Genomic DNA, 57,671 nt, shown 5'->3' on the forward strand with positions numbered 1-57,671 from the left:
CGCTGGTCGGCACCGACCGTTTCCACCTTCTCGGCACTTCCGGCACGGTGACGACGCTGGCCGGCGTGCATCTGAAGCTGGAGCGCTACGACCGGCGCCAGGTCGACGGCCTCTGGCTGACGGACCTGGAAGCCGACGAGCTGGTCGCCCGCATTGCCGGCTGGAGCTTCGAGGAACGCATTGCCAACCCTTGCATCGGCAGCGATCGCGCCGATCTGGTACTGGCGGGCTGCGCGATCCTGCAGGCAATCCGCAGGGTCTGGCCGGCGCCGACCCTGCGCGTGGCCGATCGCGGCCTGCGCGAGGGCCTTTTGATGGAAATGATGGTCGCTGACGGCGTCTGGCGCCGCAGGGATCCGACAAGGAATACCGGGACATGAGCGGCGGACGCAGCGACAGTCGAGGCATGACCGTCAAGGTCAAGAAGAAGCGCGGGCTCAAGCTCTCGTCCCGGCGCTGGCTCGAGCGCCAGCTCAACGATCCCTATGTGCGGCGCGCCAAGGCCGACGGCTACCGCTCGCGCGCGGCCTACAAGCTGATCGAGATGGACGACCGCTACAAGCTGCTGAAGCCCGGCCACCGGATTGTCGATCTGGGCGCGGCGCCCGGCGGCTGGTGCCAGGTCGCCGTCGATCGCACCGGCTCGACGGCCGCGGACGTGCGCGTCGTCGGCATCGACTATCTGACCGTCGAACCGGTCGCCGGCGCGACGATCCTGCTCATGGACTTCCTCGACGATGCGGCGCCCGACAAGCTGATGGAGACGCTCGGCGAGGCGCCGGACATCGTCCTGTCGGATCTGGCCGCGCCGACCACCGGCCATCGTCCGACCGATCATATCCGGACCATGCATCTCTGCGACGTCGCCGCCGACTTCGCCATCCGCACCTTGAAGCCGGGCGGGCACTTTCTCGCCAAGACCTTCCAGGGCGGCACCGAGCGCGAATTGCTGACGCTGCTGAAGCGCCACTTCGTCAGCGTCCATCACGTCAAGCCGCCCGCCTCCCGCGAGGGGTCGGTGGAGCTCTACATCCTCGCCAAGAGCTTCAAGGGCAAACGCGCCGAAGCCGAGGAATTGGGCGACGAGGTCGAGGATCCCCGGATCCATGACCAGGCCGACGAGGACGCCGGCCCGCTCGGCTGAAGCTGTCTGACGTGTCGGGAGCCGCGCCGCCCTACTCGGCGGGAACGCGGCGGCCCGACACCTCGCTGCCCGCCTCGCGCCCCATCGGGATGAAGGCGAAGGCGGCCGACATGGTGACCAGCCCGACGACAAGGAAGGCGGCGGAGAAATCCACCGGCGCGGCCATGGCGCGGCCCGACATCACCATGCCGATCTCGAGGACAGCTCCGGCCAGCGCGACGCCCGTGGCGATCGCCACCTGCTGCAGTGCGCCCATCATCGCCGTGGCGTCGCCCGTCGATTCGCGCGGCACGTCGGCAAAGGCCAGCGCGTTGATCGAGGTGAAGAACAGCGAGCGGAAGAACCCGCCGACGAGCAGCAGCGGGATCAGGACGGCGAGCGATATGTCGGGCCGGTAAAGGCCAAGCGCCGCCGTCAGCGCGCCGCCGACGATGGTCGTCACGACCAGCGTGGTGCGGAAGCCGAAGCGCTGCAGGATCGGCTTGGCCAGGAGCTTCATGGCCATGGCGCCGCCGATGGCAACGCAGGTGACGAGGCCCGATTCCAGCGGCGTATAGCCGAAGCCGAGCTGCAGCATCAGCGGCAGGAGGAAGGGCACCGCGCCCGAGCCGATGCGGAACAGCGCACCGCCGGTGACGGCCGCGCGCAGCGTGGTGATCCTGAGCAGCGACAGCCGCAGCACCGGCTGGTCGATGCGGCGCGCATGGCGCACGAACAGGCCCGCCGCGACCGCGCCGGCGAGCGCCATGGCGACACCGAAGGCCGGCGGCAGCGCCGGCAGCGACACCACCGACAGGCCGAAAACGATGCCGGCGCAGGCAAAGCCGGACAGGAGGAAACCGGGCCAGTCGAAATGCACGCCCGACACCCGGTCGACCCTGGGCAGGAACCGCCCGGCCAGCCAGATGCCGACAACGCCGATCGGCAGATTGATCAGGAAGATCCAACGCCAGTCGGCATAGGTCGCGATGGCGCCGCCCACCGGCGGTCCGATCAGCGGCCCCATCAGTGCGGGGATGGTGAACCAGGCCATGGCGCCGACAAGGTCGGATTTCGGCACGGCCCGCACCAGCAGCAGCCGCCCGACCGGCGTCATCATCGCCCCGCCCATGCCCTGCAGGAAACGGGCGACCACGAAGGCACCGAGCGAATCCGCCATGGCGCAGGCGAGCGATCCGACGACGAACACCGCGATCGCCAGCCGGAAGACGAGCTTCGGCCCCCAGTGATCGGCGATCCGCCCGGAGATCGGGATGAACACCGCCAGCGAGACGTAATAGCTGGTCAGGGCGAGCTTGAGCGCGATCGGGCTCGTGCCGATGTCTGCGGCGATCGCCGGAAGCGAGGTCGCGATAACCGTCGAGTCCATGTTCTCCATGAACAGCGCGACGGCGAGCACGACCGGAACGATGCGGTTCAACTGCGGTCCTCGGGGTATGGGTAAGGCGGGCTTAGGGACGCTGGGAAGACATAGGCCGAAGCCGGCGAAATGGCAGCCCGTTCGCCCGGCGCCTCTTCAACAAGCCGTGCGAATGGTTGCCGGCCGTCTTTGACGGGCCACTTGGCATTCGTGCACCCATTCTCATTCCGATCTTCGACGATACGAGGTTTCCATGAGCAAGCCCACCGATGCACGATCTCTCTTCAGCCGCCGCACCGCCCTGCAACTCGCGGCCGCCGGCGGCGCGGCCATGACCGGCATCATGCAGGGCCGCGCCGCCCATGCGCAGGACCAGTCGACGGCCGCCGAAGCTGCCAGCGAACGGGCGCGCATGCCGTCGCCGGGCTGGCACCGGATCGAACTCGGCGATGCCCGCATCACCACGATCCTCGACGGGCTGCGGCCCGGCGAAGGCCCCTACCCGACCTTCGGCGCCGACCAGAGCCAGGAGGCGATGGCCGAACTGATGCGGGCAAACTATCTGCCCGAGACCCAGTTCGTGAACGGCTTCACGCCGGTGCTCGTCGAACTCGACGACAATCTTGTCCTCTTCGACACCGGCTTCGGCGAATCCGGCAAGGAGAACGGTTTCGGCAAGCTGGTCGAGCGGATGGCGGAAGCCGGCTACGGCCCCGACGACGTCACCATCGTGGTCCTGACGCATTTCCACGGCGACCACATCCAGGGCCTGATGACCGGCGGCGAGCCGACCTTCCGCAATGCCCGCTATGTCGCCGGCCAGACCGAGTTCGATTGGTGGACGTCGGACGAGGCCAAAAACGGCGATCGCGCCGGCGGCGCCAAGCTGGTCGAACAGATGGTCGTGCCGCTGAAGAACAAGATGACCTTCGTCGCCGAGGGTGACGAGGTGGTGTCCGGCATCACCGCCATGGAAGCTTTCGGCCACACCCCCGGCCACCTGATCTTCGAGGTTGCATCGGGCGACCGCCGCCTGTGGCTGACGGCCGATACCGCCAACCATTTCGTCGCTTCGCTGCAGAAGCCGGACTGGGAGGTCAGGTTCGACCAGGACAAGGACGCGGCGGCCGCGACCCGCAAGCGCGTCTTCGACCGGATCGCCGAGGAACGCATTCCGTTCATCGGCTACCACATGCCCTTCCCGGCCATCGGCTATGCCGAAAAGCTGGACGGCGGCGGCTACCGGTTCATCCCCGAAACCTACCAGCTGGATGTCGACGCGGACGCCTGATCGGCGATCCGACGTTTCCAGACCGGGGCGGAGCCATCGGCTCCGCCCTAATCTTTCTTGCTCAGAATCAGCGCGAACAGCCGATCTCGGCCATGATCGCCACGACATCGGCACGCGACCGGCAGACATTCTCGCAAGGGATGCCGTCATTGTCCCCGTCGGCCCGCGGATGCTGGCCGGCGCACCATGCGATCACGGCCTCGCGGCAGCTTCGATAAGACTTGCAAGTGGCAGCATGTGCTTCGGCGCCGAGCGCCAGAATCATCAGGGCCGCCAGCCCCAATGCGCGGAATTGTCCGATGGTCATGTCTGGAAGATACCGTTCCTAAGCTGTCCTTACGACCATCTCCCAGAGCCGGCACACTGCGTCAAGCGGACGGGGGCGCCGAATGTCAGCCCCGCTTTCCAATGTCATGATGGCGTGCTAGCAGCCCTTGCCAATCCTTCTCCCGCCGACTCGCGCTCCTGCCGGCGGACGCATCGTTCAAGAGGACTGGCATGGCCCGCATCATCGACACCGCAACCGGCGGCACAGCACTGACTTTCGACGACGTCCTGCTGCAGCCGGGGCATTCGGAAGTCATGCCGGGCCAGGTCGACGTGCGCACGGCAATCACCCGCACGCTGAAGCTCAACATCCCGATCCTGTCGGCGGCGATGGACACGGTCACCGAGGCGCGGCTGGCCATTGCGATGGCGCAGGCCGGCGGCATCGGCGTCATCCACCGCAACCTCACCCCGGTCGAGCAGGCCGAGGAGGTCCGCCAGGTAAAGAAGTTCGAAAGCGGCATGGTGGTCAATCCGGTCACCATCGGCCCGGACGCGACGCTGGGCGATGCCCGCGCGCTGATGACCCAGCACAACATCTCCGGCATTCCGGTCGTCGAGAATGGCGGTTCGGGCGGCCAGAACCGCGGCAGGCTGGTCGGCATCCTGACCAATCGCGACGTGCGCTTCGCCTCCGACGATCGCCAGCCGATCCACGAGCTGATGACCAAGGAAAAGCTGATCACGGTCCGCGACAATGTCGATCAGGACGAGGCCAAGCGGCTTCTGCATCATCACCGCATCGAGAAGCTGCTGGTCGTCGACGACCAGCACCATTGCATCGGGCTGATCACCGTCAAGGACATCGAGAAGTCGCAGCTCAATCCGAGCGCCTCGAAGGACGCCCATGGGCGGCTGCTCGCAGCGGCGGCCACCAGCGTCGGCGACGACGGCTTCGAGCGCGCCGAGCGTCTGATCGACGCCGGCATCGACCTGCTCGTCATCGACACCGCCCACGGCCATTCCCAGAAGGTGCTGGACGCCGTCGCGCGGGTGAAGCGCATGTCCAACGAGGTCCAGATCCTCGCCGGCAACGTGGCGACCCCGGACGGCACCAAGGCGCTGATCGACGCGGGCGCCGACGGCGTCAAGGTGGGCATCGGCCCCGGCTCGATCTGCACCACCCGCATCGTCGCCGGCGTCGGCATGCCGCAGCTCTCCGCCATCATGGGCGCCGCCGAGGAAGCCGACAAGGCCGGCATCCCGGTCATCGCCGATGGCGGCATCAAGTTCTCGGGCGATCTGGCCAAGGCGCTGGCCGCCGGTGCGTCGGCCGCGATGATCGGCTCGCTGCTGGCCGGCACCGACGAGAGCCCCGGCGAGATCTACCTGCACCAGGGCCGCTCCTACAAAGCCTATCGCGGCATGGGGTCGGTCGGTGCGATGGCGCGCGGCTCGGCCGACCGCTACTTCCAGGCGGAAGTGCGCGACACGCTGAAGCTGGTGCCCGAGGGCATCGAGGGACAGGTCGCCTACAAGGGACAGGTCGCGGCCGTGCTGCATCAGCTGACCGGCGGCCTGCGTGCGGCCATGGGCTATGTCGGGGCGGCGACGCTGGAGGACTTCCGGCGCGATGCGCGCTTCGTGCGCATCTCCAATGCGGGCCTGCGCGAGAGCCACGCCCATGACGTGACCATCACCCGCGAGAGCCCGAACTATCCGGGCCAGCTGGTCTGAGAAGAGAAGTCGGCGCTTCCTGCTTATGGCGGGAAGCGCTGCAATGTTCCGAGTGTCAGACCCGGGCGACCCGCTCGAGCTGCTGCACCGGCGGCACCAGGTTCGAATTGGCGATTGGCTTCGGCCAGGTCCGCGCATGGGACAGATGGCCGTCGGCATAGGCGATCAGGACGTCGCCCGGTCGCGGGATCGAGCGCATGAAGAAGCTCTCGCGCACCGGAACGATCCGCGGGCCTTCGGCATCGCGAACCGTGATCTCCCGCCTGGCGATATCGACCTGCAGGATTTCGGTCACATCGACGAGATTGTCGAGGTGCCGCGTCCGCCCGGTTCCGTTTCTCAGCTTCTGAACAGGCATCATCAACTCTCCATCCCGGATATAGCCAAGGACGGAACGAGAGAATATTCCTGTCGGTTCCCTTGCTAATGCCGCCGAAATCACTGTCCGGCTAACGACGCTGGCAGTCGGAGCAACTCGCTCCGTTCGCCGTCCGCTCAGGCGGCGACGGCCCCGGTCCCCGCCGCGCGGATTGCCGCGATATTGGCGCGGTAATGCTCGGGCGTGCCGCCCTTGAACACCGCCGATCCGGCGACCAGAACGTTCGCGCCGGCCTCGACCACCAGCGGCGCCGTCTCCGGCGTCACGCCGCCGTCGATCTCGATATGGATGTCGCGGTCGCCGATCATCGCCTTCACCCGCCGCACCTTCTCCACGACTGAAGGAATGAAGGCCTGGCCGCCGAAGCCCGGATTGACGGTCATCAAGAGCACTAGGTCGAGCCGGTCGAGCACATAGGCGATGACGTCCTCGGGGGTCGACGGGTTGAGCGAGACGCCGGCCTTCTTGCCGAGATTGCGGATCGCCTGGAGCGACCGGTCGAGATGCTTCGTCGCCTCGGCATGGACGGTAATGTAGTCGCAGCCGGCTTCGGCGAAGGCTTCCAGATACGGATCGCACGGCTCGATCATCAGATGGCAGTCGAAGATCTTCTGCGAGGCGCCGCGCACCGCCTTGATGACCGGCGGGCCGAAGGTGATGTTCGGCACGAAATGCCCGTCCATCACGTCGAGATGGATCCAGTCCGCCCCGGCCTGGTCGACGGCCGCCACCTCTTCGCCGAGGCGCGCGAAATCCGCCGAGAGGATCGAGGGGGCGATGATGACGGGCTTGGCCATTTCAATCTCCTGCCTGTTCTGTCAGCCCGGCGCCGAGGCCGGTTCCGGGTTCGCGCCGGCGAAGACGCGGCTGGCGGCGATGTCGGCTGCTTCGATGCGCGAAAGCGCCTCCGCGTTCAAGGGCCCGCCATCCAGTTCGAACAATCGGTTGGCCTGGCGCAGCCGCGCCCGGTCGAGGGCGTTGCGGATCGAGCGGGCATTGGCGAAATGCGGCTGCGCCCGCCGCCGCGCGATATAGCGGGCGAGAACGGCCTTCGCGTCCCCGGTCAGATGGTAGTTCTGGCGCTCCAGCATGCCGACCGAGATCTCCAGCAACTCGTCGTCGGAATAGTCCGGAAAGTCGATGTGGTGGGCGATGCGCGACCGGAAGCCGGGATTGCTCGCGAAGAAGGTGTCCATCCGGTCGGCATAGCCGGCGAGGATCACCACGAGGTCGTCGCGCTGGTTCTCCATCACCTGCAGCAGGATCTCGATCGCCTCCTGACCGTAGTCGCGCTCGTTCTCCGGCCGGTAGAGATAATAGGCCTCGTCGATGAACAGGACGCCGCCCATTGCCTTCTTCAGGATGTCGCGGGTCTTCGGCGCCGTATGGCCGATATACTGGCCGACCAGATCGTCGCGGGTCACCGACACCAGATGCCCCTTGCGGATATAGCCGAGGCGGTGGAGGAGGTTCGCCATCTTCATCGCCACCGTGGTCTTGCCGGTGCCGGGATTGCCGGTGAAGCTCATGTGCAGCGTCGGCGTGTCGTGGGCCAGCCCCAGCCGCTTGCGGGCCCGCTCGACGAGCAGCAGCGCCGCCGTCTCGCGAATGCGCTTCTTGACCGGCGCCAGGCCGATCAGTTCGCGGTCGAGCTCGTCCAGAACATCGGCCACGCCGGCATCGCGATATTCCTGCCGAAGATCGATGGCCGTGGGCGTGTCCTCGCCCGGCGCGTCCTGGGTCTCGGATTCTGCATCCATCGTCCTGCTCCTCCATCCATCACGCAGCGGTCACAGGCTGGAAGGGCGGGCGAAGCCGCCCTCCCCGTCTGCTGCTCTGCCCGCATCCGCCCTCTTCCGACCGGGAGAGGGAGCGGCTCAACCCGACGGCTACTCGGCGTAGCGGGCGCCTTCCGGCCTGTCGGCAGCGTAGGATTCCGTCGTGTAGCGGATGGTGCGGCCTTCCATTTCCGAGCGGCGAAGCCGGAAGCCCGGCTCGTTGGCCGGCCGGTTGACGATGAAGGACAGCTTCACCGACTCCCAGCCCGCGGTGGAATCGAAGGCCGACATGCGGATGTAGCGGTCGCCATGGACCTTGCGGCACTCGGTGAATTCCATCATCACGCCGGCCGCATCGGCGATGTCGAACATCGGGTGGCCCCACATGTCCCAGTAGGTGTTGCGGGGATGCGGGTCGTCGGTGTGCTCCAGATTCACCGCCCAGCCATTGTCGAGGCAGTACTGGATCTGCGCGGTGATCTGCGTGTCGGTGAGGTCGGGCAGGAACGAGAAGGCCCCTTGGGTGATGCGCATGGTCGATATCCTCTTCGGGTTGCGGCGCCGAGCTTCGCAAGCCGCGCCGTCCGGGTTCGAACGATGGGGAGGACGGGGCGTTGGGAGGCTCGCCCCGTCCTGACGCGGGATGGATCAGGCCGAGGCCGTCGCCGTCACCGCGTAGTCGGGGGAATCGGTCGAGGTGTAGTTGAAGGTCACGTCCTTCCACGTCTCGAGCGCCTGCTGCAGCGGCGTGCAGCTTCGCGCCGCCTCCTGCAGGATCTCCGGTCCCTCATTGACGATGTCCCGGCCCTCGTTGCGGGCAAGAACCATGCATTCCAGCGCCACCCGGTTGGCGGTCGCGCCGGCGGCGATGCCCATGGGATGGCCGATCGTGCCGCCGCCGAACTGCAGCACGGTGTCCTCGCCGAGAAGATCAAGGAGCTGGTGCATCTGGCCGGCATGGATGCCGCCCGAGGCCACCGGCATCATCTTGTTGAGCGAGGCCCAGGGCTGGTCGAAGAAGATGCCGTTCTCGAGCTTCTGGTGGGTGAACTCGTCCCGGCAGATGTCGTAATAGCCCTTGGTCGTCGCTGGATCGCCCTCCAGCTTGCCGACGACCGTGCCGGCATGGATGTGGTCGACACCGGCCAGCCGCGCCCACTTGGCGATCACCCGGAACGACACGCCGTGGGTCTTCTGGCGGGTATAGGTCGAGTGGCCCGCCCGGTGCAGATGCAGGATCATGTTGTTGCGCCGCGCCCATTTGGCCATGGACTGCATGGCGGTCCAGCCGATGACGAGGTCGATCATGATGATGTTGGAGCCGAGGTCCCTGGCGAACTCGGCGCGCTCGTACATGTCCTCCATGGTGGCGGCGGTCACGTTGAGATAGGTGCCCTTGATCTCGCCGGTGGCAGCCTGGGCCTTGTTCACCGCCTCCATGCAGTAGAGAAACCGCTCGCGCCAATCCATGAAGGGCTGCGAGTTGATGTTCTCGTCGTCCTTGGTGAAGTCGAGCCCGCCCTTCAGCGCCTCGTAGACCACGCGGCCGTAATTGCGGCCCGACAGGCCGAGCTTGGGCTTCACCGTCGCGCCGAGCAGTGGCCGGCCGAACTTGTCGAGCCGTTCGCGCTCGACGACGATGCCCGTCGCCGGCCCCTGGAAGGTCTTCACATAGGCGGTGGGCAGCCGCATGTCCTCCAGCCGCAGGCCCTTCAGCGGCTTGAAGCCGAAGACATTGCCGATGATCGAGGCCGTCAGATTGGCGATCGAGCCGTTCTCGAACAGGTCGAGATCGTAGGCGATATAGGCGAAATACTGGTCGTCGGTGTTCGGCACCTGGTCGACGCGGTAGGCCTTGGCCCGGTACTTCTCGGCCGCCGTCAGCCGGTCGGTCCACACGACGGTCCAGGTCGCGGTGGAGGATTCGCCGGCCACCGCCGCCGCCGCCTCGATCGGGTCGACGCCGTCCTGGGGCGTGATCCGGAAACAGGCGATGACGTCCGTTTCCTTGGGTTCGTAGTCGGGCTCCCAATAGCCCATCTTGCGGTATTCCATGACACCGGACTTGTAGCGGTCCTTGCCCTTGATGGTCTGCGAGCCCTGATCCATGACGGTCCTCCTTCGTTGATCCCGGTTGCGTCCGCAGCGCCGTTTCCGGCGAATTTCGGACAAGCGTCTCCCTTCGGCGCGAAAGGGGTTCGCGCCGTCCATTCAGGCAATGCTGTCAGTTTCGGTGCCGCAGGGCCCGGCCGGTTAAGTTACCGGCCGGGAGAGTTGTCGCCTCAGGCGGCGGCGGCGTGCGCTTCGATGCGCGGGTCGAGTTCGCCGCCGGCATAGCGGGCGGCCATCGCGTCGAGCGACAATACGCGGATCTTCGAGGCCTGGCCAGCACAGCCGAAGCGCTCGTAGCGGTCGAGGCAGAGGGTCTTGAGCGCGTCCATGGCGGGGATCATGAACTTGCGCGGATCGAACTCCTCCGGCTTCTCCATGGCCACCTTGCGGAATTGCCCGGTCATCGCCATCCGGCAGTCGGTGTCGATGTTGACCTTGCGCACGCCGTGCTTGATGCCGCGCACGATCTCGTCCACCGGCACGCCGTAGGTCTCGCGCATGCGGCCGCCATACTGGTTGATGATGGCCTGCAGCTCTTCCGGCACCGAGGAGGAGCCGTGCATGACGAGATGCGTGTTCGGCAGCTTGGCGTGGATCTCCTCGATGATGTTCATCGCGAGGATGTCGCCGTCCGGCTTGCGGGTGAACTTGTAGGCGCCGTGCGAGGTGCCCATGGCAATCGCCAGGGCGTCCACATGGGTCTGCCGCACGAAGTCCACCGCCTGGTCCGGATCGGTGAGCAGCTGGTCTTCCGACAGCTTGCCCTCGAAGCCGTGGCCGTCCTCCTTCTCGCCCTCGCCGCTTTCCAGCGAACCGAGGACGCCGAGCTCGCCCTCGACCGAGGCGCCGACCCAGTGCGCCATGCGCGTCACCCGCTCGGTGATCGCGACATTGTACGCGTAGGAGGCCGGCGTCTTCATGTCGGCCTCGAGCGAGCCGTCCATCATCACCGAGGTGAAGCCGTGGCGGATCGCCGTCAGGCAGGTCTGCTCGTCATTGCCATGGTCCTGATGGATGCAGACCGGGATCTGGGGGAACATCTCCACCAGGGCCTCCATCATCTTTTCCAGCATGATGTCCTTGGCGTAGGAGCGGGCGCCGCGCGACGCCTGCATGATGACGGGGGCGTCGCTTTTCGCCGCCGCCTCCATGATCGCCAGACCCTGCTCCATGTTGTTGATGTTGAAGGCAGGCACGCCGTAGCCGTTCTCGGCGGCGTGATCGAGAAGCTGGCGAAGTGTGATCTTTGCCATGTCTAGATGTCCCTCCTGAACCGGTCCGGTGCCATCACGCGATCTCCAGCGCCGCGTCGACCACGGCCTGCGGCGTGATGCCGAACTTCTCGTAGAGCTGCGGCGCGGGTGCCGAGGCGCCGAAGCCGGTCATGCCGATGAAGCGGCCATTCTCGCCGATCCAGCGATCCCAGCCGAGCCGGGCGGCCGCCTCGATGGCGATGCGCGGCGCCGTGCCGAGAACCGACTTGCGGTAGGCCTCGTCCTGCTCCTCGAAGAGATCGAGGCAGGGCATCGACAGCACCGCCGCCTGCTTGCCGGATTCGGCCAGCGTCTTGGCCGCGGCGAGCGCGATCTCGACTTCCGAACCGGTGGCCATGATGGTCACGTCGCGCGGGCCGTCGGCCTCCTTCAGCACGTAGCCGCCGCGGGCCGAGCGGTTCTCGCCGACATCGCCGGCACGCACCGTCGGCAGGCCCTGGCGGGTCAGCGCGAGCACCGACGGGCGATGGCGCTCGGTCAGCGCGATTTCCCAGCACTCGGCGGTCTCGATCGCGTCGGCCGGACGGAACACCAGGAGGTTCGGCGTCGCCCGCAGCATCGCCAGATGCTCAATCGGCTGATGGGTCGGGCCGTCCTCGCCAAGCCCGATGGAATCGTGGGTCAGCACGTAGACGACGCGCAGCCCCATCAGCGCCGACAGGCGGATCGCCCCGCGGGCATAGTCGGCGAAGACCAGGAACGTGCCGCCATAGGGCACGAAGCCGCCATGCAGGGCCAGACCGTTCATCGCCGCGGCCATGCCGTGCTCGCGCACGCCGTAATGGATGTAGCGGCCGGAGAAGTCGTCCGGGGTGATCGACTGCATGCCCTTGGTCAGGGTGTTGTTGGAGCCGGTCAGATCGGCCGAACCGCCGATGGTCATGTCGGTGACGCGGTTGATGACCTCCAGCGCCATCTCGGACGCCTTGCGGGTGGCGACCTTCGGCGCGTCGGCCGACAGGGCCTGCCGGAAGGAGGCGAGCTCACCGGCCAGGCCCGACGGCAGCGTGGTGGCGACGGCGGACTGGAAGCGCTCGCGATCGGCGCTCGACGCCAGCCGCTTCTCCCAGATCTCGCGAGCCTCGCGGCCGCGGGTGCCGACCTCGCGCCAGCCCTTGACGACCGCCTCGGGCAGCTCGAAGGGCTCGGACTTCCAGACCAGCTGCTCGCGGGCCAGCGCGATCTCCTCGTCGCCCAGTGCCTCGCCATGAGCCTTGGCGGTGCCGCCGCGATTGGGCGCGCCGTAGCCGATGATGGTCTTGCAGGCGATAAAGGCCGGCTTGTCGCTCTTGCGCGCCTCGGCGATCGCCGCCTCGACGGCGTCCGCGTCGTGGCCGTCGACGGCCCAGGTGTTCCAGCCGGCCGCCTTGAAGCGGGCGATCTGGTCGGTGGCGGTGGCGATGTCGACCTTGCCGTCGATGGAGATGCCGTTGTCGTCCCACAGGACCACGAGCTTGGACAGCTTCAGCGTGCCGGCCAGATCGATGGCCTCATGGCTGATGCCCTCCATCAGGCAGCCGTCGCCGACGATGGTGTAGGTGTAGTGGTCGACGAGATCACCGCCGAAACGGGCATGCATCATGCGCTCGGCGAGCGCCATGCCGACGGCGGTGGACAGGCCCTGGCCGAGCGGCCCGGTGGTCGTCTCGATGCCCAGCGCGTGGCCGTATTCGGGATGGCCGGCGGTGCGGCTGCCGAGCTGGCGGAAATTCTTCAGCTGCTCGATGTCCATGTCGGCATAGCCGACCAGATGGTGCAGTGCGTAGAGCAGCATCGAGCCGTGCCCGGCCGACAGGACGAAGCGGTCGCGGTCCGGCCAGTCGGGGCGCGACGGGTCGATGTTGATGAACTTCTGGAACAGGACGGTGGCGACGTCGGCCATGCCCATCGGCATGCCGGGATGACCGGACTTCGCCCGCTGCACGGCGTCCATGGCGAGGGCGCGGATGGCGTTGGCCATGTCGCGGGGATTGCGGTCGGTGGTTTCGGGCGATGGTTTCGCGGTCGAAGACATGGTTTGCATTCCTTTCGTCGAAGGCCTCAGGAGGCCCGTCGGCGTCTTTCCATCAGCTGCAGGATCAGCGGCGTCAGGATCAGTTGCATGGCGATGTCGAGCTTGTTGCCAGGCGCGACGATGGAGTTGGCGCGGGACATGAAACTGCCGTGGATCATCGAGAGCAGATACGGAAAGTCTATCCCGCGCGGGTTGGCGAAGCGAATGACGATCATCGACTCGTCGGCCGTCGGAATCCAGCGAGCGATGAACGGATCGGATGTATCGACGATGGGCACCCGTTGAAAGTTGATATCGGTCCGCGCGAATTGCGGGCAGATGTATTTCACGTAGTCGGGCATCCGACGCAGGATGACGTCCATCACCGCATCCGTCGAATAGCCCCGGCTGGCCTTGTCCCGGTGGATCTTCTGGATCCACTCCAGATTGATGACGGGCACCACGCCGATCTTCAGGTCGGCCAGCGGCGCGAGATCGACTGTATCGGTCTTCACGCAGCCATGCAGGCCCTCGTAGAAAAGTAGGTCGGACTCCTCGCCAAGCGAACTCCACTGCGAGAAGGTGCCCGGCGCGCTGCCGTAGATCTTCGCTTCCGCCTCGTCGTGGATGTAGTGCCGGGTCTGGCCACGCCCCTTGCGACCGAACTCCGAGAACACCTCCTGCAGCCTGTCGAGAATGTTCGCCTCGGGGCTGAAATGGGAGAAGTTGCGGTTTCCGTTCCGCTCCTCCTCGGCCATCTTCTCCTTCATCGCCTGGCGGTCGTAGCGATGGAACGCGTCTCCCTCGATATAGGCCGCCTTGACGTGCTCGCGGCGGAAGATCTGGTCGAAGATGTTCTTGACCGACGTCGTGCCCGCTCCGGACGAACCGGTGATCGCGATGATCGGATGCTTGGTCGACATGCGATGTCCTCCCCCCCGGCCCGACACGCTCCCTCGCGCCGGGCCATTCCTCCTGCCTAGGTCCTGAACAGGCTGCGTTTGCCGAACAGCGGCGAGCGATCGGTCAACGCCGACGGATCGGCCACGTAGCGGGCGACGCGGTCCACCTCGTGCTTCGAGCCGAAGACCAGCGGCGTGCGCGCATGCAGGTCACGCGGCACGATGTCGAGAATGCGCGACGAGCCGTCGGTGGCGGCGCCACCGGCCTGCTCGACGCAGAAGGCGACAGGATTGGCCTCGTAGACGAGGCGCAGGCGCCCCTCGGTGTAGCCCTTCCGGCCGTCGCCCAGATACAGGAAGATGCCGCCGCGCACGAAGATGCGGTAGCAGTCGGCCACCATCGAGGCGATCCAGCGCATGTTGAAATTGCGCTCGCGCGGGCCTTCCTCGCCGGCCAGGCAGTCGTCGATATAGCTGCGGATCTGCGGGTCCCAGTGGCGGTAGTTCGCGGCATTGGTGGCGAACTCGCTGGTCTCCTCGGGGATCGCCACCGAGCCGATATGCTCGACGAAGCCGCCGAAGCTCGGCGAGAACAGGAACACCCGCGTTCCCTTGCCGACCGACAGCACCAGCAGGAGCTGCGGCCCGTAGATGAAGAAGCCGGCGGCAAGCTGCCGGTTGCCCGGCTGCAGCAGCGCGCTGGTCGGATCGGAGCGATGCTCCTCGCCCACCGGCAAAAGCGAGAAGATCGTGCCGATCGAGACATTGGTGTCGATGTTGGACGAGCCGTCCAGCGGGTCGATGGCCAGGGCCAGCGGCGCGGCCGGGTCGATCACCACCGCGGCGTCCTGCTCCTCCGAGCCGTAGACGGCGATCGCCGAGGCCTTGGCGGCATCGAGGAACATCTGGTCGGCGACGATGTCGAGCGGCTTCTGCACGTCGCCGCCGGCATTGGTGTCGCCGCCGCCGGACCGGGCTTCGACGCCCCCCGCGATGATCGTGTTGCGAAGCTTGATCGAGGCGGCGCACAGCTGGCGAATGGTATCGGCGACCTGCCGGCCGATCGGGTCGGACCCGCATTCGGATCCCAGATGTGCGTCGAGAGACGATGACATGCATTCCTCCTGAGTGGCGTCGAGCGCTTCGGCTCCGTCCACTCGTCTATGGGTGGATGGTGGATTCTGCGAGCGCATAAGTAAAATTCATTCTCTTTACGGCATCAGTAAGTTCTTTTAGAAGAGGGCATGCGAACCCTGACACTGCGCCAGTTGCGATCGATCCAGGCGATCAACGAGCACCGTACCATCGCCGCGGCTGCGCGCCAGTTGGGTCTGACCCCGCCGGCCGTGACCCTGCAGGTGAAGCAGCTGGAGGACGATTTCGGCCTGGCGCTGTTCGACCGCACGAATGACGGCATGCGCCTCACCGCCGCCGGCGCCGCGGTTCTGGGCTCGGCCAACGCCATCGAGACGACCCTGCGCGCGCTCTCCGACGAGATCCAGGCGATCAAGGGCGTGAGGTCGGGCACCATCCGGCTCGGTGTGGTCTCCACCGCGAAATATTTCGCGCCCCGGCTGATCGCCGCCTTTCGGCGCGACTATCCCGACATCGAGATCAGGCTGATCGTCGGCAACCGGCTGGAGATCATCGAGCAATTGCGCGCCTACCGGCTGGACATCGCCCTGATGGGGCGCCCGCCGGTGGAGTTCCCGATCGAAGCGACGGTGTTCGGCGACCATCCGCTGGTGATGATCGCGCCGCCCGACCATCCCCTGGCCACCGCCCGCGAGATCACCCGCGAGCGCCTGCTCGAAGAGACCATCATCATCCGCGAGCCCGGCTCAGGCACGCGCGCGGCACTGGCGATCTTCTTCGGCGACCATCCCGACGCGCTGGAGACGCGCACGGCCGAGATGGGCTCCAACGAGACCATCAAGCAGGCGGTGATGGCCGGTCTCGGCATCGCCTTCATTTCGGCCCACACCATCGCCTTCGAGGTGGAGACCGGACGGCTGGCGATCCTCGACGTGTCGCACATGCCGATCCGCCGGCAATGGTTCGCCGTCAGCCGCAAGGAGCGCATACCGGCGCCCGCCGACATCGCCTTCAAGAATTTCCTGATGCAGCGCGGTGCCAGCTATCTGCCGCTGCTCGACCGGCTCTATCCGGCCGACGCCGGCGATGCGGCTTCACCGCACGCAACAGGCGAGACCGCAGGGGCGTCGTCCCCCGCGTAAGACCCGCAGGTCAGAACGAGCCCGGGCTCGCGGGCTGCAGCAGCGTTGCGCGCCGCAGCGCCGCCAGATCGGCCGATCCGGTGCAGAAGCAGGCGATCCGCAATTGCGCGATCACCTGCTGGAAATGCGCCACGGCGGCTTCCGGCGAGGCGTCCGCGCTGCCGAGCGAGGCGGCGGCCTGGCCGGCGAGATCGGCGCCGAGGCGGATCGCCTTGGCGGCGTCCAGCCCGTCGCGGATACCGCCCGAGCCGATGACCACGGTCTGCGGACAGGCGGCCCGCACGTCGACGATCGCCCTTGCCGTCGAGATGCCCCAGTCGGAGAAGGCCAGCGCCGTCGCGCGCTGCGCCGGGTCCGGCGAGCGCTCGGCCTCGACGGCGGCCCAGCTCGTGCCGCCGGCGCCGGCAACGTCGATGGCGTGGACGCCCGCATCGACCAGCCGCAGCGCGACCGTCGCCGAAATGCCGGCCCCGACTTCCTTGACCACGATCGGCACCGGCAGCGTGCGCGCCAGCTCGGCGATGGCAGCGAGGACACCGCGCCAGTTCGTGTCGCCGCCCGACTGCACCGCCTCCTGCAGCGGGTTGAGATGCACGATCAGCGCGTCGGCATCGATCATGTCCACGGCCCGCCGCACCTCCGCCAGGCCGTAGCCGAGCACCAGTTGCGCCGCGCCGACATTGGCGAGGATCGGCACGTCCGGCGCCGCATCGCGCAACTGCCGGTCGAGCCCGCCCGAGGCGCGGCCCTCGATGGCGATGCGCTGCGAGCCGACCGCAAAAGCGATGCCGAGTGCCTGTGCCGCCTCGGCGAGATTGCTGTTGATGCGCGCCGCCCGTTCCGGCCCGCCGGTCATCGACGAGATCAGCAGCGGCGCTGCGAGCCGGCGGCCGAGAAACTGCGTCGACAGGTCGATCTCGGCCAGCGAGATCTCCGGCAGCGCGACATGTTCGAAGACGATCTGCGACAGGCCGCTGTCGGCCCGCCGCGCCGCCAGCGAGGGATGCAGCACGATGTCGAGATGATCGCTCTTGCGCACGGCGATGTCGCCGGCGGCCGGTGTGTCTCCTGAGACGCTCACGTAACCCTATGTCCTATCGTCGCAGATTGCGAAACCGGACGCTCCCCGGTCGTCGCGTTTGCCAATGATCGTGTTAGCATCAGTTGCAACGTCACGTGTAGCGAATGACCCGTGACAAAATGCCAGAACCGAAGGCGACCCTCCCGGCATGACGTGCAATGAAACCGACGGCTTCAGGACCGAGGCTGCCGCCCTGATCGCCAGGATCGACGCGCGGCTGGCGGTGCTGGTGCCCCGCGCCCTGCCCGGCCAGACCGGGCTCGACCTGGCGATCCGCGAAAGCGTGCTGGCGCCCGGCAAGCGCCTGCGGCCGATGATGGCGGCGCTGACGGCGGGCGATCTCGGCGGCGACGAGGGCGTGGCGATCGATGCGGGCTGCGCCGTGGAGATGGTACATGCCTCCTCGCTGATTCTCGACGACCTGCCCTGCATGGACGACGCCACGATGCGTCGTGGCAGACCGGCCGCCCATGTCACCCACGGCGAGGATGTCGCCGTCCTGTCGGCGATCGCCATCCTGTCCGGCGCCTATGAGATGCTCGCCAGGGTAGAGGGCCTGTCGCCGGCCGCGCGGCTCGAGGCGGTGACGGTGCTGACCCGCGCCGTCGGCGTCGAAGGCCTCGTCGGTGGCCAGTTCGCCGATCTGCGCGGCGGCCGCGCCGAACGGCCGCTCCACGAGATCGCGGCCACCAACGGCCGCAAGACCGGGGCGCTGTTCCTGGCCGCCGTGGAGATCGGCGCGATCGCGGCGGGTGCCGGCGAAACGACCCGCGCGCATCTGCGCGGCTTTGCCACCGAACTCGGCCATGCCTTCCAGCTTCTCGACGATCTGCTCGATGGCGGCCCGAGCGCCGCCACGATCGGCAAGGACGTCAATAAGGACGCCGGCAAGTCGACCATCGTCTCGATGCTGGGCCGTGCCTCGGTTGAGCATCGGATCGAACGGCATGTGGAAGCCGCCCATGGCGAGCTGACCTCGGTGTTCGGCGCGTCAAGCCGGCTGCATCGCCTGACCGACGCGATCGTTGCCCTGCCCGGCAGAACCGTCGCCGACACGGCGTGCGACGAGACGCGATTTCGCGAACCCGAAGCCGGCGCGCGCTGACGATCCCGTTCGCTGGGCCGACACGCGTCGCCGAATGCGCTCTCGCCGATCTCGTTCTCATTTCAGGGCTGTGCCCGTGCCGCCGGGCTGCCCGGCGAGCTGAGCCGGCCTAGCGCGTGGGGCCCGTCAGCCGAGGCCGGGTCCACAGCGCCTCGGAGCGGCCCGCCGGTCCGCCACGCCGCGCCAGCGCCGCCTTGGCTGCACCGCGGGCGACATGGCCGAGTTTCTGCCGCCGCCCGGTGGAGACGCGCGCGTCCCAGGCATTGGCGCCCAGCCCCTTCACCTGCATGCCGATCTCGCGATAGACGCCATGCGCCGTCGCGACCGCCCAGGCCGAGCGCGGCGGCAGTTCCCGCAGGCCGTGGAAGGCCGAGGCGTAATAGGGTTCGGCGAGATCGATCAGCCGGTTGGCGACCAGCGACACCACCGGCCGCTGGCGCGGATCGGTGAGATCGCCGGGTTTCAGATCGGCGTCGGCCAGCCATTCCGCCGGCAGATAGACCCGGCCGACCCGGGCATCCTCGACGATGTCGCGGGCGATGTTGGTGAGTTGAAAGGCGATGCCCAGATCGCTGGCGCGGTCGAGGGTGGTCTCGCCGTTTGCCCCCATCACCATGCTCATCATCACGCCGACGACGCCGGCGACATGGTAGCAATAGGTCAGCGTGTCGGTGACGGTCGCGTAATGCCGCTCCTCGACATCCATCCGGTAGCCTTCGAGATGCTGCAGCAGCAGCTCCTGCGGCAGGCCGTGCCGGGCCACGACATCGGCCACGGCGCGAAAGCTGGGGTGCGAGGTCGGCTCGCCGCGCAGGGCCGCCAACGTCTCCGCTTCCAACAGCGCCAGCCGTTCCGCGCCCGAGCCGAGCGTGCCGAGCGGCCGCCGGGCAAAGCCCAGCACCTGGTCGTCGATGGTGTCGTCGCAATGCCGGCACCAGGCATAGAGCATCATGGCGCTGCGCCGGGTCTCGGCATCGAACAGCCTGGCCGCCGCCGCGAAGCTCTTGGAGCCCTTGGCAATCGTGTCCTCGGCCATGGCCGCCAGATCGGCCCGCGCCGCCGGATCGAGCGGCACGGCGATGGGTTGGGAGGCGAGCATCTCAGGCTCTCGAATCGGCGATCATCAGCCCGGCCGTCGCCTTGGCGGACCCGACGACGCCCGGCACGCCGGCGCCCGGATGGGTGCCGGCGCCGACGAAATAGAGATTGGGGATGTCGGCATCGCGATTGTGCGGCCGGAACCAGGCGCTCTGGGTCAGCACCGGATCGAGCGAGAAGGCCGAGCCGACATGGGCGTTCAGCTCGTCGCGGAAATCGAATGGCGTGAAGATGCGGCTGGTCACGAGGTCGGCCCTGAGATCGGGAATGTAGCGTTCTTCGAGATAGTCGAGGATGCGGTCCCGATATTTCGGCCCCTCGATCTCCCAGTCGATGTCGGTATTGCCGAGATGCGGAACCGGGGCGAGGACATAATAGCTGCCCGCGCCCTCCGGGGCCAGCGAGGGATCGGTGGCGCAGGGGCTGTGCAGATAGAGCGAGAAATCGCCGGGCAGTTCCCCGCCCTTGAAGATCTCGTCGATCAGCGGCCGGTAGCGCGGCCCGAAGCAGACCGTGTGATGCTGCAGCTCCGGCCGGTGACGCTTGAGGCCGAAATAGATCACGAAGAGCGACATGGAAAAGCGCCGCGCCTTGAGGCGCTTGGCCTCCTTCTCGCCCCGCCGGGTGCCCGCCATCAGCGTGCCGTAGGTGTGGACCACGTCGGCATTGGAGGCGATGCGGTCGGCCTCGAAGCGGCGACCGTCCTTGAGCACCACGGCCTTCGCCCTGTCGCCCTCCACCTCGATCTGCGCCGCCTCGGCGGACAGTTCGACCCGGCCGCCCATATCCTCAAACAGCCTGACGAGGCCGCGGACCAGCGCGCCGGTGCCGCCGCGCGGAAACCAGACGCCCCATTCGCGCTCCAGCGCATGGATCAGCGCGTAGATCGAAGAGGTGGCGAAGGGATTGCCGCCGACCAGCAGCGAGTGGAAGGAGAAGGCCTGCCGAAGCTGCTCGTCCTCGATATATTGCGCCACCTTGGAATAGACGCTGCGCCAAGCCTGCAGCTTTGCCAGCTGCGGCCCGGCCTTGACCATGTCGCGGAAGTTCAGGAACGGCACCGTGCCGAGCTTCTCGTAGCCCTCGCGGAACACCTCCCGCGAATAGGCCAGGAACTTGCGATAGCCCTCGATGTCGGCCGGGTTCTTCGCGTGAATCTGGCGATCCAGCTCGTCCTGGTCGTTGGCATAGTCGAAGCTGTAGCCGTCTTCCCAGCACAGGCGGTAGAAGGGCTTCACCGGCAGGAGCTCGACATAGTCCGCCATTGTCCGGCCGGCAGCCGTGAACAGCTCTTCCAGCGCCGAGGGATCGGTGATCACCGTCGGGCCGGCATCGAAGACGAAGCCCTGATCCTCGTAGACATAGGCGCGGCCGCCCGGCTTGTCGCGCTTCTCCAGAAGCGTCGTCTGGATGCCGGACGCCTGCAGGCGAATGGCCAGCGCCAGCCCGCCGAAGCCGGAGCCGATGACGATGGCCGTGCGCTCGCCCGCTCCCGCGCCGTTCATCGTAGCGCTCATGCCAGTTCCCCTGTGAGGCGGTGCCGTGCCAGCACCTTCAATGCGTTGCCGACGGGCACGGGCGGCCGCCCCGTCATGATGCGGACCATGTCCAGCCGTGACAGCTGCGCCGCGTAGAACCGGCCGATCAGCGTGTCGGGCAGCCGGTGGAAATGCTGCAGGATCTCGTAGCGCTTCGACGGGACACCGGCGAAGAACAGGAGACGGTTGAGCAGGCGGAAGAAGCCCCGCCCCCGCCACGCCGCCACCGAATGCGCCCGCGTCGCGGCAAAGACCACGCCGGCCGTCAGGTCGGTGAGGCCCGCGAGCCGGTCGGCGAGGCGCACCGCGTCGGGCAGCGAATAGCCGGTGGTCGGATGAAACAGCGCCGCCGCAAGGCCCGTCGCCGGAACGCCCTTTCTGTCGGCCCAGAAGGCCTCGATGTCGCCGTCCAGCGCGATCGGCAGGACGCCGCGTTCCTCGCGGAGCACCGCCTTCGCTGTCCAGCCATGGGTTGCGAGGTAATCCGCAATGGTCGCGCGCAACCCCTCCTCGGAGAGTGCCGGCCCGTCGGCGTAATAGGTGTCCTCGACGAGCAGCGTCGTCGCGGTCAGCGGCAGCAGATAGACGAAGCGATAGCCGTCCTCCTGCGCCACCGTCGCGTCCATGATGATCGGCCGCGACAGGCCATGGGGCGCGGCAAGTTCGATCTCCTGGCCGAGGAATTTCTGGAAGCCGAGGGTCAGATGCGGGCTCGGCGCATGGCCGCGGCCGTCGATGACGCAAGCAGCGGCGATCTCGCGCCCGTCCTCCAGGCTGAGCGTCGTCGGCGTGACCGCCCGCACTGGGGCCTGCGTCTCGATCCGGTCGCCAAGCTCGGCGTCGACCACCGCCCGGAACTGCTCGGAGGACACGCTGCGATAGCCCGTTGCGATCCGGCGTCGGCGCTGGGGGAAGCGCACGTCATAGGCATCCCAGCGATAGCGGACGAAGGGCGCCAGCCAGTCATGTTCGGCGGCGCTGAGGTCGCCGGCATGAAACGACCATGTGTGGTTGCCGCCGACGGCCTCGCCAGCCTCGAAGACGCGGATCGACAGCTCCGGTCGTGCCCGCGCCAGCCGGTATGCGGCAAGGCCGTTGGCCAGGCCACCGCCCACGAACGCCACGTCGATCGGTCTGTCGTGGCGCTCGACGCCGTTCATGCCTTGCCTTCCTACCCGGTGCCGGCCGGTTTGCCGGCCACGGCATCCTCGATGATGTCCGCCGCGCGCCGCGTGCCGCCGGACATGCGGATGTCCTGGCCGATCCGCTGCGCCGCGTTGCGGAACCTAGGCTCCGCCAGCAGCCGCTCAAGCGAATTGCGCAGTTTCGCGCGGGACAGAAGGACGCGGGGCAGCCGCTCGCCGACACCGTGGTGGACGATCCGCGCGCCGATCCCCGGCTGGTCGAAGGCGATCGGCAGGGCCAGCATCGGAACGCCGGCTTCCAGCGAATCCAGCACCGTGTTCATGCCGGCATGGGTCACGCAGACCGCGGCGCGCGACAGCATTGCCCGCTGCGGCACGAAGTCGGTGACGATATCGGCATCGATGCGCGCCGCCTGTCGCGCATCCAGCCGGCCGCAATGGGCGACGACGCATTGCGCGCCGAGGTCGCGGCAGGCCCCGGCCACGGCGCGGAAGATGCCGGCGCGGTGGCCCTGCAGCGTGCCGAGCGAGGCGAAGACCAGCGGCCGTTCCGGGTCGAGCCGCGCCTGAAGCGTGGCCGGCAGGTCCGGTGGGCCTTCCGATGGCGGGCGGATCGGGCCGACGGCGTGGCGGTGGGCGTTGGCGGGGCGCGGGAAGTCGAAGCCGGGCACGAGCTGCGAGATCTGCGCCAGCGAGGACAGGCAATCGGCGTGCCCGGCGTGCGGCCCAAGACCAAACCGCTCCGCCCATTCAGCGATCATGCGGCGCTGCGCGGTCATCAGGAGGTCGGCGACGCGTTCGCCGCCGCGATTGCGCTTCAGGCCCTTCCCGCTCGGATCGTACGGCCAGGGCAGGAAGGGGAGCGGCACGGCGGGATCGGCATGTACCGGCAGGGCGGCGGCGACCGAAACGAAGGGCAGGCCGAGATGCCGGGCGAGAAGCCCGGCGGCCGGCTCCATCTGGTCGCCGAGGATGGCCGTCGCGCCCATCCCGCGCAGGATGTCCGGGGCGAAGCGGCAGAGCTGGTCGGTCAGGCCGGCCGCATCGGAAACCGTGCGCAGGATGCCGAGCGGCCCGCTCGGCCGTGCCGCCCGGGCGATGATCCGCTCAAGGCGATCTGGGCCGCCCGCCCCGACCTCGTGGATCGCGATCCCCGCCGGAGCCTTGGCCGCGAGCAGTTCGCCCGCCCCGCCATTGACGACGAAGCTCGCCCGGTGCCCGCGCCGCACCAGTTCCGCGCCGAGCACCGCGAAGACCTGCAGATGGCTGTAATAGGGCGGACAGATCAGGGCGAAATGAGCCATGGCGGCGATATTGCGTCCGGTTCAGCGTGAATGGCGAAAGACATGCAGTGACGGCCCTGCAGCCCGGCCGAGCACCGACACCCACAGGATCGGCTGCCCGCCTGCTACCACGTTTCCGCGCGAAGCCATCCCTGCGGCGTCAGGTCCCGGCGTGATGATCGCAGGACTGCGGCTCGGCGTATCAAGGCGAGCGCGGTCGTCCCGGCCTCAGCCGCGTGCCAGACGCGCCGCCCGGCGGGCTCGCGCCTCGTCGGCCGCGTCCAGCTTGACCTGCGGCAGTTTCGTCCGCCAGTCGGTGCCGGTGATGCCGACGACACGGTTGCCGCGGAAATCGGCTTCAGCGGTGATCAGCCCGCGCTCGGCCATAAAGGACAACAGGAACCGGCCGCGCGATGGCGAATGGCTGCCATAGGCGCGGGCCAGCGCCGCATCCTCGGGGCATTCCGCCTCGTCGCGGGCCGCGCGCGCCAGCATCATGAAGACGCCCTGCATCTCCTCCGGCAGATCGGCGGCCCGGTCGACGACGCCCTGCCATTCCTCGTCGTCGGTCTCGCAGGACACGCCGGCCCGTGCCAGCGACAGGCGCCGGCGGAAGGCCGCCATGTCGGTCTCGGCGCCGCGCAGGCGCTTCAGCCGGCAATGGGTGAGGAAGTCCTGGTAGAGCACCGGCACCGGCCGGAAGGCCGCGTCAGGGTCCTGCAGCATCTCGGCGAAGATCGCATCCACGGCGGCGGCGCGCTCTTCCGGCGAGCGGGGATCGTCGTCGATCGGCTCGTGCCGCTCGGAGACGGACGGGGCAGCGGCCACCCGCTCCAGAAGCTCGCGCGTGGCGATCGCCGCGGCGGCGCCCTCGATGCGCGGGGCGGCGTTGGATTGCGGGCGCTCGATGGCGCGGCGCTCGGCCGCCTTGTCCTCTTCCGTGGCGGTGAAGATCAGGTCTTCCATCGCCTCGCGCGGCGTCTCCGGCAGCGGCATCAGCGACGGCCGGCCGCTGCGCCCCGCCGTCTCGACGGGACCGATGCGGATCGGCATCGGCCGCCGCGACAATGCCGGTCCGAGCGCCACGAAATTGCCGGTCTCCAGGTCGCGGAAGCGTTCGGCGGCGCGCCGGTCCATGCCGAGCAGGTCGGCGGCGCGCTGCATGTCAATGTCGAGGAAGGTCCGGCCCATCAGGAAGTTCGACGCCTCGGCGGCGACGTTCTTGGCGAGCTTGGCCAGGCGCTGGGTGGCGATGACCCCGGCGAGGCCGCGCTTGCGGCCGCGGCACATCAGGTTGGTCATCGCGCCCAGCGAGGCGCGACGGGCTTCCTCGGAATGCTCGCCGGACATGGCCGGCGCAAACAGATGCGCCTCGTCGACGGCGATCAGCATCGGGAACCAGTGCGCCCGGTCGGCATCGAACAGGCCGTTCAGGAAGGCCGCCGAGCACATCATCTGCACCTCGGCGTCGAGCCCTTCCAGATCGAGCACCACCGAGGCGCGATGCTCGCGGATGCGCCGCGCGATGCGGGTCAGCTCGGCCGGCGTGCGATTGGCATCGACCACCACATGGCCGTAGCGCTCGGCCAGCGACACGAAGTCACCTTCCGGATCGATGACCGCCTGCTGCACCCAGTCCGCGCTGCGCTCCAGAAGCCGGCGCAGGAGATGCGACTTGCCCGAGCCCGAATTGCCCTGGACGAGCAGGCGCGTCGACAGCAGCTCCTCCAGATCGAGCTCCGCCGGTTCGCCGGTTTGGGTCGTGCCGAGATCGACGGCAACGGTCATTGCAGGCCTTTCGGTGCTGGCGATGTCGTGAACGACCGCCCGCCTTGGCGGCGCGGTCCGGTCGTCGAGGGGACGTGGCCGGAACCTATCACGCCCGCCCCGGCGAGAGTCGAGACGGCGACGACCTGTCCACAGGAAGGCGCGACCGCCGGCCGGCGTCTCGTGCCGACTCAGGCTTCAGCCGAGCCGTGGCAGGTTCAGAGCCATGTGTCGTAGTCGGAGACGAGCAGCAGCATCGGGTCCTCGTCCTCCTCGATCTTGGAAAACCGGCCGAGCGGCTCGCGGAAGACATTGTCGGTCAGGTCGTCATTGACGGTGGAGACTTCGCCGATCAGGACGTCGCCGCCCTCGCCCCAGAAGGCGTGCCAGTTGCCGGGCAGCAGCGTGACGCTTTCGCCGGGCTCCAGCATCAGCACGCCGCCGGCCGGCAGCCGCCGGGTGATCCCGTCGGTGACGACGGTGACCTCGGCGCTCTCGTCGACGGAGCCGTCGGGCGCGCTTTCGTGCATCTGGATCGCCAGCTTGGCGCCGCCGCGATTGATGATGTCCTCGGCTTTGACGATGTGCCGGTGCATCGGCGAATACTGGTCGTGGCGGGAGATCATGATCTTCTCGGCATAGAGCATGCCGCCGCCGGCCTTCAGATCCGCCGCGTCGCCGTTGCGCGTGGTGAACAGGAACAGCCCCATCCGGTCGAAATCGTCCTTGCCGTAATCGGTCACGTCCCAGCCGAGCCGGCGCTCCACGATGGTCGACAGATCGGCCCGCCGCGCCTTCATCTCGTTCGGGGAGAGATAGGCGAAGGGCGGCATGACGTAGCCGAAGGAGCGGATGTAGGAATCCGCTTCCCTGAGGATCTCGTTGACGCGGGAACGCTTCATGCTGGCCTCCCTTCGGAGCTTGCCGCCGGATCGACGAGGATGATCCGGCAGTCGTTGACGTTGGTGTGGGTCGGGCCCGGCACGAACAGGCCGTCGATGGCCTCGAAGAAGCTGGTCGAATCGTTTGCCGCCAGTGCCGCCTCGGCGTTCAGGCCTGCAGCTGCCGCCCGAGCCAGCGTCTCCGGCAGGACGAAGGCGCCGGCCGGATCGCTGGCAAGGCCGGTCCCGCCATCGGTGCCGTCGGTGTCGCCGGACAGCGCCGCGATGCCGGGATGGGCGCCAAGCGCCAGCGCCAGGGCCAGGGCGTATTCCTGGTTCGGCCCGCCGCGACCCTCGCCGCGGATCGTTACCGTCAGTTCGCCGCCCGACAGGATCGCGACCCGGTCGCCGGCCTCAACGGCCTCCAGCGCGATGCGGGCATGTTCGGCCGCCACGTCGCGCGCCTCGCCCTCGACGTCGGCGCCGAAGCTGACCACCTTGTAGCCGAGCCGTTCGGCCACCTTCGCGGCAACGTCGAGCGAGGCGGCAGGGGTCGCCACGATCTTGTATTCGGCGTGCTCGAAGACCGGATTGCCCGGTTTCGGCGTCTCGTTGGCCGGATCGTCCAGCGCGGCGCGGCAGGACGCCGGCAGGTCGATGCCGCGCTTGGCAATGATCGCCCGCGCATCGGCGAGGGTCGTTGCGTCCGGCACGGTGGGACCGGAGGCGATGACGCTCGGATCGTCGCCGGGCACGTCGGAGATCGCCAGGGTGATCAGCCGCGCGTCGCCGCAGGCATGGGCGAGGCGCCCGCCCTTGATCTGCGACAGATGCTTGCGCACGCAGTTGATCTCGCCGATGCCGGCACCGCTGCGAAGCATCGCCTTGGTGACCGCCTGCTTGTCGGCGAGCGAAATGCCCTCGGCGGGCAGCAGCCAGTTGGCCGAGCCACCGCCGGAGATCAGCGCCAGCACAAGGTCGTCCGGCCCGGCCGCTTCGGCGAGCGCGACGACCTTCGCCGTCGCCGCCAGCCCGTGTTCGTTGGGCAGCGGGTGCCCGGCCTCGACCACCGGGATCGGCCCGGCGTCGAGCGCATAGCCGTCGCGGGTGACCGCGATGCCGGTAAGCCGGTCGGCCGGCACGTCATGCGTCTGCGTGTAGTGGGCGACTGCGGCGGCCGCCATCGAGGCAGCGGCCTTGCCGGCGGCGAGGATGACGATGCGCCCCGGCGGCGGCGGCGGCAGGTGCGCGGCGAGAATGCTCGCCGGATGCGCCGCGGCGACGGCCGCCTCGAAGATCTCCGTCAGGTCCCCCGACCATCCCGTCATGTTCATGCAATCCCCTCCCCGCATCGTCCCGGTGGCATCCATACCAGAAGAACGGCAGGGGGAAACCGCCCGAGTGGCGATCGAGATCGGGTCACGGCGCGCGGAAAAAGCCGCGCGGCCTTGCGCCCATACGCTGGCAAAATGGTCGCAGAGGCCTACTCTGACCTTGTCGCAGCGTCCATCTTGGGTGCATCCACGCGCCAGATAAATGTTGAAGGCACAGCCATGTTCGAAGGTTTCGACCCGGTCACCCTCGCCCGCTTCCAGTTCGCCTTCACCATCTCGTTTCACATCATATTCCCGGCCTTCACCATCGGCCTCGCCTCGTTCCTCGCGGTTCTCGAGGGCCTGTGGCTGGCGACAGGGCGGTCGGTCTACATCGAGACCTTCAACTACTGGATCAAGATCTTCGCCCTGAGCTTCGGCATGGGCGTCGTCTCCGGCATCGTGATGAGCTACCAGTTCGGCACCAACTGGTCGGTCTTCTCCGACAAGACCGGGCCGATCCTCGGGCCCATGATGGGCTACGAGGTGCTGTCCGCCTTCTTCCTGGAGGCCGGCTTCCTCGGCATCATGCTGTTCGGCCGCAAGCGGGTCGGCGACAAGCTCCACTTCGCCGCGACGGTGGTCGTCGCCATCGGCACGCTGTTCTCGGCCTTCTGGATCCTCTCGGTGAACTCCTGGATGCAGACGCCGGCAGGCTTCGGTTACAACGCCGCCGGCCAGTTCGTCCCGGAGGACTGGTGGGCGATCATCTTCAACCCGTCGTTCCCGTACCGGCTCCTGCACATGGTGCTGGCCGCCTACCTCACCACGGCCTTCATCGTCGGCGCGGTGGGCGCCTTCCATCTGCTGCGCGACCGCACCAACCAGAGCGCCCGCACGATGTTCTCGATGGCGCTGTGGATGGCGACCATCGTCGCGCCGATCCAGATCGTCGCCGGCGACCTGCACGGCACCAACACGCTGGAACATCAGCCCGCCAAGATCGCCGCGATCGAGGGCCATTTCGAGACCAACAGCGAGGTCCCGATGCCGCTCACCCTGTTCGGCATCCCGAACATGGAGGAAGGCCGGACCGACTATGCCGTCAACGTGCCCTATCTCGGCTCGCTGATCCTCACCCATTCGCTCGACGGCGAGGTGCAGGGCCTCAACGCCTTCCCGCGCGAGGACTGGCCGAACTCGACGGTGATCTTCTGGACCTTCCGGGTGATGGTCGGCATAGGCTTCGCCATGCTCGGCATCGGCCTGTGGTCGCTGTTCAAGCGCTACCGCGGCTCGCTTTACGACTCGCCCTGGCTGCAGCGCGCCATGATCGCCATGGGACCGATGGGCTTCGTCGCGGTGATCTGCGGCTGGGTCACCACCGAGATGGGGCGCCAGCCCTTCACGGTCTTCGGCCTGCTGCGCACCTCCGAGAGCCATTCGCCGATCGCCGCCGAAGCGGTGGGCACCTCGCTGGTGGCCTTCATCGTGGTGTATTTCGTGCTGTTCGGCGCCGGAACATTCTACATCATGCGCCTGATGTCGAAGCTGCCCAGCCCGGCAGAGGACGACACGCCGGATCATCATCCGACGCGCTCGGCCGGCATCACGCCTGCCTTCTCGCTGGAAGGCCGCAACGAACCCGAACCGGCGGAATAGGAGGCCGACGCAGATGGATCTCGCTGTACTCTGGGCCTTCATCATCGCCTTCGCGGTGATTGCCTATGTCATTCTCGACGGCTTCGACCTGGGCACCGGCATCCTGTTCCCGCTGCTGGGCCGGCACGAGAACCGCGACACCGCCATGAACACGGTGGCGCCGATCTGGGACGGCAACGAAACCTGGCTGGTGCTGGGCGGCGGCGGCCTGTTCGCGGTCTTCCCGCTGGCCTACGCGATCATCATGCCGGCGATCTACGCGCCGCTCATCGCCATGCTTCTGGCGCTGATCTTCCGGGGTGTGGCCTTCGAGTTCCGCTTCAAGACCGTGCGCGGGCGCTGGATGTGGGATGTGTCGTTCTTCGTCGGCTCGATCGTCGCCGCGTTCAGCCAGGGCATTGCGCTGGGCACGCTGGTGCAGGGCATCGACATCGACGGGCGCGCCTATGCCGGCGGCTGGTTCGACTGGATGACGCCCTTCTCGCTGATGACCGGCGTTGCCGTCGTGGTCGGCTACGCGCTTCTGGGCGCCACCTGGCTGGTCATGAAGACCGAGGGCGAACTGCACGACATCGCCCGCCGCTACGCCTGGATCTCGGCGATCGGCACCATGGTCCTGATCGGCGTGGTCAGCCTGTGGATGCCGTTCATGGAGGACGAGTTCTATCTGCGCTGGTTCACCTTCCCGCAGATCTTCTACGTGGCGCCGGTGCCGATCCTCGTCGCGCTCGCCACCTTCAGCCTGTTCCAGTCGCTGGCGACCGGCAAGGAGATCCGGCCGTTCCTGTCGGCGCTGGCGATCTTCGTCCTGTCCTTCGCCGGGCTCGGGATCACCTTCTATCCCGACATTATCCCACCGCATGTCACCATCTGGGAAGCGGCAGCACCGGATTCCTCGCTGATGTTCCTGCTGGTCGGGGCATCGGTGCTGATCCCGCTGATCCTCGCCTACACTGCCTATTCCTACTGGGTCTTCCGCGGCAAGGTCCGCGAGGGCGAGGGGTACCACCATTGACGGCGCGGCACGGCGACCGCCCGGCGACCGGGGACGAGGCACCGGGTAGCCTGAAGAGCCGGCTCGGCTGGTTCGCGCTCTTATGGCTCAGCGGCGTCGCCGCCGTCGCCACGATCGGCTACGGCATCCGTCTCGTCCTGATCGGCTAGAGCGCCAGTTCCGGCACCGTCTGGAGTACCAGCGCCATGTCCGCATGGAAGGCGCGACGCTCGCGGTCCTGCGTCACCTTGTCGGGCAGCCGCAGGATGTAGGACGGATGCACGGTGACCAGCGCCCGCGTCCCCTCGTCGAGATCGATCAGCGTCGACCGCGCGTCCCGGATCGTCACCGTCTTGCCGAGGACGGCCGACGCCGCCGTCGCGCCGAGCGCCACGATCAGCTTGGGTCGGATCAGGTCGCGCTCGAGGTCCAGCCACCAGCGGCAGGCCCGCACCTCGCCGCCATTCGGCTTGGCGTGGATGCGCCGCTTGCCGCGCGGCGCGAACTTGAAGTGCTTCACCGCATTGGTGACATAGGCGCGGCTGCGGTCGATCCCCGCCTCGCCCAGCGCCGCGTCGAACACCTTGCCCGCCGGCCCGATGAAGGGCTCGCCGGCAATGTCCTCCTGGTCGCCCGGCTGCTCGCCGACGAAGATGACCGGCGCATTTTCCGGGCCGCGCCCGAACACGGTCTGGGTCGCCGGCTCCCAGAGCGGGCAGGCCCGGCAATGGCTGGCGGCTACGCGCGCGGCGGCGATGGATGTCGGGCGCTCGTCCGACGTCCGCGCCATCAGATCGGGCTCTCGTGCAATGTCGCGCTCCTTCTGGCGTTCGTGACGCAGGCTCGGCAGGGTCGGCGCAGTCTCGATCATCCGCCGAGACGCCGCCTCGGCGCCGGCGATCAGCGGCTTGATCAGCGCCGTCTCAGGCATGTTCGCCCAGTATTTCTTCGGCATCTCGGCGCGCATGGCGTTCACCTTCAGCCGTGCCGGGTTGAAGATCGAGGCGTAGTAGGTGAGCCACAGGGCTTCCATGTCGTCGCCCTCCGGCCGCATGTCCCTGGTGGCGCCGGGCAGGAAGGTCAATTCGCTCCCGTCCCAATGCGCGCTGCGCTCCGGCGTCAGGATGGTCCAGACCATCCCGGCGAAACGGCGGGCGAAGAAAGGCGCGGTGTGTTCGACGATGTGGTGGAACGGCTCGAACCAGGCGACGTAGTGGCGACGGCACTCGTCGTCCTCGATCTCGCGAAAGCGCACGAAGGCCTTCATCTTGTGGCTGTCGCGACGGACCGCCTTCTCCATCTCGGTGGCGCGCAGGATGTCCGGGTCCGACGCGATCTCCAGGAGCTTCTTTTCCCGCTGCAGACGCCACAGCAGGCGATAGGCAAAGACGAAGCGGTCGGCATCGGCATGGCAGACCAGCTTGGACGCCAGTTCGGGAAACGCCTTGGGCACGGTCGGCTGCGGCGCGCCGGCGGGTGCCGGCGGCAGCGGCTCGGCGAAGAGGCCCGCGGTTTCGTCACCGACCGTGAAGCTCATCTCCTCCGGCGGCACGCCAAGCGCCAGCGCCGTGCGCGCCGCCTGGCGCCACGCGTCGAAATCGGCGGAGAAGGAAAGGTGTTGAAATTTAATCGACACTGCCGTCTTTCGGAAATATATTCATAGCTCGTCAACTTCATAGACAAGGGTAGGAATTTGCCAAATTTTTTTGACTGGTTCGATTCGACGGTGAAGAAAAAATTCGCAGGTTTTGGCGAGAATTCCAGCAAAGAAGAACTTGATATAGCAGTTGAAAAATATGGCCTCGGCCATTTTGCGCTTCGCAGATTCGATCTATTCTCAGATTACGAACGAATATTTTCGGTCATAGACACAAAAGCCTCAGCTCTACTAACGCATATGTCTATAATGATCGCACTAAATGGCCTTATACTATTCAACGTTCAAAGCCCGGCTGTTAAATTTATATATATATGTATACTTCTAACCAAAATTGGCGTGTCTATATTGTTACTGAGAATAATTCGATTTTGGACGAACAGCCCGTTTTCGGTTATTCGGAATCCAGACCTCGAAGATAAAGAAAATAAATATATAAGCGGAAACAAAGATCTATCGATAGACGAGCAGATTGACCATATTTTTCCGATAGAAGTGATATTCCGCAGCAATATTTACAGGCTATGCCTAAACACAATAACAGTAACTACTGCTATTTCCTTGATAACATTTGTAATTTATTCCATTGGCGATCTTATATATTGCTAGATGTCGGCACGCAGCACTAGGAGAACAGTTCGAGCTGGGCCGTCCGCTGCACCTTCGGCACGAAGCGCTCGCGCAGGCCGGCGCTGTCCGTCGCCGCCCCCGGCGACCAGTCGAGCGCCTCGATGAACGGCCGCACCTTGTCCACCGACTGGCAGAGCCGCGCCACATCGTCGAGACGCAGGCTACGATGTCGCCGCGTTGACAGGATGCGGTTCACCGCCCGCGTACCGAGGCCCGGCACCCGCAGGAGCATCTCGCGGTCGGCGCGGTTGACGTTGACGGGAAACCGCTCGCGATGCTTCAGCGCCCAGGCGAGCTTCGGGTCGATCGCCAGATCCAGCATGCCGCCATCGCCGCCCGCGACGATCTCGCCGCGGTCGAAGCCGTAGAAGCGCATCAGCCAGTCGGCCTGGTAGAGCCGGTGCTCGCGCATCAGCGGCGGCTTGGAGAGCGGCAGCCGGCTCGAGGCGTCGGGGATCGGCGAGAAGGCCGAGTAATAGACCCGCTTCAGGTGATAATTGCCGTAAAGATTTTCGGACCGGCCGAGGATCGCGTCGTCGTCAGAACCGTCGGCGCCGATGATCATCTGGGTCGACTGACCGCCGGGCGCGAAACGCTTCGGCTTGGCCCGGTCCCGCTTCTCTCCCTTGTGCTCTTCGATCTTGGCGCGCAGATGCCCCATCGACCGGCGGATGTCGCGCGGGTTCTTTTCCGGCGCAAAGGCTTCCAGCGTCACGTCGGTCGGCAGCTCGATATTGATCGACAGGCGGTCGGCGAACAGCCCCGCCTCCTCGATCAGCGCCGGCGCGGCATCGGGGATCGTCTTCAGATGGATGTAGCCGCGGAAATTTTCCTCCAGCCGCAGCTTGCGGGCGATCCGCACCATCTCCTCCATCGTGTAGTCGGAGCTGCGGATGATGCCGGAGGACAGAAACAGCCCCTCGATGTAGTTGCGCCGGTAGAAGGACATCGTCAGGTCGACGACCTCCTGCACCGAAAAGCGCGCCCGCGGCACGTTCGACGACGAGCGATTGACGCAATAGACGCAGTCATAGACGCAGAAATTCGTCATCAGGATCTTGAGCAGCGAGATGCAGCGCCCGTCCGGGGCGTAGGCATGGCAGATGCCCGAGCCTTCGGTCGAGCCGATGCCGCCGGACATTGACGAGTCGCGGCGGGTCGAGCCGCTGGACGCGCAGGAGGCGTCGTATTTGGCGGCGTCCGAGAGGATCGCCAGCTTGTCGATGAGCGTGGTCTTGGCCATCCCGCCTGTATAGGGTTCTCGGAATGTTCCTGCGAGCGGTCGCGGCCGGATTGCCCTGCTACAGGCTGTCGCAGGTGGTCACTCCGGAGCCGCTCCAAGCGCTTCGGGCTGCGCTAGATGCGAGGCGCCATCCTGTACGAGCCCACAAACGAAAACGGCCGGGCGGAAGCCCGGCCGTCGCATCATGAAAGCTTTGTCGAAGCCTAGTGGGACTGCGCCTTGGCGACCGCCCGCTTGGTGACGACCTTGACGAGGTTCGCCCGGTAATCCGACGAGCCGTGCAGATCGGCCAGCATGTCGCTCGGATCGACCGACAGCCCCTCGATGGCGGAGCCGTCGAAATTCGCCGACAGCGCCTGCTCGGCTGCTTCCCAGCGGAAGGTGCCGTTCGAGCCCGCGCCGGTGACGCCGACCTTCACGCCATCGCCGCGCTTGGCGACGAATACGCCGCACATGGCGTAGCGCGAGGCCGGGTTGCGAAACTTCTCGTAGCCGCACTGGTCCGGCGCCTCGAAGGACACCGCGGTGACGATCTCGTCCTCTTCCAGCGCCGTCTCGAACAGGCTGACGAAGAATTCGTCCGCCGGCATCTCGCGCTTCGAGGTGTGAATCGTCGCGCCCATCGCCTTCAGGGCGGCCGGATAATCGGCGGCCGGATCGTAATTGGCGACCGAGCCGCCGATCGTGCCCATGTGGCGCACGGCGATGTCGCCGATCAGCCCGGCCAGCGAGGCAAAGCCCGGACAGGTCGACTTGATCCCTTCATGGGCGGCGATCTCGGCATGGGTCGTGCCGCCGCCGATGCGGATCGCGCGGCCCTCGACGCTGATGCCCTTGAGCTCGGCGACATGGCGCAGGTCGACCAGCGCCGTCGGCGCGGCGAGGCGCTGCTTCATGGTCGGGATCAGCGTCATCCCGCCGGAGAGGAACTTGCCCTCCCCGCCGCTGTCGCCGACCAGCCGGACGGCCTCGTCGAGGGTCGAGGGGCGATGATAGGTGGTCTCGTACATCTCAGGTCTCCCTTGGCGCCGGGTCGCGCCTGTCCTGTTCAGGCGCGGGCCGCGCGGCGCGGCTGTCTCGATGGGACCAGGGGTCCCGGAACGCTGCCGGCGGCCGGTCTGCGGCCGCCGGACGATCAGGCCGCCGTCAGGTGACGGCGTGGAGCGCCCGCCACACCTTCTGCGGCGTCGCCGGCATGGTCAGGTCGTTGTTGCCGATGGCATCGGTGATGGCGTTGATGACGGCCGGCGGCGAACCGATCGCGCCGGCCTCGCCGCAGCCCTTCATGCCGAGCGGATTGCCGGGGCACAGCGTCTCGTTGGTCGACACGTCGAACATCGGCAGGTCCCAGGCCCGCGGCATGGCGTAGTCCATGTAGGACGCCGTCACGAGCTGGCCGGTCTCGTCGTAATGGGCGCCTTCCAGGAGCGCCTGGCCGATGCCCTGGGCGAGACCGCCATGCACCTGTCCCTCGACGATCATCGGGTTGATCACCCGGCCGAAATCGTCGGCGGCGACGAACTGCACGATCTCGGTGGTGCCGGTCTCCGGATCCACCTCGACCTCGCAGATGTAGCACCCGGCCGGGAAGGTGAAGTTGGTCGGATCGTAGAACGCGCCTTCCTTCAGGCCGGGCTCCATGCCGTCCGGCAGATTGTGGCCGGTATAGGCGCCGAGACAGACCTCGTGCCAGCCGAGCGACTTGTCGGTGCCCGCGACCTTTACCTCGCCATTCTCGATGACGATGTCGCCCTCGTCGGCTTCCAGCAGATGCGCGGCGATCTTCTTGGCCTTGGCCTCGACCTTGTCGAGCGCCTTGTGGATCGCAGACATGCCCACCGCGCCGGAGCGCGAGCCGTAGGTGCCCATGCCGAACTGCACCTTGTCGGTGTCGCCATGGATCACCTGGACGTTGTCGACCGGGAGGCCGAAACGCTCGGCGACGAGCTGGGCGAAGGTCGTCTCGTGGCCCTGGCCGTGACTGTGCGAGCCGGTGAGGATCTCGATCGTGCCGACCGGATTGACCCGGACCTCGGCCGATTCCCACAGGCCGACGCCGGCGCCGAGCGAGCCCACCGCCTTCGACGGCGCGATGCCGCAGGCCTCGATGTAGCAGCTCATGCCGAGGCCGCGCAGCTTGCCGCGCGACTGTGCCTCGGCCCGGCGGGCCTCGAAGCCGGCGACGTCCGCCGCCTGCATGCCGGCATCCAGCGTCGCGTCGAAATCGCCCGCGTCATAGGCCATGATGACCGGCGTCTGGTGCGGGAAGGAGCGGATGAAGTTCTTGCGGCGCAGTTCCGCCGGCGAGACGCCGAGCTCGCGCGCCGCCGTCTCCATGGTCCGCTCGATGACGTAGGTCGCCTCGGGCCGGCCGGCGCCGCGATAGGCGTCCACCGGCACGGTGTTGGTGTAGACGGCCCTGACATTGGCGTGGATCGCCGGGATGTCGTACTGGCCCGACAGGAGCGTCGCGTAGAGATAGGTCGGGGTCGCCGACGAGAACAGCGACATGTAGGCGCCCAGATTGGCCACCGTGTCGACCTTGAGGCCGAGGATCTTGTTGTCGGCGTCCAGCGCCATCTCGACTTCGGTGACGTGGTCGCGGCCATGGGCGTCGGTCAGGAACGCCTCGGTGCGATCGGACGTCCACTTCACCGGCACGCCGGTGCGCTTGGATGCCCACAGGCAGACGATCTCTTCGGGATAGATGTAGATCTTGGAGCCGAAGCCGCCGCCCACATCCGGCGCGATCACCCGCAGCTTGTGCTCCGGCGCGACATTGTAGAAGGCGCTCATCACCAGCCGCGCGACATGCGGGTTCTGCGAGGTGGTCCAGCAGGTGTAGTGATCGTCGGCGGCGTCGTAATGGCCGAGTGCCGCGCGCGGCTCCATCGGGTTCGGCACCAGCCGGTTGTTGACGATGTGCAGCTTGGTAACGTGGGCGGCATTGGTGAAGGCCGCGTCGGTCGCGCCCTTGTCGCCCAGTTCCCAGTCAAAGATCAGGTTGTTCTCGGCTTCCGGATGGAGCTGCGGCGCGCCATCCTTCAGCGCCTCGACGGCGCTGACCACGGCGGGCAGCTCGTCATAGTCGACCATCACCGCTTCGGCCGCGTCGCGTGCCTGCATCTGGGTTTCGGCGACGACCACCGCCACGGCCTGGCCCACATGGCGGACCTTCTCCACCGCCAGCGCCGGCCAGGCGCCCATCTTCATCGGCGTACCGTCCTTGGAGGACACCGCCCAGCCGCAGATCAGATTGCCGATGCCGTCGCCCTGCAGCTGCTCGCCGGTCAGGATGCCGATGACGCCCGGCATTCCCTTGGCCTCGTCCATGTCGATGCCGGAGATCGTCGCATGGGCATGGGGCGAGCGCACGAACGCCGCGTATTTCATGCCCGGCACGACCATGTCGTCGACATAGCGGCCACGTCCGGTGATGAACCGGCGATCCTCCTTGCGCAGAACCTTTGCGCCGATGCCTTCGATACCCATAGAAAACCTCCCAATTTTCGCTGGGGGCCGGGATCACCGTCGGGATCGCTGCGGCCGCCCTGATCCATGGCGACCCGAAGGCCGCCCTGCCTCCCTATTCGGCCGCGACCTGCTGCGGCTGCGATGCGCCGGCGGCGGCCAGGATCGCCTTGACGATGTTGTGGTAGCCGGTGCAGCGGCAGATGTTGCCCTCCAGGCCGTCGCGCACGGCCTTCTCGTCGAGCGCGCTGCCGTGCTGGCGGATCAGGTCGACCGCCGTCATGATCATGCCCGGGGTGCAGAAGCCGCACTGCAAGCCGTGATGCTCCCGGAAGGCCGTCTGCACCGGATGCAGCTCGGCGCCGTCGGCCAGTCCCTCGATCGTCGTCACCGAGGCGCCCGAGGCCTGGACGGCCAGCATGGTGCAGGACTTCACGGCCTTGCCGTCCACATGGACCACGCAGGCCCCGCACTGCGAGGTGTCGCAGCCGACATGGGTGCCGGTCAGGCCGAGATTTTCGCGCAGGAAGGTGACGAGCAGCGTGCGGTCTTCGACCGCGCCCTTCATCTCCCGACCGTTCACCGTGATCGTCACGTCACTCATCGATATCCTCCCCGGGGGTCTGATCGCATCGTCCCGCATCGCTGCCGGACGGGCGAATGTCTGCGAGGCGTCGACTACCCACGCCACGGCTCCGGCGCGAGCTTGCCCTTTGCCGGGGATCGCTTCAAGCGCTTTTCAGAATCGTTCCATGGTACGGCGTCGCCGGCGCGGGTCTGGTTGCAGCCGAAACCACCGGCGCGGAGAGGCCGGCGCCTGCCGTTCAAATCGTCCGCCGCCCGACCTCGCGGCCAAGCGTCGCAATGACGTTCCGACAGGTGTGACCCCGGCGGCACGGAACCGGCGGAAATCAGCTACACGTTAACGTCACCGGACGAAATATCCCCGCCAGTAGGTTGTTATTTCATCAAATCCCAGCATGCTGACCGCCAGCCCGAGGAGGGGTCGCGGCGGCCTTTCGCGCGCCGTCACCGGACATCGTGAAGCCGGCTTCGGGTGCCGCTCCAACGGTCAATGCGGTCAACGGGAAACTGGCGTCTTTGCGGTATCGGTTCCACACCAGCCACATGCTTGCACGTGCTGCCCTCGGGGCGGTGCTCGTCATGGCGGCTCCGCAGCGCGCCGCGGCCTTCGAGATCTTCGGATTCAAGTTCTTCGAGGACGAGACCGACGACGCCACCGACATCATCAACCCGATCTCCTACACGGCATCCTTGTCGCTGGCGCCGGGAGTCACCGCCGACGGCGACATCGAAACAGCCCTGAACGATGCCTCGGTCCTCGTCTCCGACGCCAGCGATCCGGTCTCCGGGTCGCTCGGCCTGATCGCCAAGGCGAAGACCGACCGCAAGCGCCTCGTCGCGACGCTCTACGAGAACGCCCGATACGACGGCCTCGTCGACATCTTCATCGAGGGCCGCAACCTCGCCGACCTGCCGCCGGACACGAAATTCGACACCTCGCGCCCCGTGCCGGTGACGATCCGTGTGACGCCCGGTCCGGTCTACGAGCTCGGCCGCGTGGCGATCACCACCGGCGGCCTGCCCGTCGATCCGGCCGAATACGGCCTGGTGCGCGGCGGCTCGGCGAACTCCGTCGACGTCCTGGAAGGCGAGGCGAAGCTCCTGCGCGACCTGCGCAACCAGGGCCGCCCCTTCGTCGCCGTGACCGGCCGCGAGACCGTGGCGGACGCCGCCACCGACGAGCTGGACTATTCCCTCGACGTGTCGCCCGGCGACATCGTCCCCTTCGGCGAGACCTGGGTGGACGGCACCACCGACGTCGATCCCGGCTTCGTCGCCTACATGGCCGGCGTGAAGGCCGGCGAGGTGTTCTCGCCCGACGAACTGGCCGCGGCCCGCAAGCGCCTCGTCGAGCTCGGCGTGTTTTCCAGCGTGACGGTGAAGCCCGGCGCGGCCCAGGCCGCCGACGGTACCCTGCCGGTGCAGGTCGAGGTGGCCGAGCGCAAGTTCGGCTTCTACGGCCTGGGCGCCACCTACTCCAACACCGAGGGCGCCGGCGCGTCCGGCTATGTCGGTTACCGCAACCTGTTCGGCCGGGCGGAATCGATCCGCCTCGACGCCTCGATCTCGCGCATCGGCGCCACCGCGATCAGCGACGAGGCCCGCGAGATCAGCGGCCCGGACTACGCCACCTCGCTGGTGTTCAAGAAGCCCGGCGTGCTCGGTCCCGATTCGGTCTATATCGGCTCGATCGAGGCCGGCCGGCAGCAGCCGCTGGCCTATGACCGCGAATTCGTCGCCGTTACCAGCGGCGTCGAATACAAGATCGACGAGCAGCAGAAGCTGAGCGCCACGGTGCGGGGCGAATACGAGACCATCGGCGACTTCCTCGGCGAGCGGGACTATCTCCTCGCCTCGGTGCCGGTGACCTACACCTTCGACAGCCGCGACAACGAGCTGAACCCGACCGAGGGCATCTTCGCCAAGGCCTTCGCCGAGCCGACCTACAATGTCGATGACGGCGCCGCCTTCGTGAAGACGCGCGTCGACGCGTCGAGCTACCTGTCGCTGACCGAGAACGACAGGCTCGTCCTCGCCGGCCGCGTCGGCTACGGCACCATCTTCGGCGCCGATCTCGGCGAAGTGCCCAACGACCGGCGCTTCTTTGCCGGCGGTGGCGGCTCCGTCCGCGGCTACGAATTCCAGTCGATCGGCCCCTATTATCCGTCCAGCGTGCCGGCCGGCAGCGGCTTCAATCCCGACTTCACCGACACGCCCACCGGCGGCCTGTCGCTGTTCGAGGCCTCGCTCGAAGCCCGCGTCGCGGTGACCGACAAGATCCAGATCGTACCCTTTGTCGACGGCGGCACGGTGTCGGATGACCTCGTGCCCGACTTCAACGAGTTCAAGCTCGGCGCCGGCGTCGGCCTGCGCTACCTGACCAGCTTCGGGCCGATCCGCGTCGACGTCGCGGTGCCGCTCGATCCGGGCCCGCGCGACGCCAGCTTCCAGTTCTACGCCGGAATCGGACAGGCCTTCTGATGATACGTGCCGGACGTCTCCTGCAGATCGCGGCGACCCTCGTCCTGGGTGGCTTCGTGGCGCTTGCCCCGAGCCGCCCGGCGCAGGCCCAGCAGTTCCTCGCGACCCAGATCGAGAACCTCGTCTCCACCGACACCATGCAGGTGAAGATCGAGGGCCTGTCGGGCGCGCTGAGCGGCGAGATCCGCATCGAGAACGTCACCGTCTCCGATCCGCAGGGCGTCTTCCTGACCGCCAGCGACCTCGCCATGGACTGGTCGCCGCTGTCTCTCGTTCGCTCCAACGTCTCGATCGACGCGCTGACTGCCGGCAGCATCGTCCTGGAACGCCTGCCGACCGGCCAGCCGGAAGCCGCGCCCGACGAGGAATCCGGCGGTTTCTCGCTGCCCTCGATCACCGCCGATATCCGCCGTCTGGCGATTGACGAATTCGTGCTCGGCGAGGCGATCGCCGGAACCCGCGCCCGCCTGCGCGCCGATGCCAGCCTGCAGCTTGCCGCCGATCCGACCGATCTGAACGTGAAGGCCGACATCGAGCGGCTCGACCAGCCTGGCCAGATCGCGCTGGAGATCGGCTATGCGCCGGCCGAGAACCAGCTGAAGATCGACGTCAAGGCCAGCGAGCCGGCCGGCGGCCTTGTCGCGACGCTGCTCGACATTCCCGACCGCCCGGCCGTCGACCTGACCATCAATGGCTCCGGGCCGCTGTCGGCCTTCATGGCCAACGGCTCGCTGGAGGTCGGCGCAGAAACCGCGGCCACCCTCACCGCCCGCGCCGACGACGTCGATGCCGGCCTGCGCGTCTCGGCCTCGCTCAACGTCGCCGCCGAACGCTTCGTGCCCGAACAGTTCCGGCGCTACGTCGCCGGCGGCACGGCGCTCGACCTGCAGATGGTGATCCGCGACGACGGCACCTACGCTATCGAGCAGGCGGTCCTCTCCTCCGACGCGCTCTCGGCGACGGCCGGCGGCACCCTGGACCTGTCGGGCACCGCCAACGACCTGAATCTGTCGGTCGCCTCGCGCGACGGCGATCCGATCCCCTTCGTGTTCGGCGAGGCGCCGGGCGAGACCAGGATCGAGCTTGCCGGCATCGACGGCACGCTGAAGGGCGCACTGTCAGCCGCCGCGCTCGACCTGACGCTGCGCCTGCCGCGCGCCGGTTCCGGCGAATATCAGGCCCAGGGGATCAGCGCGAAGATCGCCAGCGCCGGCTTCGACCTCACCGGCTTCCGCGGCGCCTTCGATGCCGATCTGGAGGCCCAGTCCGTCGCCGCGCCCGACGGTATCCAGCAGCGCTTCCTCAACGGCCCGGTGAAGATCGCGCTTGCCGGCAACCTGACCGACACGGGACTGACCTTCCGGCCGAGCGAGGCGGTCACCGACGTCGCCAATCTGCAGCTCGAGGGCGAGGCCGCGCTGAACTTCTCGACCTTCGCGCTCGACGTGCAGTCGCGCTTCCAGACCAGTGCCCTCTCGGCGGCCGTGGTGCCCCTGGCCGGCGAGGAGCTCGCGGTGGGCGGCCGCTTCGTCCGTACCCCCGACGGCGCGCTGAGCGCCGAGGCGCTGACCGTGCGCGGCGACGGCCTGACGATCGATGGCACCGCCGCCCTCACCAACGATACGGTCTCCGCCGACATCTCCGGTTCGCTCAACGAGGCCGGCTCCGTCAGCGGCGCGTTGGCTGGTGCGGCGACATTCAGCCTGACCGCATCCGGCCCGGTCGAAAAGCCCGATGTCGATCTGCAGATCTCCGGCAACGGCCTGTCGATCAACGGCCGCGAACTCGCCGATCTCAAGGTCGAGGCCCGGGGTACGCTCAATCCGGCCTCGCCCTCGGGCAGCGTCGCCATCACCGGCACGCTCGACGGCCAGCCCCTGTCGGGCAACGCCACCGTCGAGACGCTGGACAATGGCGACCGCCGGATCACCGACCTCGCCATCCGCCAGGGTCCCAACAGCATCACCGGCGACCTGCGCCTGACCGACGCCTTCGCCCCGGTCGGCACCCTCGCCATCGATGTCAGCGACATCGGCCCGCTGGCCGCGCTCGGCAGCCTCGACGCCTCCGGCGACGTCGTCGGTCAGGTCGACCTCACTGTCGAGAACGACGGCATGCCCGTCGCCGCCATCGACCTGACCGGCGAGCGCCTTTCCGTTGCCGGCAACACGCTCGACGGCGCCCGCATCGACCTGTCGGTGAAGGACTATCTCGGCATTCCGCGCCCGACCGGCACCGTCACCGCCCGCACCATTGCGGCACCCGGCATCGCCATCAGCGGCCTCGACGTGGCGCTGCGCGAGGACGAACAGGGCACCGATCTCGTCGCCGAGGCGAAGGTCAACGCCGTGCCCTTCGCCCTGGCCGGCAACGTGCTGTTCGAGCCCGACACGACGCTGGTCCGCCTGACCCGCTTGACCGCCGACATCGAGAACGCCGCGATCCGTCTCGCCGAAGAGGCCATCGTGCGGATCGAGGACGGCGTGACGACCCTCTCCGGCATCCGCGTCGATGTCGGGGACGGCGACCTTTCCCTCGACGGCAGCGCCGGCGAAAGCCTCGACCTCGCGCTGCGCCTGACCGACGTGCCGGCTGCCGCCGCCAATCCCTTCGTGCCGGGCCTCGCCGCCGCCGGCACCATCGGCGGCACCGCCACCGTCTCCGGTGCGGCAAACGATCCCGCCGCGACCTTCGCCATTATCGGCACCGACCTCGCCGTCGCCAGTTCGCGCGCCGCCAGCGTGCCGGCGATCCAGGCGAACCTCACCGGCAGCTATGCCGTCGGCACCCTGACCCTGCAGACCGCAAGGCTCGATCTGGGCGACGGCTCGCTCGACGCGTCCGGCACGATCGGCGACCAGCTCGACCTCGAAGTCGCGATGGATTCCGTCCCGGTGGCGCTGGCCAACGGTTTCGTCGACGGGCTCGACGCCGAAGGCACGCTGACCGGCACCGCGACCGCCACCGGTCCGCGCAGCGATCCCCATGCGACCTTCGCCCTGTCCGGCACCGGCATCACCGCCGAGGAGATCGCCGCGGCCGGCATCGATCCACTGACCCTCGACGTCGCCGGCGCCTATGCCGACGGCACCGCGACCCTCGACCGCGCCGAACTGATCGTCGGCGAAGGCTCGCTGAGCGCCTCCGGCACGGTCGGCGAAGAGCTCGACATCGAACTGGCCATGCGCCGCCTGCCGGTCGGCCTGGTCAACGGTTTCGTCCCCGGCCTCGACGCCAGCGGCACACTGTCCGGCACCGCCTCGGCGTCGGGCTCGACCATCGACCCTGAAGCCATCTTCGACGTCTCGGGCACCGGCATCACCACCCGGCAGATCGCCCGCTCCGGCGTCGCGCCGCTGGCCCTGCGTTTGACCGGCACCTACGCCGACGCCACCGCCGCGCTGGAAACCGCCGTCATCAATGTCGGCGACGGCTCGCTGGTCGCGACCGGCCGCGTCGGCCAGAACCTCGACCTCGACGTGACCATGACCAATCTGCCGGTCGGCCTCGCCAACGGCTTCGTCGATGGCCTGGCAGCCCGCGGCACGGTCTCCGGCAAGGGCACGGCCACCGGCACGCTCGACAATCCGACCGCCAGCTTCGACCTGACCGGCTCGGGCATCACCGCCGACGCCATCGCCGAGAGCGGCATCGACCCGCTGACGGTGGACGCCGCCGGCCGCTATGCCGACGGCACGCTGACCCTCTCCGAAGCCGAGATCGCCGTCGGTGACGGCTCGCTGAAGGCCACCGGCACCGTCGGCGAGACCCTCGACCTGCGCGTCGCCGTCAATGCCATCCCGGTGGGCCTCGCCAACGGCATCGCCCCCGATCTCGGCGCCGAGGGCACGATCTCCGGCACCGCGACCGCCACCGGCTCGCTCGCCGACCCGCAGGCCCGCTTCGACCTTTCCGGCACCGGCATCACGACACGCCAGATCGCCCAGTCCGGCGTCGCGCCCTTCGCCCTCGATGCCGCCGGCGCCTATGCGAACGGTACCGCCACCATTGAGCGCGCCGACCTGACCGTCGGCGACGGCTCGCTCAGGGCCAATGGCACCGTCGGCGAACAGCTCGACCTCCGCCTCGCCATCGACGCCCTGCCGGTCGGCCTCGCCAATGGTTTCGTCGACGGACTCGGCGCCGAGGGCACGATCACCGGTTCGGCCACCGCCACCGGCTCCCTGTCCGATCCGCAGGCCCGCTTCGATCTCGCCGGCAGCGGCATAACCACCCGCCAGATCGCCCAGTCCGGCGTCGCGCCGCTCGTCCTCGACGCCGCCGGCTCCTATGCCGATGGGACGGCCACCATCGAGCGCGCCGACGTCATCGTGGGCGACGGCTCGCTCCGGGCCACCGGCACCGTCGGTGAGCGGCTGGCCATCGATGTCGCCATCGACGCCTTGCCCGTCGGGCTTGCCAACGGCTTCGTCGACGGCCTCGGCGCCCGCGGCACCATCTCCGGCTCGGCCTCGGCCACCGGATCGCTCTCCGACCCCGACGCCAGCTTCGACATCACCGCCTCCGACGTGTCTGTCGCCCAGAGCCGGGCCGCCGGCGCGCCGGCGCTGCAGGCGGTGGCGGAGGGCCGCTATGCCGGCGGCACGCTGAACCTCGGCAATGCCCGCATCGACGTCGGCGGCGGCGCCATCACCGTCACCGGTTCGGCCGGCGCCAATGCCCTCGACATCACCGCCGAGATCAGCGCCCTGCCCGCCTCGATCGCCAGCGCCGCGGCGGCGGGCATTGCCCCGCAGGGCACCATCAACGGCACGGTCCGCGCCACCGGCGCCCCGTCCAATCCGGCGGTCACCTACGACATCAATGCCAGCGGCGTGTCGATCCAACAGACCCGTGCCGCCGGCGTCGGCGCCCTGGCCGTCACCACCAGCGGCCGCTTCGCCGACCAGGTGGTCACCACCGACACCAGCCTGACCGGCGACGGCCTCGACTTCAGCGCCAACGGCTCGGTCAACCTTGCCGGCGGCCCGCAGCTCGACCTGTCGCTGAACGGCTCGGCGCCGCTGTCGCTCGCCAACCGGATTCTCGCCGAAGGCGGTCGCTCGGTGCAGGGCACCGTCCTCGTCGATGCCCGCGTGACCGGCCCCGTGTCCCAGCCCGCGATCGTCGGCACGGTCTCGACCACCGGCGCGCGCTTCATCGACACCGGCGCCAACCTCGCCCTCAACGACATCTCGACGACCATCTCGCTCGACGGGCGCACCGCGACGATCCGCGCCTTCGACGCGAACCTCTCCGCCGGCGGCACACTCGACGTATCCGGGACGGTCGGACTCGACGGCGGCTTCCCGGCCGACATCACGATCCGGCTCGACGACGGCCGCTACAACAAGGGGGAACTCGTCACCGCCAGGCTCGACGCCGAACTGACCATCACCGGGCCGCTGACCGGCACGCCGCGTCTGGCGGGCACGATCAATGCCGAGGAGATCAACGTCCTCGTGCCGGAAAACCTACCGAGCTCCCTCGCCCGCATCGACGTGACCCATCGCAACGCCGCCCCTGCCGTCTACGAGCAGCAGCGCGAGATCTCGCCCGAGCGCGCCGATGGCGGCAATAGCGGCGGCGGCATCGATCTCGACCTGACCTTTAACGCGCCCAACCGGGTGTTCGTGCGCGGCCGCGGCCTCGACGTCGAACTCGGCGGCCGGATCACCATCACCGGCTCGGCCGCCTTCCCCAATGTCGTCGGCGGCTTCGACCTGCAGCGCGGCCGCTTCTCCATCCTCGGCAAGCGCCTCGATTTCGATCGCGGCCGGCTGAGCTTCACCGGTGGCTTGACGCCCTATCTCGACCTCGTGGCCCGCTCCACCGCCGGCGACGCCACCGTGTTCATCACCGTCACCGGTCCGGCCGACGATCCGAGCTTCAACTTCTCCTCCGAGCCGACCCTGCCGCAGGACGAGGTGCTGGCGCGGCTGATCTTCGGCCAGGGCACCTCTGACCTGTCGCCGCTGCAGATCGCCCAGCTCGCTGAGGCGGCGGCCTCGCTGGCCGGCGTCGGTGGCAGCAGCGGCCTTCTGGAGAATCTGCGCTCGCAGCTCGGCGTCGACGATCTCGACATCCGCACCGCCGCCGACGGCACCACCGCGGTCGGTGTCGGCAAGTATCTGAACGAGAACACCTATGTCGGCGTCGACACAAGCGGCCGGGTGACCATCGATCTCGATCTTGGCTCGGGCCTCAGCGCCCGCGGCGCGGTGACCTCCTCCGGCGGCGGCGAGGTCGGCGTTTTCTACGAAGGCGAGTTCTAGACGTCCGACCCGGAGCGCGGTGACGCAGTGTCGCCACCGCCAGGCGTCTCGCCTCGACATTCTCGGATGAACCTTTCTCGCCGTCGGCCCGTTGGGGACGCAGAAGGCACGAGCGCGCCGGCATGTCCGGCCCGCCGCGCCCGCCCCGAAACGACAGGCAGGAGACCGACAATGATGTCGTCGAAATTCGATCACCCGACCCATGGCTCGTACGACAAGCCCGAGGACGTCCTGAAGGACGACCGGCTGTCCGACAGCGAGAAGGAAACCATCCTGTCGGAATGGCGCTCGTCGCTGCAGCAGATCCTGAAGAACGACCCGAACGTGCCCGAGGTGAAGGCCGCCAGCGAGTCCCTCGATGCCGCGATCGAGAAGCTGTCGGCCGCACGTACCTGATCCGTCGCCGTCGGCTTCGTCCGACGGTCCGATCCGCGCCTCTGTCCGCGCGCCGGCTTCGTGCTAACTAGCGAAGCGGCCCGGCCGGACGGCGCGGACCGGTGCATGAAACGACGCGTGACCATCAGGAGAGACCATGCCCACGAGCATCAATCCGGCGACGGGCGAGACCATCGAGGAATTCGCCGCGCACACCGACGCCGATATCGAGCGCACCCTCGCCAATGCCGATCTGGCCTTCCGCGACTGGCGCAAGACCTCCTTCGCCCGGCGCGCCGAGGTCCTGATGCGGGCCGCCGACCAGATGGACAATCGCAAGACCGAGCTTGCCCGCATCGCCACCATGGAGATGGGCAAGCGGCTGAAGGAAGCCGAGGCCGAGGTCGGCAAATGCGCCAACGCCCTGCGCTTCTACGCCGAGAACGCCGAGAAATTCGTCGCCGACGACGTGCGGGACGGTCCCGCCGGCCGCAATTTCGTGACCTATCTGCCGATCGGCCCGGTTCTGGCGGTCATGCCGTGGAACTTCCCCTATTGGCAGTGCATGCGCTTCGCCGCCCCGGCGATCATGGCCGGCAATGTCGGCATCCTGAAGCACGCCTCCAATGTCAGCCAGTGCGCGCTGGAGATCGAGCGCATCTTCCTCGATGCCGACGCGCCGCAGGGCGTCTTCCAGACCCTCTTGATCTCCTCCTCCAAGGTCGAGGGCATCCTCAAGGACAGCCGCGTGCGCGCCGCCACCCTGACCGGCAGCGAAGGCGCCGGCTCGGCCGTCGCATCCACGGCCGGCTCCGAGATCAAGAAGACCGTGCTGGAACTCGGCGGCTCCGACCCCTTCATCGTCATGCCCTCCGCCGACATCGCCAAGGCGGTTGAGGTGGGCGTCACCGCCCGCATGCAGAACAACGGCCAGAGCTGCATCGCCGCCAAGCGCTTCATCGTCCATGAGGACGTCTACGAGGATTATCTCGGCCGCTACACCGAGGCCGTCGAAGCCATCAAGCTGGGCGACCCGATGGCCGACGACACCGGCATGGGCCCGCTGGCCATGAAGGCCGGCGTCGACGACCTGAAGGACCAGATCGACAGATCGGTCAGCGCCGGGGCCAAGCTCGTGACCGGCGGCAAAGCGCCGGAGGGTCCGGGCTATTTCTTCCAGCCGTCGATCCTTGCCGACGTGCCGGAGAGCGCGCCGGCCTATCGCGAAGAGCTGTTCGGCCCCTGCGCGATCATGTTCAAGGTCAAGTCGATCGACGAGGCCATCGACCTCGCCAATGATTCCGAATTCGGCCTTGGCGGTTCGGCCTGGACCACCGAGCCGGCCGAGCAGGAACGCTTCATCCGCGAGCTCGACCAGGGCGGCACCCACATCAACCGCATGACCGCCTCCGACCAGCGTCTGCCCTTCGGCGGCGTCAAGCGCTCCGGCTACGGCCGCGAACTGGCGCATGAGGGCATGCTGGAATTCATGAATGTGAAGACCGTCACGATCGACTGAGACGACAGCGAAAGGGCCGGCAGGTTTTGTACCTGCCGGCCCCTCTTTCACGAAATCGAGCGCCGCGAATTGCAGCATCGCCAATATGTGCCCTATAATAGTGCACATCAGGCCATGAGCGGCGCCGACCCGGCGTTTGCCTCCTATCCACAACCGGCATAAAAGGCCGCAGGCAGGCGCTTTCTTGCGACGACCGCATCACACATCATGGCAGGGCAATTCATGAGCCAGACGTCCGATTCCGGCGCTTCTCCTGCGGCCGCGGAACTGACCGGCATGGCCCGGCAGACCGCCGATCGCGGCATCCGCTCGCTGTTTTCCGACGATCCGAGCCGCTATTCGGAATTTTCCGGCGCGCTGGGCGATCTCGTCCTCGACTATTCCAAGACAGCCATCGACGACGACGCCCGTGACGCCCTGATCGCATTGGCCCGCAGCCGCGGTGTCGAGGCCCAGCGCGACGCCATGTTCGCCGGCGAGCCGATCAACTTCACCGAAGACCGCTCGGTGCTGCACATGGCGCTGCGCGCCGAGCCGATGGACAGCTTCCGCGCCGCCGGCAACCCGGTCAGCGGCGCCGTGGCGGACGTTCTGAAGGCGATGAGCGCCTTCGCCGAGGGCGTGCGCAACGGCACCATCACCGGCGCCCGCGACACGCAGATCACCGACGTGGTCAATATCGGCATCGGCGGCTCCGATCTCGGCCCGGCCATGGCAACCCTGGCCCTGGCGCCCTATCACGACGGGCCGCGCACGCATTTCGTCTCCAATGTCGACGGCGCGCATATCGCCGACACGTTGAAGACGCTGGACCCGGCGTCGACGCTCTTCATCATCGCGTCGAAGACCTTCACCACCATCGAGACCATGACCAACGCCGCCGCCGCGCGCCGCTGGATCAGCGACGCGCTGGGCGAGGACGCGGTGGGCGAGCACTTCGTCGCCGTCTCCACGGCGCTCGACAAAGTCGCCGATTTCGGCATCGCCTCGGAGCGCGTCTTCGGCTTCTGGGACTGGGTCGGCGGTCGCTACTCGATCTGGTCGGCGATCGGCCTGCCGCTGATGATCGCCATCGGCGCGTCTGGCTTCCGCGACTTCCTCGCCGGTGCCCGCGAGATGGACACGCATTTCCGCACCGCGCCGCTGGACCAGAACCTGCCGGTCCTGCTCGGGCTCGTCGGCTATTGGCACCGGGCGCTCTGTGATTATCCGACCCGCGCCGTCATCCCCTACGACCAGCGGCTGTCGCGCTTCCCCGCCTATCTCCAGCAGCTCGACATGGAATCGAACGGCAAGCGCGTCGGCCTGGACGGTGAAACCGTTCCCGTGAGCGGTCCGGTGGTCTGGGGCGAGCCCGGCACCAACGGCCAGCACGCCTTCTTCCAGCTCATCCACCAAGGCACCGACATCATTCCGGTCGAGTTCCTGGTCGGCGCCAATGCCCACGAGCCGGCCGAGATGCGGGTCCATCAGGATCTGCTGCTGGCCAATTGCCTGGCCCAGAGCGAGGCGCTGATGCGGGGGCGCACGCTCGACGAGGCGCGCCAGCAGCTTCTCGACGGCGGCATGGAGCCCGAACAGGCCGAGCGGATCGCGCCGCATCGCGTGTTCCCGGGCGACCGGCCGTCGATCACCCTTCTCTACCGCCAGCTCGACCCGGCCACGCTCGGCCGCCTGATCGCGCTCTACGAGCACCGGGTCTTCGTCGAGGCCCAGCTCTACGGCATCAACGCCTTCGATCAGTGGGGCGTCGAACTCGGCAAGGAACTGGCCAACCGGCTGGTTCCCGTCATCACCGGCGAGACCTCGGCAGAGGGGCGCGACAGCTCCACCGCCGGTCTCGTTGCAGCAATCCACAAACTGAGGGGGTCATGATGGCCGACATGACGAACGAGGTCGATTCCGCCCTGGACGGAACCGGTGCCCCGACACCTGCACCCCGCAAGAACGATCCGGAGACGCTGGCCCGGCAGATCGTCGAGAAGCTGACCTACGCCGTCGGCAAGACCCCGGCCGAGGCGCGGCGCTACGACTGGCTCGAGGCGACGACGCTGGTCATCCGCGACCGGATCATCGACCAGTGGATGGAATCTTCCCAACGCGCCAAGACCAGCGGCGAGAAGCGCGTCTGCTACCTGTCGATGGAATTCCTGATCGGCCGCCTGCTGCGCGATGCGATCAACAATCTCAACCTGACCGAGCCGATCCGCGAGGCGCTGTCGCGCTATGGCGTCGATCTCGATCTCGTCGAACTGCTGGAGCCCGACGCCGCGCTCGGCAATGGCGGCCTCGGCCGCCTCGCCGCCTGCTTCATGGAGTCGATGGCCTCCACCGACATTCCCGGCTTCGGCTACGGCATCCGCTACGTCCACGGCTTCTTCCGCCAGGAAATCGCCGACGGTGCACAGGTGGAGCTGCCCGAAACCTGGCTCGCCCATGGCAATCCGTGGGAGTTCGAGCGCCGCGAGCTCGCCTATGAGATCGGCTTCGGCGGCAAGGTGACCACCATCCAGGAGCCCGGCCGCCCGGCCCGGCAGGTCTGGCGCCCGGCCGAGCGCGTCCTGGCCGTCGCCTACGACACGCCGATCGTCGGCTGGCGCGGACGCCGCGTGAACACGCTGCGCCTGTGGAGCGCCCAGCCGCTCGACCCGATCCTGCTCGACGCCTTCAATTCCGGCGATCACATCGGCGCCCTGGTCGAATCCAACAAGGCCGAGGCGATCACCCGCATCCTCTATCCGGCCGATTCGCACCAGGCCGGCCAGGAACTGCGCCTGCGGCAGGAATACTTCTTCTCCTCCGCCTCGCTGCAGGACATCATCCGGCGCCATCTCCACGCCAACGAGAATCTGTCGAACCTCGCCGACAAGTTCTCGATCCAGCTCAACGACACCCATCCGGCGGTCTCGGTCGCCGAGCTGATGCGGCTCCTGATCGACGTGCACGGCCATGAATGGGCCGAGGCCTGGGAGATCACCCGCAACACCTTCTCCTACACCAACCACACGCTGCTGCCCGAGGCGCTGGAGCACTGGCCGATCCATCTGTTCGAGCGGCTCCTGCCGCGCCAGATGCAGATCATCTACGCCATCAATGCCGGCGTCATCCGCGAGGCGGCGCAGGAAAAGGGCTTCGACGATTCCCGGATCGCCGCGATCTCGCTGATCGACGAGGGCAATGGCCGGCGCGTGCGCATGGGCCAGCTCGCCTTCGTCGGCAGCCATGCCGTCAACGGCGTCTCGGCCCTGCATACCGAACTGATGAAGGAGACGGTGTTTCACCATCTCCACCTGCTCTATCCCGACCGGATCGAGAACAAGACCAATGGCGTTACCCCGCGCCGCTGGATCATGCAGGCCAATCCCGGCCTCACCGAACTCGTGACCGATGCGATCGGCCCGGCCTTCCTCGACGATATCGAGAAGATCGCCGATCTCGATCCGCTGGCCGACGATGCCGCCTTCCGCGAGCGCTTCGCGGCGGTCAAGCGCCGCAACAAGGAGCAGCTCTCCAATCTCATCGGCGAGCGCATGGCGACGCAGGTCGATCCGGGCGCGATCTTCGACATCCAGGTCAAGCGCATCCACGAATACAAGCGCCAGTTCCTGAACATCATCGAGGCGATCGCCCTCTACGACCAGATCCGCTCGCATCCCGAGCGCGACTGGTCGCCGCGGGTCAAGATCTTCGCTGGCAAGGCGGCGCCGAGCTACGCCCAGGCCAAGGAGATCATCCACCTCGCCAACGACGTCGCCCGCACGATCAACAGCGATCCGGCGGTCCGCGACCTCCTGAAGGTGGTGTTCATCCCGAACTACAATGTCAGCCTGGCCGAGATCATCATGCCAGCGGCCGACCTGTCGGAACAGATCTCGACGGCCGGCCTCGAGGCGTCCGGCACCGGCAACATGAAGTTCGCCATGAACGGCGCGCTGACCATCGGCACCCTCGACGGCGCCAATGTCGAGATGCTGGAGCATGTCGGAGAGGACAACATCTTCATCTTCGGCCTGACCGCCGAGGAAGTCGCCCAGCGGCGGCGCGAGGCCCATAGCGGCCGCTCGATCATCGCCGAGCTGCCGCTGCTGCGCGAGGCGCTGGACGCCATTTCCTCGGGCGTCTTCTCGCCGGAGGACCCGGCGCGCTACCACAACCTGGTCTCCAACCTCTACAACAACGACTGGTGGATGACCTGCGCCGACTTCCAGGCCTATTGGGACACCCAGCGCCGTCTGGACGCGCTCTGGCAGGACCAGGACGAGTGGCAGGCCAAGGCCGTGCGCAACACCGCGCGCATGGGCTGGTTCTCCTCCGACCGTTCGATCCGCGAATATGCCCGCGACATCTGGAAGGCCGGTCCGGACGCCTGATTCCCGTCGCCAGAGGCGATTGATCGCGATCCGGCATGGCGTCGGGCCGCGTCTGCGCTATGTTCGTCACGTGTGGGGGAGGAACGTTCGGGTGCCGGGGGCCAGTCAGCCGGCCATCCGGAGAGCCGTCTGCCCCATGGATGATCCAGGGAGGAGTTCATGGCAGAGAACAGACGCGCCGGACCGCTGGCCCGCGAGACGATGGCCTACGTACTGGCCGGCGGACGCGGCAGTCGGCTGATGGAGATGACCGACAGCCGCGCCAAGCCGGCCGTCTTCTTCGGCGGCAAGACGCGGATCATCGACTTCGCGCTCTCCAACGCCATCAATTCCGGTATCCGCCGCATCGGCGTCGCCACCCAGTACAAGGCCCACAGCCTGATCCGGCACCTGCAGAACGGCTGGAACTTCCTGCGGCCGGGCCGCAACGAGAGCTTCGACATCCTGCCGGCCAGCCAGCGCGTGTCCGAGGACCAGTGGTACGCCGGCACCGCCGACGCCGTGTACCAGAACATCGACATCATCGAATCCTACGCGCCGCGCTACATCGTCATCCTGGCCGGCGACCACGTCTACAAGATGGACTACGAGATCATGCTCCAGCAGCATGTGGATTCGGGTGCGGACGTGACGGTCGGCTGCCTCGAAGTGCCGCGCATGGAGGCTGTCGCCTTCGGCGTCATGCATGTCGACGAGAACTACAACATCACCGATTTCGTCGAGAAGCCGGCCGATCCCCCCGCCATTCCGGGTCGTCCCGACACGGCGCTGGCCTCGATGGGCATCTATGTCTTCGAGACCAACTTCCTGATGGACCAGCTGCGCCGCGACGCCGCCGATCCGGGCTCGAGCCGCGACTTCGGCAAGAACATCATCCCGCATATCGTCAAGCACGGCCGCGCCGTCGCCCATCGCTTCAACCTGTCGGTGGTGCGCTCGGAGAACGAGCCGGACGACGAGGCCTACTGGCGCGACGTCGGCACGGTGGATGCCTACTGGCAGGCCAATATCGACCTGACCGACATCATCCCGCCGCTCGACATCTACGACCGCGACTGGCCGATCTGGACCTATGCCGACGTGGTGCCGCCGGCCAAGTTCGTCCATGACGAGGACGGCCGCCGGGGTTCGGCGATCTCCTCGCTGGTCTCGGGCGACTGCATCATCTCCGGCGGCCAGCTGCATCGCTCGCTGCTGTTCACCGGGGTGCGCCAGCGCTCCTATTCCATGCTCGACCACGCGGTCGTGCTGCCCCAGTGCCGTATCGGCCGCCACGCCCGCATCACCAGGGCGGTGCTCGACCGCGGCGTGGAAATCCCCGACGGCCTGGTGATCGGCGAGGATCCCGAGCTCGACGCCAAGCGGTTCCGCCGCACGGCGAACGGCATCTGCCTCGTCACCAAGCCGATGATCGACAGGCTCACCTACTGATGACCACTGGCGTGCTCTCCGTCGCCTCGGAAGTCTTCCCGCTGATCAAGACCGGCGGGCTGGCGGACGTGGCGGGGGCGCTTCCCGCCTCGCTGGCGGCCCACGATTTTGCCGTGCGCACGCTGATGCCGGGCTATCCCGATGTCATGCGGCAGATCGACAACGCCGACATCGCCTGCCGTTTCGACGATCTCTTCGGCGGGCCGGCGCGTGTCCTTGCGGCGACCGCCGGCGGGCTCGACCTTCTCGTCCTCGACGCGCCGCATCTCTTCGACCGGACCGGCGGTCCCTATGTGTCGAGCGCAGGCCACGACCACGCCGACAACTGGGCCCGCTTCGCGGCGCTGTCGAAGGCCGGCGCCGAGATCGGCCAGGGTGCGATCCCCGGCTTCGCACCGGCGATCGTCCATGCCCATGACTGGCAGGCGGCGCTGACGCCGGTCTATCTGGCGGTGTCCGGCAAGCCGCGGCCGCGCACCGTGGTGACCATCCACAACCTCGCCTTCCAGGGCAATTTCCCCTACCAGATCTTCCCGCGCCTTGGCCTGCCGCCATCCGCCTGGTCGATCGAGGGCGTCGAATATTACGGCAATGTTGGCTATCTGAAGGGCGGCCTGCACGCCGCCGACGCGGTCACCACCGTCAGCCCGACCTATGCCGAGGAGATCCTGACGCCGGGCGGCGGCATGGGGCTCGACGGCCTCCTGCGCGGGCGCGGCGAACGGCTGGTCGGCATCGTCAACGGCATCGACACCGAGGTCTGGAACCCCAAGACCGATCCCGACATCCCGCATCATTACAGCGCCCGCTCGCCCAAGGCACGCCAGCGCAACAAGCGCGCGCTGGAAACCGAATTCGGCCTTGCCCATGAGGACGGCCCGATCGTCGCCGTCGTCAGCCGCCTGACCTGGCAGAAGGGCCTCGACCTCGTCGCCGACGCCTGCGACGACCTCGTCGAACGCGGCGTGCGCATGGTCGTGGTCGGCTCCGGCGAGCCGATGATCGAGGGCAGTTTCCAGGCCGCCCATACCCGGCATCCGAACAAGATCGGCGTGCGCATCGGCTATGACGAGGCCCTGTCCCACCGGGTGCAGGCCGGCGCCGACGCGATCCTCGTGCCGTCGCGCTTCGAGCCCTGCGGCCTCACCCAGCTCTACGGCCTGCGCTATGGCTGCATTCCGGTGGTCGCCAAGGTCGGCGGCCTCGCCGACACGGTGATCGACGCCAACCACGCCGCCATCACCGCCGGCGTTGCCACCGGCTTCATCTTCGCGCCGCCCACGCGCGACGACCTCATCGACGCCGTCGACCGGATGCAGCGGCTGTATGCCGACCCGGCCGCCTGGCGCCAGCTACAGCTCAGCGCGATGCAATCCGACGTATCCTGGCGCAGCAGCGCCGGGCACTACGCCCAACTCTTCCGCGATCTTATCGGAGACCAGCGGCCATGATCGAGACGATCGCCACCAAGCCCTTCAACGACCAGAAGCCCGGCACCTCGGGCCTGCGCAAGAGCGTTCCGCACTTCCGCCAGGCCAATTACGCCGAGAATTTCATCCAGGCGATCTTCGACGCCGCCGACAGCCATGACGGCGAGACCCTGGTGATCGGCGGCGACGGCCGCTTCTACAATCGCGAGGTGATCCAGACCGCGATCCGCATGGCCGCCGGCAACGGCTATGGCCGCGTCGTGGTCGGCCGCGGCGGCATCCTGTCGACGCCGGCCGCCTCCAACCTGATCCGCATCCGCAAGGCGGCCGGCGGCATCATCCTGTCGGCCAGCCACAATCCCGGCGGCCCGAAGGGCGATTTCGGCATCAAGTACAATGTCGCCAATGGCGGCCCGGCGCCAGAGAAGATCACCTCCGCGATCTTCGAGCGCACACGGACGATGTCGCAGTACCGCATCTGGTCCGGCGACGCGCCGAGCCTTGCCGAACTCGGCGAGACAAAGCTCGGCGACATGGTGGTCGAGGTCATCGACCCGGTCGCCGACTATGCCGCGCTGATGGAGAAACTGTTCGATTTCGGCCAGATCCGCGACCTGATCGCCTCCGGCTTCACCCTACGCTTCGACGCCATGCACGCCGTGACCGGCCCCTATGCTAGGGAAATACTGGAGAACCGGCTCGGTGCCCCGCTCGGCACGGTGATCAATGGCGAGCCGCTGGAGGATTTCGGTGGCGGACATCCCGATCCCAACGCCGTCCACGCCGCGACGCTGATCAACCAGCTCATGGCCCCCAACGGACCGGATTTTGGCGCGGCTTCCGACGGCGACGGCGACCGCAACCTGATCGTCGGCAAGGGCATCGTCGTTTCGCCCTCGGATTCGCTCGCGGTCTTGGCCGCCAACGCCCATCTGGCGCCGGCCTACAAGGACGGCATTGCCGGCATCGCCCGCTCCATGCCGACCAGCCAGGCCGCCGACAGGGTCGCCGCCAAGCGCGGCATCGGCATGTACGAGACGCCCACCGGCTGGAAGTTCTTCGGCACGCTGCTCGATGCCGGCAAGGTGACGATCTGCGGCGAGGAGAGCGCCGGCACCGGCTCCGACCATGTCCGCGAGAAGGACGGCCTGTGGGCGGTGCTCCTGTGGCTCAACATCCTGGCCGTGCGCCGCGAGAGCGTGCAGGCGATCCTGGAGAGCCACTGGGCCGAGTTCGGGCGCAATTACTACCAGCGCCACGACTATGAGGAGGTCGACGCCAAGGCGGCCGAGGGCCTGATGGGTTCGCTGCACGACCGGCTCGCCTCGATGGCCGGCCAGCGCTTCGGCACGCTGGTCGTCTCCGAGGCCGACGATTTTTCCTACAAGGACCCGGTCGACGGCTCGGTCGCCACCGGCCAGGGCGTGCGGATCGTCTTCTCCGGCGGCTCGCGCATCGTCTACCGCCTGTCGGGCACCGGCACCAAGGGCGCCACCCTGCGCGTCTATATCGAGCGCTACGAGCCCGACCGCACCCGCCACGACATTGCCCCCGAACAGGCGCTGGCCGAGCTCATCGATACGGCCTCGGCGATCGGCGAGATCGGCAAGCGCACCGGCCGCACGGCACCGGACGTCATCACCTGACCGCAGGGACTGCATGACCTACGCAATCACGGCCGAGCGCGGCAGGCCCGCCGCGCTCGGCGCGACGCTCGACGGCGACGGCGACGGCGTCCATTTCGCCGTCCATTCCGAAAATGCCGACGCCATCCAGCTCTGCCTCTTCGACGCGACCGGCACGCGGGAAACCGCGCGGCTCGTCCTGCCCGGCGAAAAGGACGGTCGCCATTACGGCTTCGTG

The 57,671-nt window shown here is 67.7% G+C and carries 43 protein-coding genes (2 of these 43 running past the window's edge); 19 read left to right on the forward strand and 24 right to left on the reverse strand.

Going from position 1 to position 57,671, the window contains the following annotated elements; translation table 11 throughout:
• Nucleotides 1–380, forward strand: the 3' end of a protein-coding gene (locus tag N7I30_RS06455) for a Ppx/GppA phosphatase family protein (protein ID WP_498637835.1). The gene continues 946 nt to the left of window position 1, outside the view; the window shows 380 of its 1,326 coding nt (coding positions 947–1,326); the start codon falls outside the window, past its left edge; it ends in the stop codon at nucleotides 378–380.
• Nucleotides 377–1,144, forward strand: coding sequence for an RlmE family RNA methyltransferase (locus N7I30_RS06460; protein WP_024349201.1), 768 nt, complete (start codon nucleotides 377–379; stop codon nucleotides 1,142–1,144). Before N7I30_RS06455 ends, N7I30_RS06460 begins: the two co-directional genes overlap by 4 nt.
• Nucleotides 1,145–1,175: 31 nt before the next feature.
• Here the strand turns inward: N7I30_RS06460 and N7I30_RS06465 are convergent, their stop codons facing one another.
• Nucleotides 1,176–2,564 carry an MFS transporter gene (locus N7I30_RS06465; protein WP_498637551.1) on the reverse strand — a complete coding sequence of 463 codons (1,389 nt, stop codon included), beginning with the start codon at nucleotides 2,562–2,564 and terminating at the stop codon, nucleotides 1,176–1,178.
• A gap of 193 nt (nucleotides 2,565–2,757) precedes the next feature.
• Here N7I30_RS06465 and N7I30_RS06470 point away from each other — a divergent pair, with 193 nt between their 5' ends.
• Nucleotides 2,758–3,795, forward strand: a complete 1,038-nt coding sequence (locus tag N7I30_RS06470; RefSeq protein WP_498637552.1) for an MBL fold metallo-hydrolase — start codon at nucleotides 2,758–2,760, stop codon at nucleotides 3,793–3,795.
• A gap of 67 nt (nucleotides 3,796–3,862) precedes the next feature.
• Here the strand turns inward: N7I30_RS06470 and N7I30_RS06475 are convergent, their stop codons facing one another.
• Nucleotides 3,863–4,102, reverse strand: coding sequence for an excalibur calcium-binding domain-containing protein (locus tag N7I30_RS06475; RefSeq protein WP_498637554.1), 240 nt, complete (start codon nucleotides 4,100–4,102; stop codon nucleotides 3,863–3,865).
• 191 nt (nucleotides 4,103–4,293) lie between these two features.
• On the opposite strand from N7I30_RS06475, the gene guaB reads away from it, so the two are divergent.
• Entirely contained in the window at nucleotides 4,294–5,799 is a 1,506-nt protein-coding gene (gene guaB, locus N7I30_RS06480) for an IMP dehydrogenase (RefSeq protein ID WP_228238348.1), read from the forward strand.
• Nucleotides 5,800–5,854: 55 nt separating this feature from the next.
• On the opposite strand, the gene N7I30_RS06485 is transcribed toward guaB, so the two are convergent.
• The 9 genes from N7I30_RS06485 to N7I30_RS06525 form a co-directional block, all read right to left on the reverse strand.
• On the reverse strand, nucleotides 5,855–6,160 hold the full coding sequence (locus N7I30_RS06485) for a hypothetical protein (RefSeq protein WP_498637557.1): 306 nt from the start codon (nucleotides 6,158–6,160) through the stop codon (nucleotides 5,855–5,857).
• A 134-nt stretch (nucleotides 6,161–6,294) separates the two neighbouring features.
• Complete coding sequence (gene rpe, locus N7I30_RS06490; RefSeq protein ID WP_277026404.1) at nucleotides 6,295–6,975, reverse strand: ribulose-phosphate 3-epimerase; 681 nt, start codon at nucleotides 6,973–6,975, stop codon at nucleotides 6,295–6,297.
• Nucleotides 6,976–6,996: 21 nt separating this feature from the next.
• Nucleotides 6,997–7,938, reverse strand: coding sequence for a CbbX protein (gene cbbX, locus N7I30_RS06495; protein WP_498637559.1), 942 nt, complete (start codon nucleotides 7,936–7,938; stop codon nucleotides 6,997–6,999).
• A 129-nt stretch (nucleotides 7,939–8,067) separates the two neighbouring features.
• Nucleotides 8,068–8,490: a ribulose bisphosphate carboxylase small subunit gene (locus tag N7I30_RS06500; RefSeq protein WP_024349209.1), complete on the reverse strand. Its 423-nt coding sequence runs from the start codon at nucleotides 8,488–8,490 to the stop codon at nucleotides 8,068–8,070.
• Between the two features lie 114 nt (nucleotides 8,491–8,604).
• Nucleotides 8,605–10,065, reverse strand: a complete 1,461-nt coding sequence (locus tag N7I30_RS06505; RefSeq protein ID WP_277026410.1) for a form I ribulose bisphosphate carboxylase large subunit — start codon at nucleotides 10,063–10,065, stop codon at nucleotides 8,605–8,607.
• Nucleotides 10,066–10,238: 173 nt separating this feature from the next.
• Nucleotides 10,239–11,321 carry a class II fructose-bisphosphate aldolase gene (gene fba, locus N7I30_RS06510; RefSeq protein ID WP_188075022.1) on the reverse strand — a complete coding sequence of 361 codons (1,083 nt, stop codon included), beginning with the start codon at nucleotides 11,319–11,321 and terminating at the stop codon, nucleotides 10,239–10,241.
• A 34-nt stretch (nucleotides 11,322–11,355) separates the two neighbouring features.
• The gene (tkt, locus tag N7I30_RS06515) at nucleotides 11,356–13,356 is read right to left on the reverse strand and encodes a transketolase (RefSeq protein WP_498637562.1); all 2,001 of its coding nucleotides are present in this window, start codon (nucleotides 13,354–13,356) and stop codon (nucleotides 11,356–11,358) included.
• A gap of 26 nt (nucleotides 13,357–13,382) precedes the next feature.
• Nucleotides 13,383–14,258 carry a phosphoribulokinase gene (locus N7I30_RS06520; RefSeq protein ID WP_187392120.1) on the reverse strand — a complete coding sequence of 292 codons (876 nt, stop codon included), beginning with the start codon at nucleotides 14,256–14,258 and terminating at the stop codon, nucleotides 13,383–13,385.
• A 56-nt stretch (nucleotides 14,259–14,314) separates the two neighbouring features.
• Nucleotides 14,315–15,352 carry a class 1 fructose-bisphosphatase gene (locus tag N7I30_RS06525; protein ID WP_187392121.1) on the reverse strand — a complete coding sequence of 346 codons (1,038 nt, stop codon included), beginning with the start codon at nucleotides 15,350–15,352 and terminating at the stop codon, nucleotides 14,315–14,317.
• A 129-nt stretch (nucleotides 15,353–15,481) separates the two neighbouring features.
• On the opposite strand from N7I30_RS06525, the gene N7I30_RS06530 reads away from it, so the two are divergent.
• Nucleotides 15,482–16,474: a LysR family transcriptional regulator gene (locus tag N7I30_RS06530; protein WP_498637564.1), complete on the forward strand. Its 993-nt coding sequence runs from the start codon at nucleotides 15,482–15,484 to the stop codon at nucleotides 16,472–16,474.
• A 10-nt stretch (nucleotides 16,475–16,484) separates the two neighbouring features.
• Here the strand turns inward: N7I30_RS06530 and fni are convergent, their stop codons facing one another.
• Entirely contained in the window at nucleotides 16,485–17,555 is a 1,071-nt protein-coding gene (gene fni, locus N7I30_RS06535; protein ID WP_498637566.1) for a type 2 isopentenyl-diphosphate Delta-isomerase, read from the reverse strand.
• Nucleotides 17,556–17,703: 148 nt separating this feature from the next.
• On the opposite strand from fni, the gene N7I30_RS06540 reads away from it, so the two are divergent.
• Entirely contained in the window at nucleotides 17,704–18,660 is a 957-nt protein-coding gene (locus tag N7I30_RS06540) for a polyprenyl synthetase family protein (RefSeq protein WP_498637568.1), read from the forward strand.
• A gap of 109 nt (nucleotides 18,661–18,769) precedes the next feature.
• On the opposite strand, the gene N7I30_RS06545 is transcribed toward N7I30_RS06540, so the two are convergent.
• The 7 genes from N7I30_RS06545 to N7I30_RS06575 form a co-directional block, all read right to left on the reverse strand.
• Entirely contained in the window at nucleotides 18,770–19,759 is a 990-nt protein-coding gene (locus tag N7I30_RS06545; protein ID WP_498637570.1) for a phytoene/squalene synthase family protein, read from the reverse strand.
• 1 nt (nucleotide 19,760) lies between these two features.
• A complete protein-coding gene (locus N7I30_RS06550; RefSeq protein ID WP_498637572.1) occupies nucleotides 19,761–21,275 on the reverse strand; it encodes a phytoene desaturase in 1,515 nt (504 codons plus the stop codon).
• Entirely contained in the window at nucleotides 21,272–22,456 is a 1,185-nt protein-coding gene (gene crtY, locus N7I30_RS06555; protein WP_498637574.1) for a lycopene beta-cyclase CrtY, read from the reverse strand. Before crtY ends, N7I30_RS06550 begins: the two co-directional genes overlap by 4 nt.
• A gap of 11 nt (nucleotides 22,457–22,467) precedes the next feature.
• Entirely contained in the window at nucleotides 22,468–23,745 is a 1,278-nt protein-coding gene (locus tag N7I30_RS06560) for a glycosyltransferase (RefSeq protein ID WP_498637576.1), read from the reverse strand.
• A 207-nt stretch (nucleotides 23,746–23,952) separates the two neighbouring features.
• Complete coding sequence (locus N7I30_RS06565; RefSeq protein WP_009208337.1) at nucleotides 23,953–25,512, reverse strand: ATP-binding protein; 1,560 nt, start codon at nucleotides 25,510–25,512, stop codon at nucleotides 23,953–23,955.
• 197 nt (nucleotides 25,513–25,709) lie between these two features.
• Nucleotides 25,710–26,393, reverse strand: a complete 684-nt coding sequence (locus tag N7I30_RS06570) for a D-lyxose/D-mannose family sugar isomerase (RefSeq protein ID WP_498637578.1) — start codon at nucleotides 26,391–26,393, stop codon at nucleotides 25,710–25,712.
• Nucleotides 26,390–27,706: a glycerate kinase type-2 family protein gene (locus N7I30_RS06575; RefSeq protein WP_498637580.1), complete on the reverse strand. Its 1,317-nt coding sequence runs from the start codon at nucleotides 27,704–27,706 to the stop codon at nucleotides 26,390–26,392. The genes N7I30_RS06570 and N7I30_RS06575 overlap by 4 nt, the downstream gene beginning before the upstream one ends.
• A gap of 219 nt (nucleotides 27,707–27,925) precedes the next feature.
• Here N7I30_RS06575 and N7I30_RS06580 point away from each other — a divergent pair, with 219 nt between their 5' ends.
• Genes N7I30_RS06580 through N7I30_RS06590 form a run of 3 tightly spaced genes read left to right on the forward strand, consistent with a single transcriptional unit; the run spans nucleotide 27,926 to nucleotide 30,511 of the window.
• On the forward strand, nucleotides 27,926–29,347 hold the full coding sequence (locus tag N7I30_RS06580) for a cytochrome ubiquinol oxidase subunit I (RefSeq protein ID WP_498637582.1): 1,422 nt from the start codon (nucleotides 27,926–27,928) through the stop codon (nucleotides 29,345–29,347).
• 13 nt (nucleotides 29,348–29,360) lie between these two features.
• Nucleotides 29,361–30,362, forward strand: a complete 1,002-nt coding sequence (gene cydB, locus N7I30_RS06585; RefSeq protein WP_498637584.1) for a cytochrome d ubiquinol oxidase subunit II — start codon at nucleotides 29,361–29,363, stop codon at nucleotides 30,360–30,362.
• Entirely contained in the window at nucleotides 30,359–30,511 is a 153-nt protein-coding gene (locus tag N7I30_RS06590) for a hypothetical protein (RefSeq protein WP_498637586.1), read from the forward strand. Before cydB ends, N7I30_RS06590 begins: the two co-directional genes overlap by 4 nt.
• Here N7I30_RS06590 and N7I30_RS06595 read toward each other — a convergent pair.
• From N7I30_RS06595 to N7I30_RS06615, 5 genes are all read right to left on the reverse strand, one after another.
• Nucleotides 30,508–31,977 carry a UdgX family uracil-DNA binding protein gene (locus N7I30_RS06595; protein ID WP_498637588.1) on the reverse strand — a complete coding sequence of 490 codons (1,470 nt, stop codon included), beginning with the start codon at nucleotides 31,975–31,977 and terminating at the stop codon, nucleotides 30,508–30,510. The genes N7I30_RS06590 and N7I30_RS06595 overlap by 4 nt on opposite strands.
• 646 nt (nucleotides 31,978–32,623) lie before the next feature.
• Complete coding sequence (locus tag N7I30_RS06600) at nucleotides 32,624–33,871, reverse strand: putative DNA modification/repair radical SAM protein (protein ID WP_498637590.1); 1,248 nt, start codon at nucleotides 33,869–33,871, stop codon at nucleotides 32,624–32,626.
• Nucleotides 33,872–34,074: 203 nt separating this feature from the next.
• A complete protein-coding gene (locus tag N7I30_RS06605; protein ID WP_498637592.1) occupies nucleotides 34,075–34,881 on the reverse strand; it encodes an FAD binding domain-containing protein in 807 nt (268 codons plus the stop codon).
• Between the two features lie 136 nt (nucleotides 34,882–35,017).
• Complete coding sequence (locus N7I30_RS06610; RefSeq protein WP_498637594.1) at nucleotides 35,018–37,363, reverse strand: xanthine dehydrogenase family protein molybdopterin-binding subunit; 2,346 nt, start codon at nucleotides 37,361–37,363, stop codon at nucleotides 35,018–35,020.
• 94 nt (nucleotides 37,364–37,457) lie between these two features.
• Entirely contained in the window at nucleotides 37,458–37,946 is a 489-nt protein-coding gene (locus N7I30_RS06615; RefSeq protein ID WP_024349230.1) for a (2Fe-2S)-binding protein, read from the reverse strand.
• Between the two features lie 524 nt (nucleotides 37,947–38,470).
• Here N7I30_RS06615 and N7I30_RS06620 point away from each other — a divergent pair.
• The 10 genes from N7I30_RS06620 to glgX all read left to right on the forward strand — a co-directional run.
• Nucleotides 38,471–40,408, forward strand: coding sequence for an autotransporter assembly complex protein TamA (locus tag N7I30_RS06620; protein ID WP_498637596.1), 1,938 nt, complete (start codon nucleotides 38,471–38,473; stop codon nucleotides 40,406–40,408).
• Entirely contained in the window at nucleotides 40,408–46,683 is a 6,276-nt protein-coding gene (locus tag N7I30_RS06625) for a translocation/assembly module TamB domain-containing protein (RefSeq protein ID WP_498637598.1), read from the forward strand. Before N7I30_RS06620 ends, N7I30_RS06625 begins: the two co-directional genes overlap by 1 nt.
• A 171-nt stretch (nucleotides 46,684–46,854) precedes the next feature.
• Nucleotides 46,855–47,079 (forward strand): hypothetical protein, encoded by a 225-nt coding sequence (locus N7I30_RS06630; RefSeq protein WP_498637600.1) that lies wholly within the window; start codon nucleotides 46,855–46,857, stop codon nucleotides 47,077–47,079.
• A 136-nt stretch (nucleotides 47,080–47,215) separates the two neighbouring features.
• Nucleotides 47,216–48,577, forward strand: coding sequence for an NAD-dependent succinate-semialdehyde dehydrogenase (locus N7I30_RS06635; protein ID WP_230786783.1), 1,362 nt, complete (start codon nucleotides 47,216–47,218; stop codon nucleotides 48,575–48,577).
• 222 nt (nucleotides 48,578–48,799) lie between these two features.
• Complete coding sequence (gene pgi, locus N7I30_RS06640) at nucleotides 48,800–50,452, forward strand: glucose-6-phosphate isomerase (protein WP_498637602.1); 1,653 nt, start codon at nucleotides 48,800–48,802, stop codon at nucleotides 50,450–50,452.
• A gap of 8 nt (nucleotides 50,453–50,460) precedes the next feature.
• Entirely contained in the window at nucleotides 50,461–52,947 is a 2,487-nt protein-coding gene (locus N7I30_RS06645; protein ID WP_188075144.1) for a glycogen/starch/alpha-glucan phosphorylase, read from the forward strand.
• A gap of 159 nt (nucleotides 52,948–53,106) precedes the next feature.
• The gene (glgC, locus tag N7I30_RS06650; protein ID WP_009208321.1) at nucleotides 53,107–54,378 is read left to right on the forward strand and encodes a glucose-1-phosphate adenylyltransferase; all 1,272 of its coding nucleotides are present in this window, start codon (nucleotides 53,107–53,109) and stop codon (nucleotides 54,376–54,378) included.
• Entirely contained in the window at nucleotides 54,378–55,829 is a 1,452-nt protein-coding gene (gene glgA / locus N7I30_RS06655; protein WP_024349237.1) for a glycogen synthase GlgA, read from the forward strand. Before glgC ends, glgA begins: the two co-directional genes overlap by 1 nt.
• Nucleotides 55,826–57,454: an alpha-D-glucose phosphate-specific phosphoglucomutase gene (locus N7I30_RS06660; protein WP_498637605.1), complete on the forward strand. Its 1,629-nt coding sequence runs from the start codon at nucleotides 55,826–55,828 to the stop codon at nucleotides 57,452–57,454. Before glgA ends, N7I30_RS06660 begins: the two co-directional genes overlap by 4 nt.
• Nucleotides 57,455–57,467: 13 nt before the next feature.
• Nucleotides 57,468–57,671: the start of a glycogen debranching protein GlgX gene (gene glgX / locus N7I30_RS06665; protein ID WP_498637607.1), read on the forward strand. 1,857 nt of this gene lie beyond the right edge of the window; the window shows 204 of its 2,061 coding nt (coding positions 1–204); the start codon lies at nucleotides 57,468–57,470; the stop codon falls past the right edge of the window.

The sequence above is a fragment of the Aurantimonas litoralis genome (genome assembly GCF_026153195.1).
GTDB classification, from domain to species: Bacteria; Pseudomonadota; Alphaproteobacteria; order Rhizobiales; family Rhizobiaceae; genus Aurantimonas; species Aurantimonas coralicida.

Coding starts and splice junctions, on each gene's coding strand:
- N7I30_RS06625 (WP_498637598.1), top strand. CDS start 40,408: ATGATACGTGCCGGACGTCTCCTGCAGATCGCGGCGACCCTCGTCCTG.
- N7I30_RS06620 (WP_498637596.1), top strand. CDS start 38,471: ATGCTTGCACGTGCTGCCCTCGGGGCGGTGCTCGTCATGGCGGCTCCG.
- N7I30_RS06630 (WP_498637600.1), top strand. CDS start 46,855: ATGATGTCGTCGAAATTCGATCACCCGACCCATGGCTCGTACGACAAG.
- N7I30_RS06560 (WP_498637576.1), bottom strand. CDS start 23,745: ATGGCTCATTTCGCCCTGATCTGTCCGCCCTATTACAGCCATCTGCAG.
- N7I30_RS06540 (WP_498637568.1), top strand. CDS start 17,704: ATGACGTGCAATGAAACCGACGGCTTCAGGACCGAGGCTGCCGCCCTG.
- rpe (WP_277026404.1), bottom strand. CDS start 6,975: ATGGCCAAGCCCGTCATCATCGCCCCCTCGATCCTCTCGGCGGATTTC.
- cydB (WP_498637584.1), top strand. CDS start 29,361: ATGGATCTCGCTGTACTCTGGGCCTTCATCATCGCCTTCGCGGTGATT.
- fba (WP_188075022.1), bottom strand. CDS start 11,321: ATGGCAAAGATCACACTTCGCCAGCTTCTCGATCACGCCGCCGAGAAC.
- N7I30_RS06645 (WP_188075144.1), top strand. CDS start 50,461: ATGACGAACGAGGTCGATTCCGCCCTGGACGGAACCGGTGCCCCGACA.
- N7I30_RS06575 (WP_498637580.1), bottom strand. CDS start 27,706: ATGAACATGACGGGATGGTCGGGGGACCTGACGGAGATCTTCGAGGCG.
- N7I30_RS06580 (WP_498637582.1), top strand. CDS start 27,926: ATGTTCGAAGGTTTCGACCCGGTCACCCTCGCCCGCTTCCAGTTCGCC.
- N7I30_RS06635 (WP_230786783.1), top strand. CDS start 47,216: ATGCCCACGAGCATCAATCCGGCGACGGGCGAGACCATCGAGGAATTC.
- N7I30_RS06475 (WP_498637554.1), bottom strand. CDS start 4,102: ATGACCATCGGACAATTCCGCGCATTGGGGCTGGCGGCCCTGATGATT.
- tkt (WP_498637562.1), bottom strand. CDS start 13,356: ATGTCTTCGACCGCGAAACCATCGCCCGAAACCACCGACCGCAATCCC.
- N7I30_RS06660 (WP_498637605.1), top strand. CDS start 55,826: ATGATCGAGACGATCGCCACCAAGCCCTTCAACGACCAGAAGCCCGGC.
- N7I30_RS06605 (WP_498637592.1), bottom strand. CDS start 34,881: ATGTACGAGACCACCTATCATCGCCCCTCGACCCTCGACGAGGCCGTC.
- cbbX (WP_498637559.1), bottom strand. CDS start 7,938: ATGGATGCAGAATCCGAGACCCAGGACGCGCCGGGCGAGGACACGCCC.
- N7I30_RS06615 (WP_024349230.1), bottom strand. CDS start 37,946: ATGAGTGACGTGACGATCACGGTGAACGGTCGGGAGATGAAGGGCGCG.
- N7I30_RS06470 (WP_498637552.1), top strand. CDS start 2,758: ATGAGCAAGCCCACCGATGCACGATCTCTCTTCAGCCGCCGCACCGCC.
- N7I30_RS06460 (WP_024349201.1), top strand. CDS start 377: ATGAGCGGCGGACGCAGCGACAGTCGAGGCATGACCGTCAAGGTCAAG.
- N7I30_RS06525 (WP_187392121.1), bottom strand. CDS start 15,352: ATGTCATCGTCTCTCGACGCACATCTGGGATCCGAATGCGGGTCCGAC.
- glgA (WP_024349237.1), top strand. CDS start 54,378: ATGACCACTGGCGTGCTCTCCGTCGCCTCGGAAGTCTTCCCGCTGATC.
- glgC (WP_009208321.1), top strand. CDS start 53,107: ATGGCAGAGAACAGACGCGCCGGACCGCTGGCCCGCGAGACGATGGCC.
- N7I30_RS06520 (WP_187392120.1), bottom strand. CDS start 14,258: ATGTCGACCAAGCATCCGATCATCGCGATCACCGGTTCGTCCGGAGCG.
- N7I30_RS06485 (WP_498637557.1), bottom strand. CDS start 6,160: ATGATGCCTGTTCAGAAGCTGAGAAACGGAACCGGGCGGACGCGGCAC.
- guaB (WP_228238348.1), top strand. CDS start 4,294: ATGGCCCGCATCATCGACACCGCAACCGGCGGCACAGCACTGACTTTC.
- N7I30_RS06530 (WP_498637564.1), top strand. CDS start 15,482: ATGCGAACCCTGACACTGCGCCAGTTGCGATCGATCCAGGCGATCAAC.
- pgi (WP_498637602.1), top strand. CDS start 48,800: ATGAGCCAGACGTCCGATTCCGGCGCTTCTCCTGCGGCCGCGGAACTG.
- crtY (WP_498637574.1), bottom strand. CDS start 22,456: ATGAACGGCGTCGAGCGCCACGACAGACCGATCGACGTGGCGTTCGTG.
- N7I30_RS06565 (WP_009208337.1), bottom strand. CDS start 25,512: ATGACCGTTGCCGTCGATCTCGGCACGACCCAAACCGGCGAACCGGCG.
- N7I30_RS06505 (WP_277026410.1), bottom strand. CDS start 10,065: ATGGATCAGGGCTCGCAGACCATCAAGGGCAAGGACCGCTACAAGTCC.
- N7I30_RS06610 (WP_498637594.1), bottom strand. CDS start 37,363: ATGGGTATCGAAGGCATCGGCGCAAAGGTTCTGCGCAAGGAGGATCGC.
- N7I30_RS06545 (WP_498637570.1), bottom strand. CDS start 19,759: ATGCTCGCCTCCCAACCCATCGCCGTGCCGCTCGATCCGGCGGCGCGG.
- N7I30_RS06550 (WP_498637572.1), bottom strand. CDS start 21,275: ATGAGCGCTACGATGAACGGCGCGGGAGCGGGCGAGCGCACGGCCATC.
- N7I30_RS06600 (WP_498637590.1), bottom strand. CDS start 33,871: ATGGCCAAGACCACGCTCATCGACAAGCTGGCGATCCTCTCGGACGCC.
- N7I30_RS06500 (WP_024349209.1), bottom strand. CDS start 8,490: ATGCGCATCACCCAAGGGGCCTTCTCGTTCCTGCCCGACCTCACCGAC.
- N7I30_RS06570 (WP_498637578.1), bottom strand. CDS start 26,393: ATGAAGCGTTCCCGCGTCAACGAGATCCTCAGGGAAGCGGATTCCTAC.